This is a genomic window from Natrinema thermotolerans (assembly GCF_031165565.1).
Classification (GTDB): Archaea; Halobacteriota; Halobacteria; order Halobacteriales; family Natrialbaceae; genus Natrinema; species Natrinema thermotolerans.
This window is the reverse complement of the sequence record NZ_CP101873.1, coordinates 3,850,106-3,905,471: the sequence shown is the minus strand read 5'-3', so window position 1 is coordinate 3,905,471 and position 55,366 is coordinate 3,850,106. Positions and strand designations below refer to the sequence as shown.

The 55,366-nt window shown below is 66.2% G+C and carries 57 protein-coding genes and 3 tRNA genes (2 of these 60 cut by a window edge); 34 read left to right on the top strand and 26 right to left on the bottom strand.

All coding sequences use genetic code 11. The features are described from left to right. On the bottom strand, positions 1-110 hold the 5' portion of the coding sequence (locus tag NP511_RS20070) for a hypothetical protein (RefSeq protein ID WP_371827953.1). The gene continues 424 nt to the left of window position 1, outside the view; 110 of the gene's 534 nt are visible here — the first part of the coding sequence; it begins with the start codon at positions 108-110; its stop codon lies off the left edge, out of view. A gap of 129 nt (positions 111-239) precedes the next feature. Between NP511_RS20070 and NP511_RS20065 the strand changes: the two genes are divergently transcribed. Together NP511_RS20065 and cmk are read left to right on the top strand one after the other, a co-directional pair. Beyond that, positions 240-719 carry a cupin domain-containing protein gene (locus NP511_RS20065; RefSeq protein WP_006651231.1) on the top strand — a complete coding sequence of 160 codons (480 nt, stop codon included), beginning with the start codon at positions 240-242 and terminating at the stop codon, positions 717-719. A gap of 139 nt (positions 720-858) precedes the next feature. After that, entirely contained in the window at positions 859-1,470 is a 612-nt protein-coding gene (gene cmk, locus NP511_RS20060) for a (d)CMP kinase (protein ID WP_006651230.1), read from the top strand. Between the two features lie 4 nt (positions 1,471-1,474). On the opposite strand, the gene guaB is transcribed toward cmk, so the two are convergent. Next, the gene (guaB, locus tag NP511_RS20055; RefSeq protein WP_049966840.1) at positions 1,475-2,977 is read right to left on the bottom strand and encodes an IMP dehydrogenase; all 1,503 of its coding nucleotides are present in this window, start codon (positions 2,975-2,977) and stop codon (positions 1,475-1,477) included. 518 nt (positions 2,978-3,495) lie between these two features. On the opposite strand from guaB, the gene NP511_RS20050 reads away from it, so the two are divergent. From NP511_RS20050 to NP511_RS20025, 6 genes are all read left to right on the top strand, one after another. Continuing rightward, positions 3,496-4,374, top strand: a complete 879-nt coding sequence (locus NP511_RS20050) for a DUF5794 domain-containing protein (protein WP_049966838.1) — start codon at positions 3,496-3,498, stop codon at positions 4,372-4,374. Positions 4,375-4,426: 52 nt separating this feature from the next. Beyond that, a tRNA-Trp gene (locus NP511_RS20045) sits at positions 4,427-4,601 on the top strand. A 201-nt stretch (positions 4,602-4,802) separates the two neighbouring features. Beyond that, entirely contained in the window at positions 4,803-5,774 is a 972-nt protein-coding gene (locus NP511_RS20040; protein ID WP_136396923.1) for a hypothetical protein, read from the top strand. A gap of 896 nt (positions 5,775-6,670) precedes the next feature. After that, entirely contained in the window at positions 6,671-6,898 is a 228-nt protein-coding gene (locus tag NP511_RS20035) for a hypothetical protein (protein WP_233274373.1), read from the top strand. A 199-nt stretch (positions 6,899-7,097) separates the two neighbouring features. Next, a complete protein-coding gene (locus NP511_RS20030) occupies positions 7,098-7,526 on the top strand; it encodes an SPW repeat domain-containing protein (protein ID WP_049966836.1) in 429 nt (142 codons plus the stop codon). A gap of 188 nt (positions 7,527-7,714) precedes the next feature. Next, complete coding sequence (locus tag NP511_RS20025; RefSeq protein WP_049966835.1) at positions 7,715-8,107, top strand: SPW repeat domain-containing protein; 393 nt, start codon at positions 7,715-7,717, stop codon at positions 8,105-8,107. 91 nt (positions 8,108-8,198) lie between these two features. On the opposite strand, the gene NP511_RS20020 is transcribed toward NP511_RS20025, so the two are convergent. Next, positions 8,199-9,188 (bottom strand): nucleoside recognition protein, encoded by a 990-nt coding sequence (locus tag NP511_RS20020; protein WP_049906057.1) that lies wholly within the window; start codon positions 9,186-9,188, stop codon positions 8,199-8,201. Between the two features lie 111 nt (positions 9,189-9,299). Between NP511_RS20020 and NP511_RS20015 the strand changes: the two genes are divergently transcribed. Continuing rightward, the gene (locus NP511_RS20015) at positions 9,300-9,893 is read left to right on the top strand and encodes an NADPH-dependent FMN reductase (RefSeq protein ID WP_049966834.1); all 594 of its coding nucleotides are present in this window, start codon (positions 9,300-9,302) and stop codon (positions 9,891-9,893) included. Here the strand turns inward: NP511_RS20015 and NP511_RS20010 are convergent, their stop codons facing one another. Further along, positions 9,894-10,535 carry a hypothetical protein gene (locus NP511_RS20010; RefSeq protein WP_049966833.1) on the bottom strand — a complete coding sequence of 214 codons (642 nt, stop codon included), beginning with the start codon at positions 10,533-10,535 and terminating at the stop codon, positions 9,894-9,896. Between the two features lie 461 nt (positions 10,536-10,996). Here NP511_RS20010 and NP511_RS20005 point away from each other — a divergent pair, with 461 nt between their 5' ends. From NP511_RS20005 to NP511_RS19980, 6 genes are all read left to right on the top strand, one after another. Continuing rightward, positions 10,997-11,524: a hypothetical protein gene (locus NP511_RS20005; RefSeq protein WP_049966832.1), complete on the top strand. Its 528-nt coding sequence runs from the start codon at positions 10,997-10,999 to the stop codon at positions 11,522-11,524. 136 nt (positions 11,525-11,660) lie between these two features. Next, on the top strand, positions 11,661-12,707 hold the full coding sequence (locus NP511_RS20000) for a DNA-methyltransferase (RefSeq protein WP_049966831.1): 1,047 nt from the start codon (positions 11,661-11,663) through the stop codon (positions 12,705-12,707). A gap of 75 nt (positions 12,708-12,782) precedes the next feature. Beyond that, positions 12,783-15,947: a PAS domain S-box protein gene (locus NP511_RS19995; RefSeq protein WP_049966830.1), complete on the top strand. Its 3,165-nt coding sequence runs from the start codon at positions 12,783-12,785 to the stop codon at positions 15,945-15,947. Positions 15,948-16,053: 106 nt separating this feature from the next. After that, positions 16,054-16,353, top strand: coding sequence for a DdfA family disk-determining factor (gene ddfA, locus NP511_RS19990; RefSeq protein ID WP_006651211.1), 300 nt, complete (start codon positions 16,054-16,056; stop codon positions 16,351-16,353). A 102-nt stretch (positions 16,354-16,455) separates the two neighbouring features. Further along, the gene (locus tag NP511_RS19985; protein WP_049966829.1) at positions 16,456-17,334 is read left to right on the top strand and encodes a universal stress protein; all 879 of its coding nucleotides are present in this window, start codon (positions 16,456-16,458) and stop codon (positions 17,332-17,334) included. Positions 17,335-17,460: 126 nt separating this feature from the next. Next, positions 17,461-18,894: an aryl-sulfate sulfotransferase gene (locus tag NP511_RS19980; RefSeq protein ID WP_049966828.1), complete on the top strand. Its 1,434-nt coding sequence runs from the start codon at positions 17,461-17,463 to the stop codon at positions 18,892-18,894. A gap of 99 nt (positions 18,895-18,993) precedes the next feature. Here the strand turns inward: NP511_RS19980 and NP511_RS19975 are convergent, their stop codons facing one another. Next, complete coding sequence (locus NP511_RS19975) at positions 18,994-19,518, bottom strand: DedA family protein (protein WP_049966827.1); 525 nt, start codon at positions 19,516-19,518, stop codon at positions 18,994-18,996. Positions 19,519-19,644: 126 nt separating this feature from the next. Between NP511_RS19975 and NP511_RS19970 the strand changes: the two genes are divergently transcribed. Continuing rightward, complete coding sequence (locus NP511_RS19970; protein WP_049966826.1) at positions 19,645-20,097, top strand: metal-dependent hydrolase; 453 nt, start codon at positions 19,645-19,647, stop codon at positions 20,095-20,097. Between the two features lie 30 nt (positions 20,098-20,127). On the opposite strand, the gene NP511_RS19965 is transcribed toward NP511_RS19970, so the two are convergent. Both NP511_RS19965 and NP511_RS19960 read right to left on the bottom strand, forming a co-directional pair. Further along, positions 20,128-20,598: a metal-dependent hydrolase gene (locus NP511_RS19965; RefSeq protein WP_049966825.1), complete on the bottom strand. Its 471-nt coding sequence runs from the start codon at positions 20,596-20,598 to the stop codon at positions 20,128-20,130. 70 nt (positions 20,599-20,668) lie between these two features. Beyond that, complete coding sequence (locus NP511_RS19960; RefSeq protein ID WP_049966824.1) at positions 20,669-21,688, bottom strand: lysylphosphatidylglycerol synthase transmembrane domain-containing protein; 1,020 nt, start codon at positions 21,686-21,688, stop codon at positions 20,669-20,671. Positions 21,689-21,803: 115 nt separating this feature from the next. Between NP511_RS19960 and NP511_RS19955 the strand changes: the two genes are divergently transcribed. The 5 genes from NP511_RS19955 to NP511_RS19935 all read left to right on the top strand — a co-directional run bounded on the left by NP511_RS19955 (position 21,804) and on the right by NP511_RS19935 (position 27,069). Beyond that, on the top strand, positions 21,804-23,399 hold the full coding sequence (locus NP511_RS19955; RefSeq protein WP_049966823.1) for a sulfatase: 1,596 nt from the start codon (positions 21,804-21,806) through the stop codon (positions 23,397-23,399). Between the two features lie 135 nt (positions 23,400-23,534). Further along, a complete protein-coding gene (locus tag NP511_RS19950; RefSeq protein ID WP_049966822.1) occupies positions 23,535-24,398 on the top strand; it encodes a hypothetical protein in 864 nt (287 codons plus the stop codon). Positions 24,399-24,463: 65 nt separating this feature from the next. Further along, positions 24,464-25,450 carry a glycosyltransferase family 4 protein gene (locus NP511_RS19945; protein ID WP_049966821.1) on the top strand — a complete coding sequence of 329 codons (987 nt, stop codon included), beginning with the start codon at positions 24,464-24,466 and terminating at the stop codon, positions 25,448-25,450. Then, positions 25,447-26,544: a glycosyltransferase gene (locus NP511_RS19940; protein WP_006651201.1), complete on the top strand. Its 1,098-nt coding sequence runs from the start codon at positions 25,447-25,449 to the stop codon at positions 26,542-26,544. Before NP511_RS19945 ends, NP511_RS19940 begins: the two co-directional genes overlap by 4 nt. A gap of 258 nt (positions 26,545-26,802) precedes the next feature. Beyond that, positions 26,803-27,069 carry a hypothetical protein gene (locus tag NP511_RS19935; protein WP_006651200.1) on the top strand — a complete coding sequence of 89 codons (267 nt, stop codon included), beginning with the start codon at positions 26,803-26,805 and terminating at the stop codon, positions 27,067-27,069. Positions 27,070-27,655: 586 nt separating this feature from the next. On the opposite strand, the gene NP511_RS19930 is transcribed toward NP511_RS19935, so the two are convergent. Then, positions 27,656-27,807: transfer RNA gene (locus tag NP511_RS19930), tRNA-Met, on the bottom strand. Positions 27,808-27,909: 102 nt separating this feature from the next. Between NP511_RS19930 and NP511_RS19925 the strand changes: the two genes are divergently transcribed. Then, on the top strand, positions 27,910-29,049 hold the full coding sequence (locus NP511_RS19925; RefSeq protein WP_049966820.1) for a DUF7115 domain-containing protein: 1,140 nt from the start codon (positions 27,910-27,912) through the stop codon (positions 29,047-29,049). On the opposite strand, the gene NP511_RS19920 is transcribed toward NP511_RS19925, so the two are convergent. Next, positions 29,046-29,441 (bottom strand): DUF5830 family protein, encoded by a 396-nt coding sequence (locus tag NP511_RS19920; RefSeq protein ID WP_049966819.1) that lies wholly within the window; start codon positions 29,439-29,441, stop codon positions 29,046-29,048. The two genes, NP511_RS19925 and NP511_RS19920, sit on opposite strands and share 4 nt — an antisense overlap. 189 nt (positions 29,442-29,630) lie before the next feature. Here NP511_RS19920 and NP511_RS19915 point away from each other — a divergent pair, with 189 nt between their 5' ends. Both NP511_RS19915 and NP511_RS19910 read left to right on the top strand, forming a co-directional pair. Beyond that, positions 29,631-30,602: a transcription initiation factor IIB gene (locus NP511_RS19915; RefSeq protein WP_049966818.1), complete on the top strand. Its 972-nt coding sequence runs from the start codon at positions 29,631-29,633 to the stop codon at positions 30,600-30,602. Further along, positions 30,603-30,860, top strand: coding sequence for a hypothetical protein (locus NP511_RS19910; protein ID WP_049966817.1), 258 nt, complete (start codon positions 30,603-30,605; stop codon positions 30,858-30,860). Between the two features lie 94 nt (positions 30,861-30,954). Here the strand turns inward: NP511_RS19910 and NP511_RS19905 are convergent, their stop codons facing one another. From NP511_RS19905 to NP511_RS19895, 3 genes are all read right to left on the bottom strand, one after another. Further along, on the bottom strand, positions 30,955-32,109 hold the full coding sequence (locus NP511_RS19905) for a multicopper oxidase domain-containing protein (protein WP_049966816.1): 1,155 nt from the start codon (positions 32,107-32,109) through the stop codon (positions 30,955-30,957). Between the two features lie 162 nt (positions 32,110-32,271). Next, positions 32,272-33,348: a S1C family serine protease gene (locus tag NP511_RS19900; protein ID WP_049966815.1), complete on the bottom strand. Its 1,077-nt coding sequence runs from the start codon at positions 33,346-33,348 to the stop codon at positions 32,272-32,274. A gap of 107 nt (positions 33,349-33,455) precedes the next feature. After that, a complete protein-coding gene (locus NP511_RS19895) occupies positions 33,456-34,817 on the bottom strand; it encodes an NAD-dependent succinate-semialdehyde dehydrogenase (protein ID WP_049966814.1) in 1,362 nt (453 codons plus the stop codon). Positions 34,818-35,010: 193 nt separating this feature from the next. On the opposite strand from NP511_RS19895, the gene NP511_RS19890 reads away from it, so the two are divergent. Beyond that, on the top strand, positions 35,011-35,313 hold the full coding sequence (locus tag NP511_RS19890) for a cupin domain-containing protein (protein WP_049966813.1): 303 nt from the start codon (positions 35,011-35,013) through the stop codon (positions 35,311-35,313). On the opposite strand, the gene NP511_RS19885 is transcribed toward NP511_RS19890, so the two are convergent. Then, complete coding sequence (locus NP511_RS19885; protein ID WP_049906049.1) at positions 35,310-35,948, bottom strand: uracil-DNA glycosylase family protein; 639 nt, start codon at positions 35,946-35,948, stop codon at positions 35,310-35,312. The genes NP511_RS19890 and NP511_RS19885 overlap by 4 nt on opposite strands. 168 nt (positions 35,949-36,116) lie before the next feature. Here NP511_RS19885 and NP511_RS19880 point away from each other — a divergent pair, with 168 nt between their 5' ends. Continuing rightward, positions 36,117-36,608: a metal-dependent hydrolase gene (locus tag NP511_RS19880; RefSeq protein WP_049966812.1), complete on the top strand. Its 492-nt coding sequence runs from the start codon at positions 36,117-36,119 to the stop codon at positions 36,606-36,608. A gap of 38 nt (positions 36,609-36,646) precedes the next feature. On the opposite strand, the gene NP511_RS19875 is transcribed toward NP511_RS19880, so the two are convergent. Then, positions 36,647-37,525 carry a COX15/CtaA family protein gene (locus tag NP511_RS19875; RefSeq protein ID WP_049966811.1) on the bottom strand — a complete coding sequence of 293 codons (879 nt, stop codon included), beginning with the start codon at positions 37,523-37,525 and terminating at the stop codon, positions 36,647-36,649. 155 nt (positions 37,526-37,680) lie between these two features. Here NP511_RS19875 and NP511_RS19870 point away from each other — a divergent pair, with 155 nt between their 5' ends. Then, positions 37,681-38,811, top strand: coding sequence for a M24 family metallopeptidase (locus NP511_RS19870; RefSeq protein WP_049966810.1), 1,131 nt, complete (start codon positions 37,681-37,683; stop codon positions 38,809-38,811). Positions 38,812-38,823: 12 nt separating this feature from the next. Here NP511_RS19870 and NP511_RS19865 read toward each other — a convergent pair whose 3' ends face one another. From NP511_RS19865 to NP511_RS19825, 9 genes are all read right to left on the bottom strand, one after another. Then, entirely contained in the window at positions 38,824-39,453 is a 630-nt protein-coding gene (locus NP511_RS19865; RefSeq protein WP_049966809.1) for a helix-turn-helix domain-containing protein, read from the bottom strand. 55 nt (positions 39,454-39,508) lie between these two features. Then, complete coding sequence (locus NP511_RS19860; protein ID WP_049966808.1) at positions 39,509-40,591, bottom strand: glutamate--cysteine ligase; 1,083 nt, start codon at positions 40,589-40,591, stop codon at positions 39,509-39,511. A gap of 87 nt (positions 40,592-40,678) precedes the next feature. Continuing rightward, entirely contained in the window at positions 40,679-42,271 is a 1,593-nt protein-coding gene (locus NP511_RS19855; RefSeq protein ID WP_049966807.1) for a fatty acid--CoA ligase, read from the bottom strand. Between the two features lie 291 nt (positions 42,272-42,562). Further along, on the bottom strand, positions 42,563-43,249 hold the full coding sequence (locus NP511_RS19850; RefSeq protein ID WP_049966806.1) for a fibrillarin-like rRNA/tRNA 2'-O-methyltransferase: 687 nt from the start codon (positions 43,247-43,249) through the stop codon (positions 42,563-42,565). After that, positions 43,242-44,129, bottom strand: coding sequence for an NOP5/NOP56 family protein (locus NP511_RS19845; protein WP_049966805.1), 888 nt, complete (start codon positions 44,127-44,129; stop codon positions 43,242-43,244). The genes NP511_RS19850 and NP511_RS19845 overlap by 8 nt, the downstream gene beginning before the upstream one ends. 118 nt (positions 44,130-44,247) lie before the next feature. After that, complete coding sequence (locus tag NP511_RS19840) at positions 44,248-45,375, bottom strand: DUF63 family protein (RefSeq protein ID WP_049966804.1); 1,128 nt, start codon at positions 45,373-45,375, stop codon at positions 44,248-44,250. A 96-nt stretch (positions 45,376-45,471) separates the two neighbouring features. Then, positions 45,472-46,269, bottom strand: a complete 798-nt coding sequence (locus NP511_RS19835; RefSeq protein ID WP_049966803.1) for an inositol monophosphatase family protein — start codon at positions 46,267-46,269, stop codon at positions 45,472-45,474. 172 nt (positions 46,270-46,441) lie between these two features. Beyond that, positions 46,442-46,524 (bottom strand) — tRNA-Leu (locus NP511_RS19830). Between the two features lie 125 nt (positions 46,525-46,649). Further along, positions 46,650-46,778, bottom strand: coding sequence for a hypothetical protein (locus tag NP511_RS19825; protein WP_006180568.1), 129 nt, complete (start codon positions 46,776-46,778; stop codon positions 46,650-46,652). Between the two features lie 101 nt (positions 46,779-46,879). Here NP511_RS19825 and NP511_RS19820 point away from each other — a divergent pair, with 101 nt between their 5' ends. Both NP511_RS19820 and NP511_RS19815 read left to right on the top strand, forming a co-directional pair. After that, positions 46,880-47,365 carry a DUF309 domain-containing protein gene (locus tag NP511_RS19820; protein WP_049966802.1) on the top strand — a complete coding sequence of 162 codons (486 nt, stop codon included), beginning with the start codon at positions 46,880-46,882 and terminating at the stop codon, positions 47,363-47,365. 84 nt (positions 47,366-47,449) lie between these two features. Next, on the top strand, positions 47,450-48,874 hold the full coding sequence (locus tag NP511_RS19815) for an amidase (RefSeq protein WP_049966801.1): 1,425 nt from the start codon (positions 47,450-47,452) through the stop codon (positions 48,872-48,874). Positions 48,875-48,898: 24 nt separating this feature from the next. Here NP511_RS19815 and NP511_RS19810 read toward each other — a convergent pair whose 3' ends face one another. Continuing rightward, a complete protein-coding gene (locus NP511_RS19810) occupies positions 48,899-49,501 on the bottom strand; it encodes a trimeric intracellular cation channel family protein (RefSeq protein WP_371827954.1) in 603 nt (200 codons plus the stop codon). A gap of 191 nt (positions 49,502-49,692) precedes the next feature. On the opposite strand from NP511_RS19810, the gene NP511_RS19805 reads away from it, so the two are divergent. The 3 genes from NP511_RS19805 to NP511_RS19795 all read left to right on the top strand — a co-directional run bounded on the left by NP511_RS19805 (position 49,693) and on the right by NP511_RS19795 (position 51,686). Further along, positions 49,693-50,535, top strand: coding sequence for an aldo/keto reductase (locus NP511_RS19805; RefSeq protein WP_049966800.1), 843 nt, complete (start codon positions 49,693-49,695; stop codon positions 50,533-50,535). A 103-nt stretch (positions 50,536-50,638) separates the two neighbouring features. After that, entirely contained in the window at positions 50,639-51,409 is a 771-nt protein-coding gene (locus NP511_RS19800) for a hypothetical protein (protein WP_049905981.1), read from the top strand. A gap of 82 nt (positions 51,410-51,491) precedes the next feature. Then, on the top strand, positions 51,492-51,686 hold the full coding sequence (locus NP511_RS19795) for a DUF7333 family protein (protein ID WP_006180574.1): 195 nt from the start codon (positions 51,492-51,494) through the stop codon (positions 51,684-51,686). Between the two features lie 135 nt (positions 51,687-51,821). On the opposite strand, the gene NP511_RS19790 is transcribed toward NP511_RS19795, so the two are convergent. After that, positions 51,822-52,793, bottom strand: a complete 972-nt coding sequence (locus tag NP511_RS19790; protein WP_049966799.1) for a phosphoadenosine phosphosulfate reductase family protein — start codon at positions 52,791-52,793, stop codon at positions 51,822-51,824. Positions 52,794-53,023: 230 nt separating this feature from the next. Here NP511_RS19790 and NP511_RS19785 point away from each other — a divergent pair, with 230 nt between their 5' ends. Both NP511_RS19785 and NP511_RS19780 read left to right on the top strand, forming a co-directional pair. Continuing rightward, positions 53,024-54,136, top strand: coding sequence for a glutamate-cysteine ligase family protein (locus NP511_RS19785; protein WP_049966798.1), 1,113 nt, complete (start codon positions 53,024-53,026; stop codon positions 54,134-54,136). A 76-nt stretch (positions 54,137-54,212) separates the two neighbouring features. Then, on the top strand, positions 54,213-54,953 hold the full coding sequence (locus tag NP511_RS19780) for an SDR family NAD(P)-dependent oxidoreductase (protein WP_049966797.1): 741 nt from the start codon (positions 54,213-54,215) through the stop codon (positions 54,951-54,953). Here the strand turns inward: NP511_RS19780 and NP511_RS19775 are convergent. Further along, a protein-coding gene (locus NP511_RS19775) for a hypothetical protein (protein WP_049966796.1) crosses the window boundary here: on the bottom strand, positions 54,950-55,366 show its 3' portion. It continues 90 nt past the right edge of the window; the window shows 417 of its 507 coding nt (coding positions 91-507); the start codon falls outside the window, past its right edge — the gene reads right to left on this strand; it ends in the stop codon at positions 54,950-54,952. The two genes, NP511_RS19780 and NP511_RS19775, sit on opposite strands and share 4 nt — an antisense overlap.

The following is a 55,366-nucleotide window of genomic DNA, read 5'->3' as shown; positions in this document are numbered from 1 at the left end:
ATCAGTCCCTGAAAGCTGCCCTGATAGTGTTCCCGCAAGGTATCGAGACAACCCGATAGCCCGGCGACGGCGGCCACCCCGGCGGTTCGAAGTACCGTACGGCGGTTCACGTGGCTATCTCAGGCTTGGACGACCGTATGCGTTACTCTTCGGTACCGGGTCGCCGTCGGCTCCGATCCCCCCATGCGTCAGCCATCGACACCCACTGTCTTTTTGGTCCACTATCCTAACTATCGTTCATGGAGAAAACAGCGATCGACGACGTCGAGATCGAAGTCAACCCGATGGACGTCCATTCGGTTCGCCGGCCGATTTCGGACGCGCTCGGCTTTACCGACTTCGCGATGAACTACTTCGAACTCGAGCCCGGCGAGTCGTTCTCGGGCGGAATGCACACTCACCACGATCAGGAAGAGGTCTTCTACGTCCAAGAGGGGACCGCGACCTTCGATACGGAAGCGGGCGAAGTCATCGTCGACGAGGGCGAGGTGATCCGGTTCGAGCCCGGCGACTTCCAGACCGGCTACAACGACACCGACGAGCAGGTCGTCGGATTCGCCTTCGGCGCACCCAAATCGAAACACGACTGGGACCAGCTCGAGTCGCTGGTCTACTGTCAGGAGTGCGAGGAGGAGATCGGCCACGGTCTCGAACTCACCGACGACGGCAACTTCCGTCTGACCTGTACCGAATGTGGCAACACGTTCGTTCCGCCGTAACGGAGCGACACGGCGATTTAGTACCGGCGTGAACTCGGCGGTCGACCCCGTCGATGACTCTCGTTCTCACCGATCCGGGTGCTTTCGCTCCCGAGGAAAGAGGGGAAAATTGTTCACTGGGGACTGAGAGTATCGACGTATGGCTGCACAAGAGGGTTCGACCGTCGATATCGACACGTCGCTTTTTATCACCGTCTCCGGACCGCCGGGTTGTGGAGCGACGACACTGTGTGAACAACTCGCCGACGCGATCGGCTGTCCCTACGTCTCCGGCGGCGAGGTCTTCCGGGAACTCGCCGAGGACCGCGATATGAGCCTCAACCAGCTCATCGCCAAGGCCGACGAGTCCGACGAGATCGACCGCGCACTCGACCAGCGGCTCCAGCAGATCGCCGAGAAGTGGGGCATGTCGAACAAGCCGTTCATCCTCGAGTCGCGACTTGCGGGCTGGATCGCCGGCGACCGCGCGGACCTGCGACTCTGGCTCGACGCGCCGGAAGCCGTTCGACTCGATCGAATCGACGACCGCATCGAGACCGAGGCGGAGATGCGGGTCCGCGAGGTCAGCGAGGCCGGCCGCTACGAGTCCTACTACGAGATCGACATCGACGACCGGGAGTTCTACGACCTGCACATCAACACGGCCCGCTGGAGCAAGCGTGCGGTCTTCACGATCGTTCGGTCCGCGATCGAGGAATACGATCCTGAGATCGACGAAGGGGCGTTCCGAACGCCGCCGATGAACCCCTAAGTGATTACTCGCCGTCGGGCGAGTAGTTGGGCGCTTCGTCGGTGATGACGACGTCGTGGGCGTGACTCTCGGCCTGTCCGGCCGAGGAGACCCGGACGAACTCGCTGCGCTCTTTGAATTCGGGGATCGTCTCGGCACCGACATAGCCCATCCCCGACTGCATGCCGCCCGCGAGCTGGTGGAGTTCGGACTTGAGCGTTCCCTTGTAGGGGGTTGCCGCCTCGACGCCCTCGGGGACGTACTCGTCTTCCTCTTCGGGTTCGTCCTTGAGATAGCGGTCGCCGTCGCCGGATTTCATCGCGCCGACCGATCCCATGCCGCGGTACTGCTTGTACTTCTTGCCGTTCATCGTGACCACGCGGCCGGGTGCTTCGTCGGTGCCGGCGAAGTACGAGCCCAGCATGACCGCGTCCGCGCCGGCGGCGACCGCCTTGATCGCGTCGCCGGAGTACCGGATGCCGCCGTCGGCGATGACCGGGACGTCGTGTTCGGCGGCCACGTCGGCAACCTGTGCGACGGCCGTGATCTGGGGCATGCCGGAGCCGGAGACGATACGCGTCGTACAGATCGAGCCCGGTCCGATGCCGACCTTCAGTCCGTCCGCGAAGTCGACGAGGTCCTCGGCCGCCTCGCGCGTACCGATGTTGCCGACGACCACGTCGGCGTCGACGGACTCCGTGATGTCTCGAGCGCCGTCGATGACGTTCAGGTTGTGCGCGTGCGCGGTGTCGATGAAGAGGACGTCCGCGCCGGCTTCGTCGGCCGCGACCGCGCGATCGTGTTCGAACGGGCTGACGGCGACGCCACAGCGGAGTCGGCCGTCCTCGTCGCGGACCGCTTCGCCGTACTCGCGGCGCTGAAGGATGCCCTGCATCGTCACGAGCCCCACGAGGAGGTTCTCGTCGTCGACGACCGGGACGCGCTCGATCCGGTGTTCGTACATCAGATCGAACGCCTCGCGGGCGTCGATGTCCTCGTGAGCCGTGATGACCTCGTCTGTCATCGCCTCGGTGACCGGGTCGTCCTCGTTGACCTCGAGGTGGGGCCGGATGTCCGTACTCGAGATGATGCCAAGCACCTCGCCGTTGGTGTTGACGACAGGTGCGCCGCCGACGCCCCGCCGGGCCATCCGTTCGTCGACTTCGCGGACGGACATCTCGGGATCGGCGGTGACGACGTCCTCCAGCGGGATGATGAGTTCGTCCGCGCTCTTGACGCGGCCGATCTCCTCGACCATCTGGTCGACGTTCATGTTCCGATGGAGGACGCCGAGCCCGCCGTGGCGGGCCATCGCGATCGCCATGTCGCTCTCGGTGACGGTGTCCATCGCCGCCGAGAGGATGGGAACCGAGAGTTCGACGTGTTTCGAGACGTGTGACGTGAGGTCGGCGTCGTCGGGTTCGACGCGGCTCTCCTTGGGGCGGAGAAGGACGTCGTCGAAGGTTAGCGCTTCCGGTACCTGCAGTTTCGAAGAATAGGGCTCGTGCTCGGGAACGTCGTTCGCCATGTAAGCCGTCCGTGGTCCCCGGGGAAAAACGTTGCGAGACAAACCCGGCTGTGAACGGTTGACGAGTCACTCAACGGGCGATTCGCCACGGTCCGGTCGTCGGCACCGTAGCGCCGCTCGAGCCGTTGCCCGCGTTCCGACCGGTCGCCCGTGTGTTCCGGCGTCTCGTTCCCGTGGTCCTGAGACGAACGCCCACCGCGAGCGCAGATCCGTCCGCTTTCGTCCACATCTGTGCGTCGTCGGCGGAACGATCACCGAGTCGTGGAATCGTTTCTCACACAACGTTTATTGACAATCCCCCCGTCTTGCCGTGTATGTACGCTGTGAGTGCATTCGACGCCCGGACCGCCGGTCTGACGAGTTCCGACTCCGTCACGACGATGTTCGGGAATTTTACAGCGAAACTCACAGCTCGAGGCCCTAATCCGAATCCGATCGACTGGCCCACGGACCAGTCGGTGCGGGACCGCCCGTCCTCTTACCCATCGGCCTCGGGTCATGGCCATCGACCCTGACCGATGAGTACGTCCCAACACCCAGTCGCGCTCCAGATGGAGCGTATCGTGGGGGGCGATGCCAGACTCCTGGCACTCGTGATGATGCTGCCGTTAGTCGACGGCGTCTTCCCCGCACTGATCCTGGCCGGTGCGCTCGACGAGCCACTCGGGGCCCTTCAGGTTGGATTGCTGATCTTCGGTGGCAGCGCCACCGTCGCGGTCATCCTCGCGGAGATGGAGGGGTCTCCCCGCGAGCAGGCGACGGTCGTCTTGCTAGTCGGGCTCCCACTGATCCTGCTGGCGGCGGTGCAGGCGGCGTTCGCCCCGGCGATCGCGAGCGTCATCGACATCGGCATCTTCGAGCGGTTCGCGGCGCTGGTCATCGCCACGATCGCGGCCCAGACCGCCAGCGCGACCATCGGCGAGTCCCTCCCCAACCCCGTCGTCGTCATCGGGTTAGGTCTGGTCGCGAGCGTCGACCCCTCGGGGGCGGAGTTCGCGGTGCTGACCGACCCCGCCCTCGTCGCGAACGCGACGCTGGCAGCGGGCGTCGGCGTCGGCTTCGCGCTGGCCATCGCGCTCTCGGGCCCCTACCTCCGGGAGTACATGGACATCGATCGGTTCCGCTTCGGCAGCGCCGTCGCCCTGGGCCTGCTCCCGCTGTCCCTGCTCGGGATGGCCTTCGGACAGGCCCCGCTGGCGGCCCTGGTCGTTGCCGGCCTCTTCGCCGTCGATATCCCCTTCCGCACGGGCGAGGACGAGGACTCGAGCGCCGACGGGAGCGCGGCCGCCAAGATGGACGCGCTGGCCGACGGCGGGGACGCGACGGAGTCGCCGGCCGTCGACGGCGAGTCCGCGGACGACGGGACCGATACGCCGGGCCGTGCCCCGTGGCTGTAGGGCGATTCTGAATCGAAACCACTTTAGGGATCATCACCCAACGAAGACTCGAGGGGTCGTGGCCAAGCCAGGCATGGCGGCTGACTCCAGAGGCAACGCGCCCGGGACGACACTCCAGACTGATATACTGATCGGGCACCTGATCAGTGTCCGTGTGATGACCCTCTGGAGTTCCGAGGCGCACCGGAGATATCAGTAGATCGGGGGTTCAAATCCCTCCGACCCCACTAAACTTCTTACTGCTCCAAAATTAGTAGCAGAGGGTTTCTTCCTTAATTTCCCGCCCTCCATGTGGTGCTTGTTTCAGTCGATCAGGGAATGGTGTCCGTAGTTGTCTCCTGTTTTCAGATGATGTTACTGTGTGAAAGTAATGTGTAGCCAGAAACACATCGACAGATTGATTGTCTTTTGATTTGAGATCATATAGTATGGTTGACTATTTGGATACTTTTATATTTGTGGCAGGGGCAGCTTTTCTGATAGTAGCGAGACAAGGACTGAAATCGGCAACTGATTGGACTGTGAAGCAAGGAATCGGGTGGGTTACGACCTCTGCTGTCCAAGAAGGGGTGTCCCGCGATGAGATCAAAGGAAATGAACAAGCTCTAGAGATAGAAAAACGGCTCAGAGATAAACTGGAGAGACGAGAGGAAGAAATATCTGATTACGAATGGATGCTCAGAAGCCTGAAGCACGATAATATATCAAAAAAGAGGATAATAGAAAAATATTGGCGTCCACTTCCTGCAATCATAATAACATTTTATAACGATTATGAAGGGAACAAGAAAGAGAAGAAGTTCCTGAAGTATCATATTCAAGAGAACAATGAGGCAGAGATGTTAACAGCAAACACATACGTGATTCCTCCAAAGGGATTTCCAGAACGATTCGAATCTCCAAACAAGGTAGGGCGCGACAAGATTCGTGACTGGATTGAGGAAGACATCTTAGCCAAACATGACAATGGAAAAGTGGTTATATGTCAAGCATCTGCTGTAGACTTGCGGAGAGTATATTCACATACAGATTACGAGACTCATAGTTTTAATCGAAAAACAATAGACCAGGCTCTGGACATAGACAAAATACTTGGTGAAAACAATGTCCATCGGATACTAGCAAGCGATGGTGTAAATCTGTCCCGGGCTATTGAGGACGGAGATATCGCATTCTTTCTCTCACATTATGTTTCAGATGATGAGCTAGAAATCATCCATGAGAATCAAAATGAAATCCGTGAACGGTTACAAGATCCATCTCTACGCAAGATCGCTACGAGTGGATTCGAGGATGAACTGACTGAAGTATTATCTGATTATATTGATGCTCCGCGTGAGGCGGCGTCAAAAGCAATAGAAGAAGCAAAATTATGGCAGAAAGAACTTCAAGCCCGATAAGCCGGTCACATCATAGGTTATCTAGGTATTGTTTCCGCGTGGTCGCTCGTTCTCCCATGTAGTTCTATCCTTCGAGTTGAGCATCGTATTCGTATTGATCGCTGGAGAGCGACTCCGAGATGGCAATATCGAACTCAAGCTCAAACGAACTCGAACTATCCCCAGTAACTGTAATCTCACGCCGTTCTGTGTAGGTGTCTCCGCCGGAGACATCGACTTGCCCGACTAACGTACTTGACTTTGAGGAGCTATTACTATTCGAGACTGAAACGGTGAGAACGACATTCCCAAACGAAGTAGTCTGGGCGTTGACGCTCTCGACGGACAGGCCGCCACCGATTCCACCAGTACCATCGCTACCAGAACACCCCGCTACTGTTGCCAGAACTCCCACACCTGCATTACTGATTACCGTTCTTCGGTTTAAACCCATGCGGGCCAATAATTCCACTCGTCTGTCTTGTTTTCTTCTATTATTGTGTGTCGCTGGATGTCGTGGACGCAAAGACGACTGTCGACGGAGCAAGTGAGGTAGTATAAACAGCGTCAGGCACACAGTCACGTCTTCAGAATACCTTCTCACAAGGATCACACGTCGATAGAATCCGATTCCCGAATATGCACACGAGTCGCGACACCTCGTGTGCATCTCTCGAGTCGATCCATCGTTTGAACCGTCGTTCGTCTCCGAGTGACCGATAGGTTCCGCTACTTTCGGGCCGGAAACGGGTCATTCAGTGCGTCGAACCCCAGTGGATTCTGGGGTCGTGTGTGGAACTATTCGAATGTGACCTGTATTGCCGACGCGTGTTCGTAATCAAATTCGAATATACGATTGTACCTCGAACTCTGAGCCACGACAATCTATTTATGTGCTGTGATATATGTTTACGCGCATGAGTATCGATCGTCTCCGCGATGACCTACTGATCGCTGTGGCATTAGCGGAGTTTTCGTACCGCCGTCAGGACACCGACTCCGAATTGGCGAGACAGGCGTGGGTTCTCGCGACTGAAACGCTGGACACGTACGACCTGGATTCGTATCAGAGCATCGACGCCCTGAGAGCGGTAGCCGAACTCGAGCCTGCTGGTGTCTCCGAGCCACCGATCGATGTGGAGTGACACGATGTGTCCGTTCTCGTGGCCGCTCGGAGTCGGTGAGACTGAGAGCCGCGTCGATCTCGCTTAGAATCCGTCCTGCGTGTCGTCCAACAGTTCGTATTCGCCACCGGCCGGCCCGCATCCCGAGCCGGTATGAACCGCCCGACGACTGCAGGCACTGTCGTTATCACCGACACTCGGCTACCCTCGGTTGAGAAACATGAGCGACGCATCCGAAACCGAACGCCGGACCCGCACCGACTACAACTCGCTCAACACCGACGTGATGCAGTGGGTCAGCGCCCTCGCGGCGCTGCTTGGCCTGTATCTGGTCGCGTCGCCGTTCCTGCTCGAGTCGACGGACGCGGCGGTCTGGAACGATACGCTGGTCGGGACGGCGATCTTCCTGACGGCCGGTTACAACTTCTACCGGCTGTCGAAGGACCGACTGGCCAGCGTCGGGGTCGCGTCGCTAACGGTCCTGCTGGGGCTGTGGGCACTCGTCTCGCCCTCGTTTATCGACATGGGCGGCAACGCGCTGGCGACCGGGACGGCGATCTCGGGGCTGCTCGTCGCGGCCCTCGCGGCGTACAACGCCTACGCCAACAATAAGGCCGACACGCCGGAGCGTGCGCGAACCCGGGCCTGAGACGGCTCGTCGTAACGGTTGTCGGGTGTAACCGCGCCCGTCCTGTGGGTGCCTCGGCAATGACTTCCGACAGTCCACGTGATCCGGTCGGTAACCGCCGTGGCTCCGCCGGATACCGGCGCTGCTCGAGTCCCCGTCGCGAGGAATCGCCGCTGCTCTCATATGCGTGGCTGTCAGTAGTACCGAATATGAGTACCCACCAAGCGGACGATGCGGCGGTACTGGTCGAACGAACGGCGGGACTGACCGCGGTCTTGGGGGCGTTCGTCATGGTTTCGACGGCGGTCTTTACCATCACCGACACGCTTGGTATCCACAACGTCCTCGTCGGTGCGCTCGTCGCCCTGCTGGCCTCGGTTCACGCCTACCGGACCGGCGAGCAGCGGTCGCCGAGCATCGTCCTCGCCGCGGTGCTGACGCTGCTCGGCGTCTGGATCGCGGCCGCTCCCTACGTGATCGATTCGTCACAGGCGCTTGCCGTCGGGATCAACGGACTGGCCGGCGTTTTCATCGCGATCCTGTCGCTGATCGGGATCTACGGGAGCGTCCGAACGACGAGCGCGTCGGCCGCGAGTGCGTAGCGTCGTCGCTGTCCACGGTCCGCCGTCGAGGTCAATGGGCCGACACTGATTTTTCGCCCGCTCGAGCGAGCGCCGACGCAGGCAGCCCGTTTCAGGCGACGAAGAAGACGGCGATGGCGACGAGGATGAACGCGGCCTTCAGCCCGACGTTGACGACGATCACCTTCGTTCCGAACGACGCACCCCAGATCCCGAACTGGAACGGGATCGAGCGCTTGACGGTGCCGATCGTCAGCGACACCAGGCCCCCGACCAGCAGCGTGATCACCGCCTGATCGGGCGTCAGGACGTCCCCGATCAGCGGCGCGACCGTGATCGCGCCGGTCGTCGGATCGACCAGCGAGACGAGGATCACCGGGACTGCCGCGCCCGGTAGGCCGAGCAGGCCGGCGATCGGGTCGACGGCCGCGGCCGGCTCGGTGATCCCGACCTCGGCAAGGGCTTCGAGGATCCGATCGGAGTACTCGAGCGCGAGAAAGACCAGCGAGTAGACGACGGCCAGTCGGGGCACGATCGATCGGAGCCGCTCGAGCGTACTCGTGCCGGCGGCGCGGAACTTGTCGCGGGTCGTCCGGACCTCTTCCTCGGGCGTCTCGGGGTCGAGTGCGTGGGGGTCGTACTCGTAGCCACGGAGGAGGACGGCACCGGCGAGCAGGCCAACGAGCGAGATGCCCAGCGAGATTCCCGCACGCGCGCCGACGTACATGAGCCCGACCTGGACCCCCAGGATGGGGACGAGGACCGGGCCGTAGTAGGTGAAGATGTGCTGGACGAAGCCGAAGAACGTGTTGATGACGACGGCGATCAGCGTCGCGCGGTCGTCCAACAGCCCCTCCTCGCGGAACTCCGCGAGCATGCCGTAGCCCGCGGTCACCGAGACGGTGTTCGTGAGGACGGCGGTGCCCACCTCCGGCGGGAGGTTCGCCGGCTCCGTGAGATAGCGCCCGACCCGGGCGACGACCGTGACGAGACCGTACTCCACCGCGAGGTTCGCCAGCCCGACGCCCGCGCCGATCAACAGCGTGATCGTCACCACGCGCGGGAGCGCTTCCTCGAGGAGGACCGAGACGACTGTCTGCACGGCGGCCAGTTTGGAGCCCGGGAGCAAAGGGCCGTCGGATCGCGCGACACTCTCCTGTCAACGAGCGTTTCTTTCGGATCGCTTTTCCCGCTGCCGGTCATCCGACGATCCATGAGCGACGACGACGTTCGCGTGACCGCACTGTGTGGCAGCCTCCGTGACGGAAGCCACACCCGGACCGCGCTCGAGCGGGCGCTTGCAGCCGCCGAGGGTGCCGGTGCGAGTACCGAATTGCTGGACCTCCGCGAGTACGAACTGCCGGTCTTCGATGCGGATCGGGACCGGGAAGACGCCGGTGACGCCGCGGCACTGGCCGCGCGGGTCCGGGATGCGGACACGGTCCTGTTGGGGTCACCGATGTATCACGGCTCGTACTCGTCGCCGCTGAAAACGGCGCTCGACTACTGCGGGTTCGACGAGTTCGAGGACACGACGGTCGGCCTGCTCGCGGTGTCGGGCGGTGCCTTCCCCGTGACGGCCCTCGAGCATATGCGGTCGGTCTGTCGGGCGCTGAACGCGTGGGTGATCCCCCACGAGGCGGCGATTCCGAACGCCGGCGACGCGTTCGACGGCGGCGAGTTCGTCGATCCGAAACTGGCTACGCGGGTCGAGACGCTGGGACGGCGGGCCGTCCAGTACGCGACGATCGAGCCGGATCCGGACTCCTTCGAGAGCGACCAGAACGTCGGTGCGGAGGGGAAGTGATCAGGAACCCAGGAGCCGCTGGAACCGGCGCTGGTGGGCGAGAACGGCCGCGAGGCCGAACGCCACCGCGCCGAGGTGGACGGCCTCGAGGCGGACGACGACCGTCGTGACCCCGAGCGAAATCGGCCCCGAGGAGAGGGTCCAGCCGGTAAACCAGGCGGAGGCCAGCAGCGCGGCGGCCCCGAGCGCCAACAGCAGGCCCGGGCCGACGAGCCAGCCCGTCCGGTAGCGTGCGTAGCGATCGCAGACGCGTCGCTCGAGGCGACACTGTGCGGTGAGGACCGCGGTCAGGACGACCGTCGCGACGGCGACGCCGGCCACGTCGCCGACCAGTTCGGCCACGAGCAGCCAGCAGATCCAGCCGCCGGTGAGCAGCAGCGGCGCGGCGAGTCGGTGCGGTTGCAGGAGATCGCCGAGGTCGCCGATCGTCGCGTCGACGACGACCGTCCTGAGGAGTGCGCCACAGAACAACACCCCGAGCCCCGCGAGCGCGGTCGTCGTCGTCCGCGAGCCGACGACTAACCCGAACCAGAGCCCGACTCCGAGCGTTTCCACGGCCGCGGCCGAGAGCGCGGCCGTCACCCCAACCACGCGTCGTCGCGTCGTCCGGCCGAGGACCTCCGTCCGGCGGATAACGCTCATGTCCGGTCGTCTTTCGGGGGAGCCCTTTCGTTATGGAACCCGTTCGACGCGGCGACCCGCGGGAAAGCGGCCGACGCAGTTTTATAGGTCGGGAAGGGTCGGCTTTCCCGCCCCTCGAGGGAGGCCGGATCGACGCGCGAGGATCGTACCGCCCTCGCTGGCCGTCGGGACCGTCGTCCGTCTCCCTGCCCGGTCGAGACGCGGCCGCGCGATCGATGGGTGGGTCGGCGGCGGCGTTCGCGAGCCGTCTCGCCGGGTGGGAGTCTCGGCTCGCGTTCCGAGCCGATCGTAGTCGGTCGTCCGTCGCGGCCGCGCCCGCAAGGCCGGTGGTCGGGCCGACGGTAGACGTCGGTTGTCCCCTCGCTCCGAACGGTTAGCCGGTGTCTAACGCGAGCGGATCGTGTCCGAATCGAGGGAAACGGTGGATAGAACTATGTACGGCGGTGTGGTCGTGGCGGATTATGCCCGAGACGGAGCAACAGGACAGGACGCTATCGGAACTCGTCGTCAAGGAAGCGATCACCAAGGGGATGGACTCGCCGCTGCGCGAGTCGATCCTCGAGGCCGTCGAGGAGTCGGAGGGCGGACGCTCCGGCGGGCGGCTGCCGCTTGCGGGGGCCCTGTTCGGCCTCGGTGCGGCGCTTGGCTTTCTGGCGGGGCGGAACTCACCGGAACTCGAGGAGTCGCCGATCGAGGACATCGAGGAACCCGAGATCATCGAGGACGTGATGGAGACGACGACCGGAACGAGCGAAACGGGCGAGGAAACGACCGAGACGGACGAAACCGGGGGCGGCTCCTCGGTGCTGCCGCGGCTCCTGCTTGGCGTTGGACTGCTTGCTGGGGCCGCGATCCTCCGTCGTCGACTCGCCGGCGACGAGGAGGCCGAATGGGAGCCGATCGAGGAGTTCGAACCCGCCACTGGTGGCGAGGGCGACGAACCCGAGGAAGCCGAGGCCGAGTCGGGGAACGAAGAGACCGAAGAGTAAGCCGCGAGTCGATCCCGATCCCTTTTTCGACGCCGTCCGTTTGCGCCCGCGACCGGTCCGGCAGCGTCGCCGCCGCGGCTCGCGGTCGCGGCGGTGACGAAGGAGCTAAGGGCGCGACGTGGACAGTGTGTAGCCAATGGAAACGACCCACCGCGTGTTCGTCGGCGACGCCCGCGACCTCTCCGCGGTCGACGACGCGTCCGTCGAACTCGTCGTCACGTCCCCGCCCTATCCGATGATCGAGATGTGGGACGACCTCTTTACAGATCTCGATCCGGCCGTCGGGGACGCGTTAGACGCCGGCGACGGGCGGGCGGCGTTCGAGGCGATGCACGCCCAACTCGATCGGGTCTGGGACGAACTCGAGCGGGTGTTGGTCGACGGCGGGATCGCCTGTATCAACGTGGGGGACGCGACCCGATCGGTCGACGACAGCTTCCGGGTCTACCCGAACCACGCCCGCGTCCTCTCGGCGTTCGAGGAGCGGGGGTTCGATCCGCTGCCGGACGTCCTCTGGCGCAAGCCGGCCAACAGCGCGGCCAAGTTCATGGGCAGCGGGATGATCCCGCCCAACGCCTACGTCACGCTGGAACACGAGTACGTCCTGGTCTTTCGGAAGGGCGGGGAACGCCGGTCGTTCGAGCCGGGGGCCGACCGCCGGTACGAGGCCGCCTACTTCTGGGAGGAACGCAACCGCTGGTTCTCCGACGTCTGGACGGAGGTCACCGGCGAGCTACAGGCGCTCGAGGACGACGAACTCCGGGAGCGGTCCGCGGCCTACCCCCTCGAGATCCCCTACCGGCTGATCTGTATGTATTCGGCCTACGAAGACACCGTTCTCGACCCCTTCTGGGGGACCGGAACGACGACGCTGGCGGCGATGTGTGCCGGCCGCAACTCCGTGGGGGTCGAACTCGAGTCGGCGTTCCTCGAGACCTTCGACGATCGCCTCGGGGAGGTACCGGCGCTCTCCCGGTCGGTCGGCCGGACGCGACTCGAGCGCCACCGCGAGTTCGTCGAGCGCCGCCGCGAGGCGGGCGAGTCACTCGAGTACGAGGCCGATCGCTACGAGACGCCGGTCGTGACGGCGATGGAACGGGAGATTCGGCTGTGGGAGGTTTCCGAGGTCGTGGACACCGACGACGGGTACCGCGCCGAACACGCGCCGCTCTCCCTCGAGTAGGCGAGCCGACCGGCGCGAGCGAACCGGCGCCGGAACCGACACGAGTTTTTTACGCGCTGCGCTCCCAGCAGGGGTATGACACGCGGTTTCACGGCGACCGAACCGACGCCGGTTCGCGCGCTCGTCGTCGGTTCGTCCGAGTGGGCCCGGTCGACGGCGGAGTTCGCCGACGAACGGCTGACGGTGACGGGGCCGGTCACGGGGGTCGACGACCTCGCCGACGATCGACTCGAGGCGGCCGACTGCGTCCTGACCGACGACCCGACCGTCGTCGACGAACTCGCCGGGTCGTGTCCGGTCGTCTACGCCCTCGACCCGACGGGAGACGAATCGATCGACGACGTCCGGCGAGGGGCGACCGACGTGATCGCCGCGACGACCGCCCGGAACCCGGCGCTGCTGGCTCATCGGCTCGAGCGGGCGGTCGCCACCGACGCGCGGGCAGCGACGGCGGACGGACCGCCCGTTCGTGGGCCGGAGTGGTACCGGATCATTCTCGAGTACTCCTCGGAAGTGGTACTCACGATCGAGGCCGACGGGGAGATATCCTACGCCAGCCCGGCGGTCGAAGTCGCCGGTGGCTACGATCCCACCGCCCTCCGTGGCGATCACTATCTCGATCACGTCCACGAGGACGATACGGCGGCGGTCGCGGCCGAGTTCGAGGCGGTCCGCGAGGCCGACCTGGGCACCTCCCGGTCCGTCGAGTACACGTGCCAGCACGCCGACGGCGCGTGGTACGTCCACGAGGCCGTCCTCACCAACCGGCTCGGGGACGGCGTCGTCGACGGCGTCGTCGCGTCGATCCGGGATATCACGGAGTACCACCGCATCGAGCGGGAACTGAGCGAGTCGTTCAAACGCGTCACCGACGCCTTCTACGCCCTCGATTCGGACTGGGAATTCACCTACGTCAACGATCGCGCCCTCGAGATCCTCTCTACCGACCGCTCCGAGTTGCTCGGCCGACACATCCTCGAGGTGTTCCCGGAAATGACCGGGACGGCGTTTCAGTCCGCGGCCACCGAAGCGATGGCCGAGCAGGAGTCCCGGACCGTCGAGGGCTACCTCGACGCCTACGACGCGTGGATCGAGGCGCGGATCTACCCGTCGCCGTCGGGGATGTCGGTCTACTGGCGGGACGTCACCGACCGCGTCCAGCGAAAGCGGGACCTGACCGAACGGACCGAGCGACTACAGACGTTGGTCGAGAACGCACCGATCGTCCTGTTCGTCCTCGACGAGGACGGGACGTTCACGCTCTCGGAGGGGCGCGGGCTCGCGAACCTCGGCACCGATGCCGGCGAGGTCGTCGGTGACTCCTTTTTCGACCAGCTCGGGGACTATCCGGACATCTGTGACGACGCGAGACGTGCCCTCGAGGGCGCGGACGTCCACTCCCGGCGGGAACTCTCGGACCGGGTCTTCGAGATGTGGTATCGACCGATCACCAACGGCGGCGACGTCGACCGCGTGATCGGCGTCGCAAGCGACATCACCGAACGGGTACAGTATCAAGAGGCGCTCAACGGACTCCACGAGGCGAGCAGCCATCTGTTGAGCGTCGACTCGAAGGCAGCCGCCTGCGAGTCCATCGTCGAGGTCGCGACCGACGTTCTCGACCTCGACAGCGTCGTCTACCGGTTCGACGAGCGCGCGAACGAACTCCGGCCGGCGGCCCACGCGTCGGCGTTCGAGTCGACCTTCGGTTCGCCGCCACGGATCGAGCCGGACGGGAGCATCGTTTGGGAGACGTTCGTGAACGGCGAGACGGCGATCTACGACGACACTCGAGATTCGACCGCGGTGTCCGACGAAGAAACGGCCGCACGGAGCGTCCTCTCCGTCCCGCTGGGCGAACACGGCGTGGTCGTCGCGCTGTCGACCGACCCGGCCGCCTACGACGACGAGACGGTCGAACTCGCGGAGCTGTTCGCTCGAGCCGCGGAGGCGGCGCTCGATCGGATCGGCCGGACGCGTCGGCTCCGCGACCGCGAACGCGAACTCGAGGCACAGAACCGCCACCTCGAGCGGCTTAACGACGCCAACGAGATCCGGCAGGGGATCGAGGAACTCCTGTTGAAGGCGGACTCCCGGGCCGAGATCGAACGCGGCGTCCCCCGGCGGCTGGCCGCCCTCGAGTCGTGTTCGCTGGCCTGGTTCGGGGAGCCCGACCCCGGCGGGAACCACCTGCAGGTGCGGGCCAGTGAGGGGGCCGATCGGGGGTATCTCGAGGCGGTGACGGCGACGACGGTCGACGATTCGGCGGCCGAACCCGCGGGGCGGGCGGCGCGAACGCAGGCCCCGGTCTACGTCGAGAACGTCGCCGACGCGGTCCACGACGGGGAGTGGCGACGGAAGGCGCTCTCCCGGAACTTCCAGTCGGTGTATGCGGTCCCGCTGGTCTACGACGGGTTCTGCTACGGTGTCGTCTCGATCTATGGCGAGGAGCGCGACGCCGTCGACGAGACGCTTCGCTCGATGCTGTCGGAACTCGGCGAGACGATCGCCTACGCGATCGACGCCGTCAAACGCAAGAACGCGCTGTTCGGCGACGACCGCACCGAGGTCGAACTCGCAGTCGCAGCCGACACGACGCTGTGTCAGTTGGCGGCGCGTCTCGGATCGCCCGTGAGATACGAGGGGGCGACGGCACCGGACGAGGGGCCACAGCTCGTCTTCGCAGCGATCGAAGGGCCGATCGACGATCCCGCATCGGCCGTCGACCTCGCCGCGGTCGACGGGATTAGCGAGATCACGACGATCGCCGACCACGAGGGGGAGACGCTCGTCCAGCTCCGGATGACCGATTCGTTCCTCGGCTCGATCGCCGGGACCCACGGCGCGCGGCTGCGCGAGTTCTCGGTCGACGAGTCGGGCGGTCGCGCCGTCGTCGACGTTCCCGATGCCGTCGAGATCCGTGAACTGCTTGCCGACATCACCCGCAGCGGTCCCTCGGTGTCGATGGTCGCGCGACGTGAGGCCCCGACCGACGACCCCGAGACGGTCGGCGGGGCCACGCGGACGGTCCTCCTCGAGTCCTTTACTGATCGCCAGCGAGAGGTCGTCCAGACGGCCTATCACGGCGGGTTCTTCGAGTGGCCGCGTCGAGCGACCGGCGAGGAGATCGCCGACTCGCTTGATATCTCTTCGCCCGCGTTTCACAAGCACGTTCGGTCGGCCGAGCGGAAGCTGTTCGCGGCGCTCTTCGACGGGACGACCACGGAGGAGGTTAATTGATTAACCACGTCGTGAAATCACCATTATACAGTTAACGATCAAGCTCTTTACAACGACTCGTGAATCGGGGGACGAGTTCCCATCGACCGCATTGGGGGTACGATACATGACTGAAACGAGTTCACCATCACAGTCGACCGCACACCGGGATCACTACGCCGTCCAATACGATAGACTCGACGACGAACCGCTCAGCGTTACCGTCGCGGACGCCGTCGCAACGTACAAGGGGGTCGAGGTCACGGATCTCGAGCCGCTTCACTACTCGATCAACGCCGACGCGCTCGAGCGACTGTTCGAACCGCGGACGGACGGTCTCCGATCCAACGGCTCGGTGACGTTCGAGTACAGCGACTGTCTCGTCACGGTCACGGCGGACGGCGAGATCCGGGTTGCATCGGTCTGAGGCGCTGCCGAGTCCTTCTTCTCCGGGGCGGTCGTCCGATACCGACCGCGTCCGGGCCGGGATATCCCACAACGGTAAGCGGGTGGCGGCCCAAGCCAGCGCATGGCGAGTCGAATCCTCGTGCCGACCGACGGAAGCGACGCCGCGACGGCCGCCCTCGAACACGCGCTCGATATCGCGGCCGACCGGGAACTAACGGTCCACCTGCTTACGGTCGCGGACACGAACCAACCGAGCATCACGCGCCTCGGCACCGAGGTCGTCGACGCCCTCGAGCTGGAGGGTTCGGAGATCGTCTCGGACGCCGCCGAGCGAGCCGACGAACGGGGCGTCTCGTACGTGAAGGACGTCACCCAGGGCGACCCGCGGGACGTGATCGTCGAGTACGCGACCGGCGACGAGTTCGACCGCGTGGCGATGGGGACCCATGGTCGGCGCGGGCTCGGGGAGTACGTCCTCGGGAACGTCACCGATCACGTCGTGAACCGAAGCGACGTACCGGTCTTGACCGTTCGTGCGGCCGAGGACGCGAGGGCGACCTACCCCTACGAGAACGTGCTGGTACCGACCGACGGAAGCGACCACGCGACGGCCGCGCTCGAGGAAGCCGCGTCGATCGCCGCCGACTGCGGCGCGACCGTCCACCTGCTGTCTGTCGTCGACGAACTCCCGGAGGTCCTCGATACGGGGTCGGCCGCCCTCTCCGCGGGCGTTGAGGAGAACGTCCAGGCGGTCCTCGACGAGGCCGCGGCGACCGCCCGAGAAGCCGGTGTCGACGACGTGACGACGACGATCGCGTCGGGATCGGTCGCCCGGGAGATCACGGCCGCAGCCGACTCCACGGCCGCGGATCTCATCGTGATGGGGACCCACGGCCACACCGGTCTCGATCGACACCTGCTCGGCAGTTTCACCGAGCGGGTGATGCGTACCTCGCCGGTTCCGGTTCTCACGACACGCCTCGCTGCTGATCGGGACTGACTGCCCACGAGATACTGAAACGGGCTGAAATCACCGCCCTGAATCGGTTAGAAAAGGTACTAGTGTCTCGACTCTGAACCGGAAGGCAATGGTTCCCCAGACAGTACCCGCAGTGGTGATCGAACCGTGACCGAGCGCTCGCTGCCGTCGGCCGGGGACGTCCGGTCGGGACTCGGTAGCGTCCGGGCCGCACTCTCCCGGAACCGGCTCCGAGTCGCGTTCGTCGTCCTGATTCTCGTCTCGGCGGCCGTCGTCGCAAGCGCCGCGGGTGAGGGCGTCTCGACGGCGTCGAAGGCAGACGTCCCGGACGCCCCGCCAACCGATAACCACACGGTCGTCACCGAGTCCGGTCGCGCCGGCACGATCACGGCGTACCAGCCCAACGGCGAGGTCCTCTACTACAACAACTCGCGGACGAAGTACTTCGACGCCGATCCCGTCGAGGGCGATCCGTTGACCGTCGAGTACGCCGCGACGGATACCCTCCACACCGAGGGGCCCAACTGCGGCGCTCCGCCGTGTACGCGTAACGTTATCGAGCGCGCCGACCTCGAGACCGGCGAAGTCGAGGTCCTCTACGAGCGCTACGACTACAAGGAGTACGCCGGCGAGTGGCACGACGTCGACCGCATCAACGAGAGTCACTTCGTCGTCGCGGACATGGTCGCCGACCAGGTGTTCATCGTGAACACGGAAACCGAAGTCGTCGAGTGGCTCTGGGACGCACAAAGCGACTTCCCGCTCGAGGGCGGTCACTCCTGGCCCCGCGACTGGGCCCACATCAACGACGTCGAGTATATCGAGGAGGGTCAGATGGAAGGGCGCATCATGGCCAGCCTGCGCAATCAGGACCAGGTCGTCTTCCTCGACCGCGAGGAGGGACTGCTCGAGGACTGGACGCTCGGCAGCGAGAACGAGTACGACGTCCTCCACGAGCAGCACAACCCCGACTACATCCCCGAGAGTCAGGGCGGACCGGCGGTCCTCGTGGCGGACTCCGAGAACGCCCAGATCAAGGAGTTCCAGCGCGAGGACGGCGAGTGGACCCAGACCTGGCAGTGGGAGGACGATCGGATCCAGTGGCCCCGCGATGCCGATCGACTGCCCAACGGCAACACGCTGATCTCCGACACCCACGGCAACCGCGTCATCGAGGTCAACCAGTCGGGTGAGATCGTCTGGGAAGTCGGGTCGTCGCTCCCCTACGAGGCCGAACGCCTCGAGACCGGCGACGAAAGCGCGGGTGGGGAAAGCGCCCAGTCGCTCGGCCTCGAGAACCGCACCGCGGCCGACACCGGCGGAGGCGGCGGTGACGGCGGCGGTGGCTTCGGTTTCAACCCGCTCGCCTTCCTCGGCGATCTCATCGAGTCGATCCTGCCACACCGGATCTACAACGCCCTCCTGTTCGTGAGTCCGGTCTGGATGGGGTCGACCGAGTTCGCCGCCATCGGCGTCGCCCTCTTCTCGGGGCTGGCGTGGATCGCCCTCGAGATCAGGTGGAAGCTCCGGGACGCCGGCGTCCGGTTCCGGCTGCCGTTCTACCGGACCCGAAGCGAGTAGTCGATCGGAGCCGCGACCCGTCACGCGGTCTCAGAACTCCCCTCTCGTCTATTCTCTCTCGCTGTGTCACCGCTGCTCGCGTAATCTCTCGAGCGGCGACTACAGCGCTAACAGGTGCCCGCCGAGCAGGTACAGCGCCGCGAGGATCGACTGGAAGGACAGCGACCCGACCGCCGACAGGGCGAGAAACGCTTTCGCGTCCATCTCCGAGAGGCCCGCGGGGACGGTCAGCAGTCCGCGAACGAACAGCATCGTGTTGCTCACCGGGACCGCGATCGCACCCCAGCGGTCGAACCAGCCGTCGAACCGCTCGAGGCGCGACTCGGTGAGCGGGAACCACCGCTTCTGGAGGACGTACTCCCGACCCGCCCGCCGGACGAGGAGGAACAGGAGGAGCTGGCCGACCGTCGTTCCGACGACCGCGATCGCGACGATCGTGACCGCCTTCGGGATCGTCGACCCGATCAGCGCCAGCGCGGCCGGCACGACGAGTTCGCTCGGCATGAACCGCAACAGCATCGCTCCCTCGAGAACGCAGATTCCCAACAGGACGGCGAACGCGAGTTCCGACGTCAGCATCGACTCGAGCCAGGACGGCGTCCCCTCGAGTTGCAACGGACCCATTAGCGGTCCGTATTCGACCCCGAATGTAAGTCCTGTTGGTTCGGCCGATATAGTGATACATTAGTTACGAGAGCGATGGTCAGTGAACCGAAACCTATCTGGGGGCGGCGATCCAAGGAACGGGCGATGGAACTCGGGCGGGTCCTCTTTCTCACCGGCGCGTTCGCGACCCACGCGCTGGTCGGCTCCGCGCTCGTCGGCGGGTTCACCGACGCCGATCGGCGACTCGGGATCGTCTTCGGACTCCTGCCGGACGCCGATTTCCTCTTCCCGGCGGCGGTCGGCTGGCCGTTCGTCCACCGCGGGATCACCCACACGCCGCTGTTCGCGCTGACCGTCGTCGTCGGCTGCTACGCGATCGTCCGCGAACGGGCCGTCGCGGCCGCGGTCGCGCTCGCGATCGGGTCGCATCTGGCGATCGACTCGCTCTCGCCGAAGGGCATCGAGTGGCTGTTCCCGCTGCGAACCGACTGGAGCCCCGGCCTCGCGGTCCACGGACCGGCCGCGACGCTCCTGCTCTGGACCGCCTCGATCGGCCTGCTCCTGTGGCGCGCCGACGGCCGCCCGTCGCTGCGGTGAGGTTGGGTTGCCGGCTGCCGGACTGTGCGGTCACCACACCGCGACCAGCAGCGACGCCGACAGCGCGGCCGTCCCCGCGAGCAGGAACCCGCGGTTGATACGTTCGTGCTTCGATTTGAACCACTCGAGGGTGACGTGGGCCCGCCACAGCGGCGCGAAGGGACTGATCCCCATCGGCGTCACGATGTCGCCCGCGAGGTGTGCGAGGATCCCGCAGGAGCCGACCAGAAAGCCGAACGCGAACGCGGCCGGCGTCGCGGGGACGGCGATCGCGGTTCCGACGCCGGCGACCAGCCCGACGAGAACCGCGAACCAGACGGTGTGGGTCGGCCCGCGGTGGCTGATCCGCGGCAGCGGTTGGTCGAGGTCAGGGAGGTTCGCGGCGGCGAGGGCGACGACTGCACCGACAAGCGCCAACTCGAGCGACCAGCGGCCGCTGACGACCGGAACGAACGGGGCATACAGCAAGGCGTTGAACCCGGCGTGGCCGTCACGATACATTCGGACGCCAGTCGGCGACCGACGGCTATGACGCTGTCGGAGACGGGGCAGCCGTCGACGGTCTTTCCGGTCAGCGTAGCGCTCGGACGCCGAGAGACGACACCGACAGCCCGCCGATCAGGACGGGCATCCAGTAGATCGCGCCCCGGAAGATGAGGACGGCGGCGGTGATGACCGAGGCCGGGATCCCGGTCGTGGGGACAAGCAGGGTGACGAACGCGGCCTCGATCCCGCCGAGCCCGCCCGGCAGGGGCGCGGCCCCCGCGAGGTTCGCGAGCGGGATGACGAACAGCAACACGTACGGCGGGACGGAGTAGCCGAGCGCGGCAAAGGCCGCCGTGAGCGCGGCCACCTGAAAGAGCCAGCCACACAGCGACAGGCCGACGACCGCCGCCAGCCGCCAGCGGTCCGTCGCCACGCGCTCGATGTTCTCGAAGAAGCGGTCGAGCCGGTCCGCGATGTCCGCCTCGAGCGTATCCGACTGGAACCGCTCGATACCGAGTTTCCCGAGGCGGGGCGCGATGATCCCGGGGAGGCGGTCGATGATCGTCTCGTGATATCGCCAGACCAGTCCCATCGCGACGACGATGCCGGCGATCAGGACGATCGCGGAACTGACGGCCGTCTCGAGCGTCTCGCCGAGTGCGGCGGTCGTCGCGTAGTAGCCGACGCCGACGAGGATCAGCGAGATCGATGGGACCACGTTCAGGACGTCGACGCTGGCGATGCCGACCAGCCCCGTCTCGTAGCGGGCGTCGGAGACCTTCGAGATGAGCAGGGCGGCGACCGGCTCGCCGCCGGCCTGGCCGAACGGGGTGACGTTGTTGGCGAAGACGGCACCCGAGTAAACGAGGAAGGACTTGCCCACCGGCACGTCGACGCCCAGGGCGGCGAGTACCGTCCGGAGCATCAGGCTCCAGGCGACCAGCCATCCCAGCGCGAACGCGAAGGTCGCGACGACCAGCGAAGGCTTCGCCGACAGCAGCGAATCGACGATATCACGCGCACCGACGGCGAAAAACAGGACTGCGAAGATCGCGATCGTCCCGACGGCGCCGACGAGAAACGCGCGTCGATTTCGCTCGTCCATGGCTGGTATGAATCGTCACCGAACTTGAAACGTCTGATCGACGTTCGCGACCGCTCGCTGTCGCGCGAGCTACCGTTCAATCGATTTATTGGGATGGAGGGAGGTGTCCCGGGTAATGGATACGACCTCCCAGTCGAACGTCCTCTTCGTCGTGCTGGATACGGTCCGGAAGGACCACCTCGAGCCCTACGGCTACGAGCGGTCGACGACGCCGGCACTCTCCCGGTTCGCCGAGGAAGCGACCGTCTTCGAGTCGGCGGTCGCCCCCGCCCCGTGGACCCTCCCGGTACACGCCTCGCTGTTTACCGGGCTCTACCCGAGCGAACACGGGGCCGATCAGGGAAGTCCGTACCTCGACGACGCCACGACGCTCGCGTCGTCGCTGTCGGCGGCCGGCTACGATACGGCCTGTTACTCCTCGAACGCCTGGATCACGCCCTATACGAGCCTGACCGACGGCTTCGACCGGCAGGACTCCTTCTTCGAGGTCCTGCCCGGCGACGTCCTCTCGGGGCCGCTGGCCAGCGCGTGGCAGGCCGTCAACGACAACGCCTACCTCCGCGAACTGGCGTCGTCGATCGTCCACATCGGGGCCAAGGCCCACGCCAAACTGGCAAGCGGCGAGGGGGCCGACTCGAAGACGCCGTCGGTCATCGACCGGACGAAGTCCTTCATCGACGAGAGCGACAGCGACGAGGGCTGGTTCGGCTTTATCAATCTGATGGACGCTCACCTGCCGTACTACCCGCCCGCGGAGTACCGCGAGGAGTTTGCACCGGGGGTCGACCCCAGTGAGGTCTGCCAGAACTCGAAGGAGTACAACTCCGGAGCCCGCGAGATCGACGACGCGGAGTTCGACGACATTCGCGGGCTTTACGACGCCGAGATCGCCCACATGGACGCCGAACTCGGCCGACTGTTCGACTGGCTGCGCGAGACAGACCAATGGGACGACACGACAGTCGTGGTCTGTGCCGACCACGGCGAACTCCACGGCGAACACGACCTCTACGGCCACGAGTTCGCCCTCTACGACCAGCTGATCAACGTCCCGCTGCTGGTCAAACACCCCGACCTCGAGGCCGACCGACGCGACGATCTCGTCGAGTTACTCGATTGCTACCATACGGTCCTCGACGCGGTTGGCGTCGATCCCGCAGCCACGGTCGGGACGACCGGCGACGATGCACCCGTTCCCCGCGACCCGACCCGGTCGCTGCTCTCGAGCGAGTACCGCACCTTCGAGGGCGCGAGCGAGCCCGACCCCGGCCAGCGGGCCGTCATCGAGGGCGACGCGGCGTCCGATGACGCCTCGAGCGACGACTACGCGTTCGTCGAGTACGCACAGCCGGTCATCGAACTCCACCACCTAGAGGAGAAAGCCAGCGAGGCGGGGATCGAGCTACCGGACGATCATCGCGCGTACTCGCGCCTGCGTGCGGCCCGCAGCACCGACGCCAAGTATGTCCGCGCGGATCGGATCCCCGACGAAGGGTACCGGCTCGACGAGGACCCGGCCGAGGAGTCGCCCATCGATCCCGACGACGATGCGGTCGTCGCGGCGACCGAGCGGGCGCTGGCCCGCTTCGAGGACGCGGTCGGCGGCGCGTGGGACGATCCCAGCGAGGCCGATCCCGACGAGGCCGACGCGCTGGCCGAAGCCGACGAGGAGACCCAGGAGCGACTGCGCGAACTCGGCTACCTCGAGTGACCGCTTCGGTCGCCGTCCGCAGCGGCGGACGATACGCGGACGTACAGTGACTGAAACACCGGAACTGACGGGTTACGGTGACTTTCCGGGAACCAATAAGAATACGTAGGTCGACTCGAAAGGTTGCCGCAACTAATGGAGGACCAGCACTTCCTCGAGTCCGATTGGGACTACTGTCTCGTGCTGGATGCGTGTCGGTACGACGTATTCAGCGAGGTATACGATGACTACCTCGACGGAACGCTGGAGAAACGATGGAGCGTCGGCTCGTCGACGCCGGAGTGGGCCTATCGGACCTTTCAGGACGATCACGACATCGCCTACTTCTCGGGGAACCCATTTATCAACGACTTGGGGATTCCGCTGAACGAACTCAAGTGGGGGGCCAGTTGCGACTACGAGTGGACGGCCTCCGACCACATCAGCGACATCCACGACGTCTGGAAGTCCGGCTGGGACGACGATCTCGGAACGGTGCCGCCGGACAGCCTCGCCGAGGCCTACTACGACAATCAGGACGCCGTCGAGCGGGCCGATCGAACGGTACTCCACTATATGCAGCCCCACGCGCCGTATCTCTCCCGCGGGAAGGGCCAGAAGCTCAAACAGATCCAGAAGGGCATCCGGAAACAGGAGGAAGCCGAACAGGGCGACGGCGACGCTGGCGGCGGCGCGCTCTCGTCGCTCGGGGACACGATCCGACCGAAAGTCGAGGACAAACTCGAGGGCAGCGAACTCGCCCAGAAGGCGGGACTCTGGCTCGAACTCGATCCGGCCGATCTCGTCAAGAACGGCACCCGGGAGGCGGCGCTGGAGCTGTACGAGGAGAACCTCCGTATCGCGCTGGAGTCGGTCGCCGAACTGATCCCGGAACTGGACGGCACGGTCATCGTGACCGCCGACCACGGCGAAGCGTTCGGGGAGGAAGGGGTCTGGGAACACCACATCGAGACGCACATCCCGCCGCTGATGGAGGTGCCCTGGCTCGAGGTCGAGTAGTCAGTGGGGACGATCGGCGAATCGGATCGGGAAACGAAGGGGACGACAGCCACAGGGAGTCGGGCATGAAGATCAGCCACTACTTCGAACTCGAAGACCACGTCACCGGGGGCATCAGCGAGTCCGTCGCCCACCAGCGGGCGATGCTCGACCAACTGGGGCTGCAGTACACGACCGAACCGACCCTCGAGGCCGACGTGTTTCACTGCAACCTCATGGGCCCGCGTTCGGTCTGGTACGCCCGGCGGGCCCGCTCGAAGGGGGTGCCGGTCGTCGCGAACACCCACGTCACCGCCGAGGACTTCGGCGACAGCTTTCGCTTCACGAACGCGCTCGCCAAACCGCTGAAACCGTACCTGCGGTGGGCCTACGGGCTGGCCGACGCTCTGGTCTGTCCCTCCGACTACAATCGGGAACTGATCGAGGACTACACCGACACCCCGACGACCGTCATCTCGAACGGCGTCGATCGCGGGAAACTCGAGGGATTCGAGTCCCTCGAGGCCGAGTACCGCGACCGATACGATCTCGAGTCGCCGACCGTCTTCCTGGTCGGCCACGTCATCAAGCGCAAGGGACTCGAGACGTTCGTCGAGCTGGCGCGACGGCTGCCCGACATGGACTTCGCGTGGTTCGGGCCGCTCGATCTCTCCCTGAAGGGCCGGGAGACGACGCAACTGATCGAGAACGCCCCGGACAACTGCACGTTCACCGGCTTCATCGACGACATCCGGGGGGCCTACGCGGCGGGCGATATCTTCTGTTTTCCGACCCACGAGGAAAACGAGGGGATCGCGCTGCTCGAGGCGATGGCCGCCGGCAAACCGGTGCTGGTCCGGGACATCGAGACGTTCTCGTGGCTCGAGGACGGCGCGGACTGTCTCAAGGCGTCGGGCGACGGCGTCGCGCCGTTCGTCGACGCCCTCGAGCGACTCCGGGATCCGGACCTCCGGGACCGACTCGGATCGAACGCGGCCGACCGCAGCGAGGCGTTCTCGCTCGAGGCGGTCGCGAACCAGTACCAGTCGCTGTACGCGGAGGTGGCAACATGAAGATCGGATTTTTCACGGACAGTTACTTTCCCGAGATCGACGGCGTAACGTATACGATCAAACTGTGGCGCGAGGAGTTAGAGCGGAAGGGACACGAGGTCTACGTCATTTATCCCGATGGCGACTACGACCCCGGCGAGCGCGAGGTTCCCGTCAAATCGGTGTCGAACCCGTTCTACCCCGGCTATCGGATTCCCCTCACTCGGCGGCCGTCGATGCTGCCCGATCTCGACGTCGTCCACTGTCATGGGCCGGCCCCTATCGGTCTGTTGGGTCGGTACTATGCCCGCAAACACGACCTGCCGTCGATCTATACGCACCACACCCCTCTCGAGGAGTACTTCCACCAGAACGTCAAGTTCGAGTCGGTCGCAAACGCCCTCTCGAAACTGTACGTCCCCTTCGAGAACGCCTTCCTCGAGGGATTCGACATCGTCACCGCCTCGACCGAGCGGATCGACCGGAACGTCGAACACGTCCAGCTCCCGGTCGGCATCGATATGGACTTTTTCCAGCGGACCGACGAAGACTGGTACCCCGACCGAACGGTGATCGGCTACAGCGGCCGGCTCAGTATGGAGAAAAACGTCAGCGAGATCCTCCGGGCCGCCGAGAAACTGCCCGAGTACGACTTCGTGATCGTCGGTGACGGGCCGTACAGGGCCCCCCTCGAGCGGGACGCCCCTGACAACGTCGAGGTCCGTGGATTCCTCCCGCGCGAGGACCTGCCGACCTTCTACTCCTCGATCGACGTCTTCCTGACCGCCTCGACCGCCGACACCCTCGGGCTCTCGACGCTCGAGGCCAACGCCTGTGGCACCCCCGTCGCGGCCACCGACGTGTTGCCGTTCGAGCAGACAATTGGCGCTGACAACGGCGAGCGGTTCGCCTACGGCGACCTCGAGGCGATGGTCGACGCCATCGAGACCTGTCTCGAGACCGACCGCGACACCCGTGCGGCGGTCGAACGCTACTCCGTCGAGTACACGATGGAACACTTAGAGCAGTTGTATCACAACGTGCCGCTGTCGAAAGACGAGTCGCCTGTCGACGCCGACGCGCCGTGGCGCTTCTCCGACGAAGAACGGAGCTAGCCGGGACACCCATCGCTTCGACCCGCACCCCTTTCGAGACCCGCCGAAATCGATCTCGGGCGGTCGGAGGACGTTCGGCTGATCCCAGACGGCGCGTTCGATACGACCCGGTCGTGACCGGCGATGGAACGGCCGTGATCGACACGATACTCGATCGGCTTCTCGAGGCCCACGATCGGGAAGGCCGAAGTGGCTGCCGCCGGTAGTGTCGTCCATGTTTACCGACGACCGGGACCGACCCGAGACGGGTGGTCGACCGTGACCGACGGCAGACTCTCACGCCTCCGACGCCGCCTCGACGCGGCGGTCCGGGAGCGACTCGAGGGGGTTCGCTGGTGGTACGCGCTGCGGTTCGGCGGTGCCCCGCGGTGTGCGGAATGTGGCGATGAGGCGGCCTGGATCGCCGAAACTGAGGGCGAGCCGCGCTGTTTCAAACACATCCCGAGCGAGGGGATGGCGGCCATCCGCGACGTCCGGCCGGCGGACTGTTTCACCGACTGGAGCGAGGATCACGGCGACGCCTGATCGCGGTCGTTTCGGCGGCCGATAGCGATACCGTGTCTACCCCGAGCCGTCGGATCACCGACACCGTGACGGCCACGACGAGGACGAGAACCACGGTGCCGCCGACGACGTTCGTGCCGATACCGACGTCTGGAAACTGGGATATCAGCTCGGATCCATCGTCTAGGAGCGGACAGTCGCTCGAGACACTATTTGCTAGGGGCCGGATCGCGTCGAAAAGACCGCAGAACCCGCCCGGATGGGCACAGGGGGACGGCCGCCGGGCGGAAACGGGACAAGATTGGGGTGGATGCTGATTGGATCGTCACTGTCGCGCGGGGAACGCGACGGTGAAGATGTTCGGCGAACTGATTATCAATCTCGTTCCGATTCCAAGGAACTCGGAATCGTCCCAGTGGCCACTGCAACTATCGTCCCCGCTCAGCGGTCCAAAGGCGTCGGCCATCACACTCGAGAGCAGGGACTACTCCGGACCGAACGCGTCTTGCAGCGGGATCACTCGGCTTCGACTCGTGTCTCCGTGAGAAGTATGTCCGGCTATCTGACGGCGTCGCTACTCACTCCGTTCGTAGCTGCGTTGTGAAAATGCCCGGGGAGGGCTCCGAACCCTCGATCTCCGCATGTCCCAGGTTCGAGGCTCGGCAGTCCTCTATGGGACACGGAGGCTTCCAAGGCGAAACCGCACCGAATCTCTGAACCCTATGAGTGCGGCGCTATGTCCAGCTAAGCCACCCGGGCTCAGTTACGGATAGTGCGGTCCGTTTCTTTAACCTTCTCATTCGAATCCGGCGTGCAACGTGGACCCACGGATTTATCACACGGTGTTACGAAGGGCGCGGCATGAGCGTTCCCGGCATCGTCGACGCTTCTCTCGATGGCGAGGAGATCGCGGCGCGAGTCTCTCTTGGCAGTGACGACGAACTCTTCATCACGCCGACGAGGACCATCGTCTACCGTGCCGACGGCCTCCTGAGCGACGAATCGGCCGACGAATACCCCCACGACGCCGACCGGCTGACCATCTCCGAGGGCCGGCGAAAGACCAAGTTCGCCCTCGAGTACGCCCTCGAGGGCGAGCGGGAATTCGCTGTTCCCGCGAAAAAGACCGACGACGTCCTCCACCCCGTACTGGCGGGCGTGTTAAACGGCAACGGGATCACCGATCCCGGCGAGACGGTCGTCAAGACCTACCGTTTCAGCGAACTGACGCTGATCGTCACGAGCGACCGTCTGGTCAAACACATCGGCGGCGCAGTCTGGGACGGCGACTACGAGGAGTATCGTTTCGAGGACGTGACGAACCTGACCTTCGAGGACGGCAGCGTCGCCACTCAGATCGTCCTGACGGTTGACGGCCGCCCACAGCGGATCAAGGCCCCCAACGAGGAGGCAAACGACCTCCGGGAACGGCTCCAGCGGGCGCTGTTCGACTACCACGACGTCGAGTCGCTCGAGGAGTTTAACCTGACCGTCGGTGACGACGAGGACGAGGCGGCAACCGACGAGGGATCGATGGACTTCGGCGGCGGGGTCGATCCGCTGGACGCCGATCCGCCCGAACCGGAGGACCGCGAGACGGCGGGGACCGGCGACGCCGGCGGGACCGGGTCGGCGGATCCCCTCGCCGACGGGGCGGCGGACGACGCCGCCGCGAGCGGGTCGGCGTCGACGGGGGCCGCGGCCGGCAGCGGATCGGCGGCCCAGTCGGCGACTCGCGGGGCGACCGGCGACGGGCGTGTCGACGCCGGCTCGTCGGAGCAAAGCCGTGCTGAAACCGGGTCGGTCTTCGAGTCGGCGAGCGACGCCGAGTCGGCCGCCGAGGCGACCGGGCAGACGCAGCGACCGCCGACCGAAACGGATCCCGAACTCCTCGAGCGGATCGAGTCCCTCGAGGCGGCGGTCGAACGGCAAAGCGAGATCATCGAGCGACAGGAGGAGACGATCGAGCAGTTGATCGCGGAACTCCGGCAGGGCCGTTAGTCGTCCCGGCCGGTCACTTTTCGGATACACGAGGAGCCGAAGGGGCCGAGTTCGCCCGCCTCGAGGTCGATGAAGTAGCCCGTCTTCAGCCCCGAGCCACAGCGCCGACACGAGAAGTCACCGTCTTTCGTGATGACGTCCCGCTCGAAGCGGACGTACTGACGGCTCTTGGGTCGGATGATTCCGTCCTCGCGTTCGATGATCCCGTGGAGTTCGGCCCGATCGAGGATCGTTCTGGTCACCGTCGGATCGGACGTGACCGTCTCGATCCGATCGACGGCGTCGGGCAGCGGCAACTGGTCGTGTTCGAGACGGGCCAACAGTGCGAGTCCGCGTTCGACGCGGTCGTCGTCGATCTCGACGTCCTCGAGCGGGTCCCCCTCGTTCGGCATTCGTCCGTGGTGACGGCTCGCAGCGAATAAACGTTGTTCCTCTCGGTCCCGCGGCTCTGCGCCTCCCGCGGGGGCAGTCGATCCCGTTCTCAGACCGTGGGAATCCGCCGGCCGTTGATACCGTCCGTTCCCTCCGTTCCAAGGGAAGACGGCACACGGACCGGGGGCGACCCCGGGAGTGACAGACACATGACTGGAACGAGCGTCGACGCGACCGACCAGCGGACGACCCGGAACGGTAAGCGCAACGCCGCTCCCGAGCGGGAGCGATCGGAGTGTCCGGAGTGTACCGGCCGGATCGCCGACGACGAGGAACGCGGCGAGCGAGCCTGTGTCGACTGCGGGCTCGTTCTCGATGCCGACGGGATCGATTACGGACCGGAGTGGCGACGCTTCGACGACGGCGACGACCGGCGTCGGGTCGGCGCGCCGGTCACGGCGCGCAAACACGACAAGGGCCTCAGCACGACGATCGGCTGGCAGGACGAGGACGCGTACGGGAACCGCATCTCGGGGCGGAAACGCCGCCGACTCCAGCGACTGCGGACCTGGAACGAACGGTTCACCTCGAAGAACGCCGGCGAACGGAACCTCAAACAGGCACTCGGCGAGATCGAGCGCATGGCGTCGGCGCTCGGCCTCCCGGACCCGTGTCGCGAGACGGCCGGCGTCATCTACCGCCGGGCGCTCGACGAAGAGCTGTTGCCGGGCCGGTCGATCGAGGCGATGGCGACGGCCTGTCTGTACGCGGCCGCCCGCCAGCAGGGCACCCCGCGGACGCTCGTCGCGTTCGCGTCGGTCAGCCGGGTCGAGAAACTGCCCGTCCAACGGGCCTATCGCTATCTCTCGAGCGAGCTGGGGCTCAAAATCGAGCCCGCCGACCCGATCCACTACCTCCCGCAGTACGCCTCCGAACTGGGCGTCGGCGACGAGACCGAACGCCTCGCCCGGAAGATCCTCGAGGCGGCAAAGGACCGGGACCTCCACAGCGGGCGGAGCCCGGCCGGACTGGCTGCGGCGGCGATCTACGGGGCGGGTCGGCTAACCGACGAGGGACTCACACAGGAACGGATCGGCGAGGAAACCGGTGTCAGCGGTGTCACGGTCCGGAACCGCTACCGCGAACTACTGGACGCCTACGGGGCGACCCGTGATCGATAGATGACCGGGAACGACCGCCCGGTTCTCGAGGTGCTGGCTGCAGACGGGCCGCTCGCTGTCGTCGATCTCGCCGCGGCGATCGACGCTCATCCGGTGACGGTCGATCACGTCTGTGACCGACTCTACGAGCGGGACGAGGTTCGACTGATCGGCGGCCAGCGGTACGAGATCACGGCCGCGGGTCGGCGGCGGCTCGCGGACGAGACGCCGGTCGCGACCGACCCGGACGTTCGGACGGGAACGGAAAGTCGTCCCTGACTGCTCGCGACAGCGGCCGGCGGTTGCAGTGTGTTCTCCGAGGACTCGAGCGAACGGGGAGCAGTGCCTCGAGACCGGCCGCGATCGGATCGGATCAGCCCTCGTAGCCCGCGTAGGACATGAGGTCGGCGAAGACGTCGGTGTCCATCGCGTCCCGGTAGACGATGCCGTTGACCATGCCGCCGGGGTAGGAGTCGCCGTTCATCGCGTGGTTGACCTTGTGACAGTGCATGAGGTAGATGCCGGGGTCGGCATTGGCCTCGAACTCGACGGTGTGACGTTCTGCAGGCGCGATGTTGGTGACGTCCTGTTCGTACTGAGCCGCCTCGGGGAGCTGGCCGCCGTCTTTCTCGATCAGCCGGAAGCGGTGGTTGTGCGTGTGCATCGGGTGAGACATGTAGCCCGCGTTGACCATGTGGAGGCGGACGGTGTCGCCGTGGTCGACGATGATCGGGGAGCCCTCCTCGGGGTGGAGCGTCCGCGGGAGGCTCTTGCCGTTGATCGTGAACACGTCGGGGTTGCGGTTCCGGGGACTGTAGTCGACGTCCTCGCCGGCGAACTGGCGGTTGACTCGCGAATCCCAGTCTTTCAGCGTGAAGAAGTACTCCTTGTCGGCGGGCTCGTACCCCTTCGGATCGACGCGGAAGATACCGTACATCCCCATGTCGATGTGGCGATGGGTCTGGTAGTGGCAGTGATAGAGGTGCGTTCCCGGGACGTTCGCGGGGATCGTGTAGGTGTGTTTCTCGCCGGGGTTGACCGTGATGCCCGTCGTCGTCGGGACGCCGTCGTTCTCCCAGGTCTTCTGTGCCCCGTGAAAGTGCAGCGTGTGCGGGTGATCGTTGCCCGTGTTGTCGAGGGTTACTTCGATGTCGTTGCCCTCCGTCGTCCGGAGGATCGGGCCGGGAACGCTGGGTTCGCCGTCGTCGGCCTTGAAGGCCCAGACCCGCGGCAGTTCTACCGGTCCGCCCATCGAGTCCATCGGGTGGACCGCGTGTTGGGCCGATACCGACTGCAGCGTCACGCTCCCGCCCTGCTCGTCGACCTGGACGACCTCCGGGGAACTCGTCCACGGCAGGTCGGGTTCCGACCCCGCGGACTTCGAGGACGGCTCCTCGGAGCCGGCGTCTCCCTGAGAGCCCCGGCCCACACAGCCGGCCATGCCGGTCAGTGCCGCCACGCCACCGGTTGCAGCAACGAATTCGCGTCGCGATAGCCCCAGTCCGGGTGCGCCGATTCGATCACTCATGACAGCTCGTGCTAAGAATAGCCGGCGTATAACGGGGTCAATCGGTTCTTACCGGCCGAGAAGACCCAGGAACATGTTCTCGTATGGTACTTAAATGGCGGTCCGTACCTACCCGCGGGCCACGGCCGGCCGAGAACCGGGACACGGCACGGGCCCGTCCCGCTATCGGTACGGCCCGCGACGCGCGGGACGGGTCCCGAGTTCGAGCGAGACGGACCGTTCGGTGCCGTCGCGGCGGACGGTCAGCTCGACGGTATCGCCCGGCCGCGTCTCGAGCGCGAGATAGCTCTCGAGGTCCTCTTTCGTCGCCAGTGCCGTCCCGTCGACGGCGAGAAGAACGTCACCGCCGACGGGCACGCGTCCCCGACCGGTGTACTCCGTTCCGGGACTCGGCTCGAGGACGCCGGCCGCCGGCCCGCCGCCGACGATATCGACGACGAGTAGCCCGCCGCGGTCCGCGAGGTCGTTCGCGGACGCGACGGCGGGCGTGACGTCGGTGAACGACGCGCCGAGAAACGAGTGGTCGTACGCCCCTTCTTCGACGAGGTCGGGGACGACGCGTTCGGTCAGTGCCGCGGAGATGCCGAAGCCGACGTTGTCCCCGCCGCCGGAGTTGATGACCGCGGCGACCGCGCCCTCCAGCGTCAGCAGCGGGCCGCCGCTGTTGCCCGGGTTGACCGCGGCGTCGGTCTGGATCGCATCGGGGATGCTGTAGCCGGTCGGTGCCGGGATCGACCGGTCGACGCCGCTGACGATCCCCGTCGTGATCGTTCCCTCGAGATCGAAGGGGTTGCCGATCGCGACGACCTCCCGACCGACGGCCGGCGGGTCGTCGACGAAGGGAAGCGGCGTCGCCGACGACGGCGGGTCCTCGACCGCGACGGCGGCCAGATCGCTGTGGGCGTCCGCGCCCGCGACCGACCCGGACCGCCACTGCCCGTCGGCGAATCGGACCTCGACGACACTCGCGGTTCCGACCACGTGGGCGTTCGTGACGACGTGGCTCTCGTCGAACGCGAACCCGGTCCCGCTCCCCTTCGGGGTCCGGATCTCGACGACCGAGTCGATCGCGTCCTCGTAGACGGTCCCGTACGCGTTGTCGGCTGCGGTCGCGGCCGTCGATTCGGTCGGATCCGGCGGCTCCGAATCCGCCGATCGGGCGAGACAGCCGGCGGTTCCTGCGACGACTGCACCACACGTTGCCGTGAGAAGCCGCCTGCGGGAGACGCTCGGCGTCATGGCTCCGTTCGAATATTTTGGCTCGAGCCACGTATATGTTGACCGACGGTAGAGTACGGAAACCGAACAGGACAGGTGAGCCGGTCCGAACGGGGTGTCTCAGCTGCTCACTCGACCCAGACCGTCTTCCGGTTGACGAACTCGAGCATGCCGTCGCGCGCGAGTTCGCGGCCGTAGCCCGACTCCCCGACGCCGCCGAAGGGCACCCGCGGATCGGATTTGACGAGTTGGTTGACGTAGACACAGCCCGCGTCGATCTCGCGGGCGAGCCGTCGGCCGCGCTCGCGGTCTTCCGTCCAGATGGTCGCCCCGAGGCCGAACTCGGTGTCGTTGGCTTTGGCGACGAGGGCGTCCTCGTCGTCGATCTCGTAGACCGCGGCGACCGGCCCGAACGTCTCCTCGCTGTCGGCCGGACAGCCCTCCGGAACGTCCGCGAGGATGGTCGGCGGATAGAACGCGCCCTCGCGGTCCAGCGGTTCGCCACCGGTGAGTAGCTCCGCACCGGCCGCGACGCTCGCTGCCACCTGTTCGTGGAGTTCGTCCATGAGGTCCGCCCGGGCCTGCGGGCCGATATCCGTCTCCTCGTCCGTCGGATCGCCGACGGTCAGCGACTCGACCTCGTCGACAAAGGCCTCGAGGAACTCGTCGTAGACGTCGGTGTGGACGAGGAATCGCTTGCCGGCGATGCAGGACTGACCGCCGTTCTGGTTGCGCGCCCACGCGCCGGTCTCGGCCGCGGCCTCGATATCGGCGTCGTCGAGAACGACGAACGGGTCGCTCCCGCCCAGCTCGAGGACGGACGTTTTGAGCTGGTCGCCCGCCGTCGAAGCCACGGCGCGACCGGCCGGACCGCTGCCGGTGACGGTCGCGGCTTTGACGCGGTCGTCCTCGATGACATCGTCGACAAGATCCGAGGAAATCAGCAGCGTCTGGAAGACGTCCTCGGGGTAGCCCGCCTTTCGGAACACGTCCTCGATCGCTTGCGCGCAGCCGGGGACGTTCGAGGCGTGCTTGAGCAGCCCGACGTTCCCCGACGTGAGATGGGGTGCCGCGAATCGGAACACCTGCCAGAACGGGAAGTTCCACGGCATCACCGCCAGGATCGGACCGAGCGGATCGTAGACCGTCTCGACCGACGAGCCCGGCGGGCTCGGGTGGCCGTCCGCCGAGAGGTAGGCGCTGCCGTGTTCGGCGTAGTGGTCACAGACCCAGGCACACTTCTCGACCTCGGCGACCGCCTGCGAGATCGGCTTCCCCATCTCCCGGGTCATCGTCTCGGCGTACTCGCGCTTGTTCTCGCGAAGCACGTCCCCTGCGGCCGCGAGCAGTTCCTCACGCTCGCGGATCGGTCGGTCACGCCACTCCTCGTAGGCCGCCGTCGCACGCTCGAGGGCGTCGTCGACATCGGATTCGGTATGCTCCTCGACCGTCCGCTCTCGCTCGCCGGTGGCCGGATTGATGACCTCCATACGGAACCCCATCATTACGCATTCAGTTTAACTTTTCGTAGGAAACAGGGATTCGGTTCAAATAAAATGTCTTGGGGCGTCATGGGTTCGACTGACGATCGACTCCACCACCGACAGCGCGCCGGCCGCGTCGTCGGTCGGGTCGAACCGATTCGTCCGGAGGTATAAGTCCACGACCCGTTTCGATTCGTATATGCCCGAAGTCACGTCGCTCGAGGGCCTCGACGATGCGCCCCACGCAGAAGTCTTCGACTTACAGACGCCACGAACCGTCCGTCTCGAGTTGACCGAGGATCAGCGTGTTCCCGAACACCGCCATCCGGAGTCGAACGTCGTCCTCCACCTGCTCGAGGGAGCCGTGGAACTCTCCCTCGGTGACGAGGTCTACGACCTCGAGCCGGGCGATATCGCTCGGTTCGACGGTGATCAGGACATTTCTCCGTACGCGCGCGAGGCGAGTACGGCACTGCTCGTTTTCGCCCCGAAGACCGATTAGCCCACCGTCGTCGCGACTCCTTTCGTCTGCCGGTAATCGCTCGCGAGCAACGCCTCGAGCCGTGCGACGATCGCCTCGCGGTCGCCGTCGGCCCACTCGCTTGGCTCCCTGATCGGAACGACCAGCACCCCTCGTCCGCGGATCTCGCTCGCGTGGAGCGCGCCCATCTCGAGGGGGTCGTCGTACCGACGGCGTTGGGTCGTGTACTCCCGGAGGACCCGGTCGGTCGCACGGGCACCGACCGGCAGGAGGATATGTGCGTTGATCGCGCGGAGTTCGGCGTCGAAAAACCGCTCGAGGTCGGCGTAGTCGTCGTCGGTCGGCGCTTCGTCCGCGGGCAGGCTACAGAGGTAGACGTAGCTCCAGAAACAGTTCTCGAGGACGGGGTCGTCCCGTGGGCCGCTCGCGAACCCGACCGCGCGAGCGACGTCCTGGACGGCGAGTCCGGCCGCAGTTTCGGTGAACGGGACCCCGGTCGTTTCGCCGCCATGGACGCCGGGGTAGTCGCCGATCACGTGGAAGTCGGCGTTGGCGTCGCCGTAGCCGAAGACGGCGGCCCGGTCCTCGGGATCGGAGCGATCGACCGGCGCACGCAGTCCGAACGGGTTGCTCGTCCTGTCCGTAACGTTTCGCACAGCCGTTCGGAGGCGATTCGCGATCAAAACCGCGTCGGTCGCGGCGAACGGGGCCGCCCGCCACCGGTCCCGTTCGCTACTGGGTACTCTCCGGGCCGGTATCGCCCTGTCCGCCGTTCGCGGGCGGATGGCGGTGGCTTTATGCCCCGTTGGCCGATCATGTCGCACATGTATCAGGTGGGCCACTACGGCGGTGCGCTCACGGCGTACGCACCGCTTGGCACCATCATCGCCGTGGGCGGCTACGGCGAGGTCGCGATCGTCGGCGGCCTCGTCTGTGTCGCGCTCTCGACGCTGCCGGACTACGATCACCGGCTCCCGCTGATCGACCACCGCGGACCGACCCATACGATCCCGTTCGCGCTGTTGGTCGGCATCGGCCTCGCGACGATCACCGGCGTCCTCGTCGACGCGCCCTCGGCCTTTGCCGACGTCGGATTCGTGACCTTCGCCTTCCTCGTCGGTTTCGTCTCGGTCGGCTCCCATCTGTTCGTCGACGCGCTGACGCCGATGGGCGTCCGCCCGTTCTGGCCCCTCTCGCGGCGACGGTACTCCCTCGAGGTGACGACCGCGGCGAACCCGGTCGCGAACTACGGACTGTTCGGACTGGGCCTCGGCTCGATTCTCACGGGGGCCGCAATCGTCGTGGTCGTGGGCTGATCGAACGGGAAAAGGGCGACGGCGTCCGTTCCTACCGGTCAGGGCGAGAGCGCGCCGGCGTCGTCCCCGGACGTATCCGCGGAGCGGGTAAGCACCAGTCCGGCGAGGAAGGTGACCAGCGAGACGGCCACCGCGACGAGGTACGGCACCTCGAGCGCGGGGTTGATCGCCTGCCGGCCGAAGAAGAGGACGGCGATCACGATCGGCGGTGCCGCGAGCAGCGGGACGACGGCGCGACCCGTCAGGCGGCGACGACCGACCATCGCGGCGACGATCGCCGCACCCAGCAGGACGAGCGTCACGCCGTACTGGGCCATCTGCATCGTCGGCGAGTAACTCGAGAGTTCCGAGCCGACGACGGGGCTGAGCGTGACGTGGACGGGTAGGGCGACGAGCCCCAGTACGAGCGCGGCGACGACGTGGCGGCTGGTCAGTCGGTGTGCCCACACGAGGACGGTCGCGACCAGAAACAGGGTGAAGATGGTGACGGCCGTCCAGAAGTGCAGCGAGAGGATATCCATCGTGTACGTGGTGACCGTCTCGCGACCGAGTGCGACCTGCACCGGCGTCAGGACCATCCCGAGGACGACCAGTCCGGCGACGTTTCGGTCGATATCGGGCAGTCGCCAGGCGGCGATCGCGGAGCCGATGATGGCGAAGCCGGCGAACATCGAGACGAAGCGGTGGAACCACTCGTAGAAACTCGGGAGGTTCGCTGGGAACAGGTTAAACGGTCCGGCGTCACACTGCGGCCAGTTGGCCTCGCAGGCCAGCCCGGAGCCCGTCGCCTTCGCGGCGATCCCCAGCAGGATCGTCGTCGCGACCAGCGCGAGCGTTACCGTCAGCAGGTGCGGGAAGCCGAACCGATCGATCAACGATCGAAACCTCGAGTCGGGCGTGTGATTATCGTACGACACGGTCTCTAGCGGCCGTTAGGACGGCCCCTACTTAGGTTGACCGAGTCGTCCGATTCGCTGGGAATCGGGGCGGGATACCGTTCTTGCGGCTCCCTCACGGGTCCCCGCAGACCGGCGTTCGCCGCATTCAAGACGCGGCCTCGCAAGCACCCGATATGGACAAACACGACCGGCTCGAGGCCCACCTCGAGTCCACCGGACTCGATTCGGTCTGGTTCGCTCGGCCGAACGCATTTGCATGGCTCACCGGCGGGAACAACGTCGTCGACCGCGAGGGCGACGCCGGCGTCGCCGCCGTCGGGTACGACGGCACCGCGATCACGCTCGTGGCGAACAACATCGAGGCCGATCGCATCGTCGCCGAGGAACTCCCCGACCTCGATGCCGACGCGGTGTCGGTCGTCGAGTTCCCCTGGCACGCGTCGTCGCTGGCCGCGGCGATCGCCGATCGCGTCGGCCCGGACGAACGGGCGGCCGCGGACATCGAGGTCCCGGGCCTCGAGCGCGTCGACCCGACCGCGCTGCGCCAGCCCCTGACCGAGCGCGACCGGGAGCGCTACCGCGACCTCGGCGAGGAGACGGCGGCCGCCGTCGAGTCGGTCTGCCGGGAGCTCCAGCGCAGCGATACGGAACACGAGGTCGCCTCGGCGCTGCGAGTCGCGCTGTCGGCCCGGAACATCGAGACGCCGGTGGTCCTCGTCGGCGGTGCCGAACGCGTCCAGCGCTACCGCCACTACACCCCGACCGAGGCCGAACTCGGCGACTACGTCCTCGTCTCCGTGACCGCCGAACGGGGCGGCCTCCACGCGAGCTGTACCCGAACCGTCGCGTTCGACCCGCCGGCCTGGCTCGAGGAGCGCCACAGAGCGGCCGCTCGCGTGGAGACGACGGCGCTGGCGGCGACGCAGGCGGCGGCCATCGATGGTGAGACCGACGGCAGCGGAACCACCGGCGGTACCGCAGGTGCCGTGTTCGCGGCCATACAGGACGCGTACGACGCGGTCGGCTACGAGGGCGAGTGGCGACATCACCACCAGGGCGGGGCCGCCGGCTTCGCCGGTCGGGAGTGGATCGCCACGCCCGGCCACGACGAGCCCGTCGAAGCGCCGATGGCTTACGCGTGGAACCCCACAGTACAGGGCGCGAAAAGCGAGGATACGGCGCTCGTCGCCGACGACGGGATCGACGTCCTGACGGCGACGGATCGCTGGCCAACCATGACCGCGACGGCGGTCGATCGGGATCTCGAACTCGAGCGGCCGGTCCCGCTCGTCCGCGAGGCGTAAGTCGGATCCCGGCTACTCGTCGCCGTCCGCCGGGTCGTCGGCGTCCGTCCCGATGGGTTCCGTGTCCGTCTCATCCTCGAACTCGATGACGTCGGCGTCGTCCGACTCGTCGGACTCGCGGGTCGGTGCCGCGTCGTCGATCGTGATCGTCACCGGTTCGGTCTCGTCCTCGAGATCGGGCGGCGTCCCGCGGTCGGCCTCCCGATCGACGATACGATCGAGCGTGAAGATCGTGTTCAGTTCCGCCTGGACCTGGTCGACGACGCCGCCGACGAGTTCGCTGGGCTGGATCGCGGTGTACTCGTAGGGGTTGTTGCCGGCCCCCTCGTTCTCCCGTTTCTCCCGCGTGACCCGTTCTTCCTCGTGGAGTTCCGCCAGCGCCTCGCGGACGGTGCTGGGATAGAGACCGGTCCCCTTCGCGACCTCCTCGGACGTACTCCCCGGGTTCGCGAGCAGGAACACATAGATCTTCGCGCGGGTCTCCGTGTCGAGGATCCACGAGAGCAGGTCGATCAGCCGCTGGTCGAGTTCCTCGACCGTCGGATTGCGGCGCTCTCCACCCGGCTCGACGACGTCGTGGTCCTCGAGCGGTTCGTTTCCCTCGCCGTCGACCGGACCCTCGTCAGTGTCGTCGAAACTCATGTGTTTTCTCGTACAGGTGGAGGCTTCCCGCGGAGTTAAACCTTTGTGGGGGTCGTCACTCGGTCTGCAGAAACAGCGAGTTACACAGCGCGTCCGGCCCCTCGTCCTCGAGCAGCCGGCGCTGGCGGTCAGCGCCGCTCTCGCGCTCGTAGACCCGTTTGATCCCGTCGATTCCGAGTCGTTCACACTCCCGGTCGACGAGTTCGCCCAGTTCGACGGTCCCCTCGAGGTCGCGGTCGATGAAGGCAGCGTCCTGTCCGTACCGGATCGCGCGCCACTTGTTCTCGTCGAGCAGTTCCCGCCGGTGGTCGTGACCGGTCGCGCCGTCCTCGTACTCCTCGGCCAGGGCACAGACGAGTGCGTGGGCGTACTCGACGAACGCCAGCACGACCTCGGGGTCGGCCTGGCCGTCGGGCGTCCGCAACTCGACGGTGCCGTGGGCGGTGTGGGGTCGCACGTCGTACCAGAGTTCGCCCCGATCGTTGATCGAATCGGTCTCGAGCATCCGGCGCTCGAACCGGTCGAAGGCCTCGAAGTCCTCGAAGTGGGTCGGCATGCCGGTGTTGGGAAGCGCCTCGAAGATCTTCGCGCGGGCCGACTGGAGCCCGGTGTCGAACCCGTTCCAGTACGGCGAGTTCGCGGACAGCGCGAGCATGATCGGCACGTACCACCGCAGTTCGTTCGCGATCCAGACCGCCTTGTCGGCGTCGTCGACGCCGACGTGGACGTGGACCCCCGCCGTCGTGTTCCGGTGCTGGGGATACTGGATCCGGTCGAGCTGTGCCCGATAGCGGGGTTTCTCGGCGTGTTCGAGTTCCTGCCACTTCGCCAGCGGGTGGAGGCCCGCGGCGGCGATCCGGTAGCCGTGAGCCTCGGCGTGGTCGACTAACGCCTGCCGGATCGCAAGCAGCGAGTCGCGGGCGTCGTCGGGGTCCTCGATCAGCGGCGTCTGGGTCTCGATGACGAACTTGAACAGTTCGTGATCGAGTCGGCCCTCGAGGATCTCGGGCGGGTCGTGTTCGTAGACGAGGTCGTCGGTCCCGCTGGTGGGGCGACCGTCCTCGTCGACGACGAAACACTCCTCCTCGATCCCCAACGTACCCATGCGCGTAAACGACTCTCGGGACCCGCGTTCCATCGTATCGCCTTTTCGACGCCGACAGTAAATACGGTTTGGAGTCGGAGCGTTCGGCCGGAACGTGGGCCGGTCGCCCCGCCCGCGCGATCAGGAGGCGACGCGTTCGGGCTCGGGCTCGCCGTCGGCCTCGTCCTCGCGGAGCTTGAACTTCTGGACCTTCCCGCTGGGGTTCTTGGGGAGTTCGTCGACGAAGTAGTAGGTCCGGGGGCGCTTGAAGTCGGCCAGCTGGTCGCTCTCGCGAACGAACGCGTCGAGATCGGACGCCTCGACGCCGTCGGCGACGACGTAGGCGGCGACCCGCTCCCCCCACTCGTCGTCGGGTTCGCCGACGACGGCCGCCTCCGCGACGGCGTCGTGGGCGAACAGCGCGTCCTCGACCTCGGCCGGATAGACGTTCTCGCCGCCGGAGACGATCATATCGTCCTTGCGATCGACGACGTAGAGGTAGCCGTCGTCGTCGCGGTGGCCCAGGTCGCCGGTGTAGTACCAGGTCGTGCCGTCGGCCTCGCGCAGCGACTCCGCGGTCGCCTCCGGTCGGTTCCAGTACTCGCGCATCGTGCAGGGGCTGGCGATCAGGATCTCGCCGATCTCGCCCGGCTCGACTTCGGCGTCCGGCTCCGCGTCGGGTTCGACGATCCGCAGCCGGTGGTTGAGCGCCGGGAGGCCGGCCGAGCCCTGCTTCGAGAGCTGGTCCTCCGGGGGCTGGAAGACGCCGGCGGGGCCGATCTCGGTCATCCCGTAGGCCTGGAGGTAGTCGTCACAGAGGTGTTCCCGGCAGTTCTCGAGGACCTGCTCCGGCATCGGGGCCGCGCCGTAGAGGCCGAGCCGGAGCGAGGAGACGTCGACGTCCGCTTCGGCGGCGGTCATCGACAGCGCGTTCCAGGCCGTCGGGGCCGCGAAGAGGAGCGTGACGCCGTGTTCCGCGACCGCCTCGAGGGTCGCCTCCGGATCGAACTCGTGGTGGATGACGCTGGTCGCGCCGCGGTGGGTCCGCGGGAAGAGGTTACAGTGGAGTTCGGCGCAGTGATACAGCGGCATCACCGACAGTCCCACGTCGTTGCGGGTCATCTTCCCCTCCGCGATACACAGGAGGTTGTGTTCGACCATGCTGCGGTGTTCGTGGACGACGCCTTTCGGCCGGCCCGTCGTCCCCGACGTGTAGATGAAGGCGTAGACGTCGTCTTCGGCGACGCGGACGTCGGGCTTCTCCGGAGAGCCCGACTCGAGCAGGTCGTAGAACCCGCGGGCGTAGTCGGGGGCCGCCTCGCGGTCGTCGTCGATGAACACGTACTCCGAGACGGTCTCGAGGTCTGGTTTGGCACCTTCGACGGCCTCCCGGGTGGCAGCCTCGAACAGTACCAGTTCGGCTTCGGCGTCGGTGACGATGTACTCGATCTCCCCCGCCGGCAGCCGGAAGTTCAGCGGGGTGAAGACCGCGCCGATCTTCGCGCAGGCGTAGACGGTCAGGGCCATCTCGGAGCCGTTGTACAGCACCGTCGCTACTCGATCCCCTTTCTCGATGCCGGCCTCGAGCAGGGCGTTGGCCAGCCGGTTTACCCGCTCGTCGAACTCGGCGTAGGTCCAGCGCTGGTCCTTGCGCGGATAGACGATCGCGTCCCGGTCGGGGTGGCGCTCGACCGTCCCCTCGAGCGTGTCGCCGATAGTGGGGTGTTCTGACATACCACGCTCGCGTACCACGACCGATCATATAGTAGTTAGTATGCGGCCGTTCGTCCGTTGATCGACGGATTTGTCTCGTCGGAGTCGGGTGCCGCGACAACAGGGCCGGGGTGGCCCGGGTGGGACTCGGTAACTCAGTGACTAGTTGAAGCCGCTCCCACGAACGGCTGCGTTAACACCCCACACGAACGGGCATGAGTGTACCGGCTGGGTTCGACGGTCGGTGGGAGAAAGAAACCTCGAAACCCGTCTTCGAATCGCTCTCGAGTGGCGAGAGTCCCTTACAGACCGTTACTTCGGTCGTGCGACGATCCCGAGGTGATCCGTATGATACCGCTCGAGCCGTTCCGCTTCCACGACCTCGTACCCCTCCTCCAACTCTCCCTGAACATCCTCGAACACCGCCGTTGGCTCTCGAGTCACGTCTTCACTCCGGGCTTTCACAGCCAGAAGCAGCCGTCCGTCGTCAGCCAAGAAGCGCCGATTCTCGAGCGCGACCCGCGCCTGCCCGCGCGTCGCCACGTCCTGGACGATCACGTCGACGTCGGACTCGACGACGTGGGCGTAGCTCTCGGGCTTCCGGGCGTCTTTCAGCAGCGGGAAGAGTCGATCGCGCGATTCCGCGGCCTCGAGCAGGTCCCGAGCCGGCCGCGCGGCGAACTCGACGGCGTAGGTCGGGCCGGCGAAGTCGGCCACGTGGCTCACGGTCGTCCCGCTGGCGGCCCCCAGATAGAGGACCGTCTCGCCGCCCGCGAGGCCGGTGTCCATGCCCAGCTCGAGCATCGCTCCGAGCTTGGATCGGTTCGGGTTCCACGCGCGCCACTCGCCGTCCTCAGAACTCTCCGAGTTCTGATTGGCTGCAGCAGACTCCGTCTGCTGAACGTCGGTTGGTTCGCCGTAGACCGGTTCGCCCTGTGTCGCGAGTCGCTCGGTCCCGTCGAACTCGCGGCGCTGGACCCCCGTCGGCAGCTCACTCATCGTCGACACCCCCGTCGGTCGCCGCCTCGTCTCCACTGTCTCCGTCCGCGTTTCGCGCCTGGATCGTCTCGATCCGCTCGGTCAGTTCCGCCTCGAGTTCCGGCTTCAGGTCGCCCGAGTAGTGATCGACGCGGGCGGCGATGGCGAGTTTCCCCGCGACCGCACGCGCCGCGGAGCCGCGCTCGTCGGGGTGGGTCCCCCGCACCGCGTCGTGGGTGTAGATGATCCCGTGTTTTGGCGAGGGCGCGTGGCCCCGCAGGTGGGCGAATAACGCGTCCTCCGCGCCCAACACCTGCACCGTGCCGCTGGGTTTCTTCGCGAGTTCCTCGAGGCCGCCGGCCAGCGAGATCAGCCGGGCCGCCAGCACGGGGTCGGCCAGCGCCGCAAGGTTTGGCGCGACGACCGGCGTCCGCCGTTGGACGAATTCACGGAGGTCATCGGCCTCGTCGGCCAGTCCAGCCACCCGTTCGGCCAGCGAGCGCACGGCTGGCTCACCGAGGTCGTCGCCGGCCTCGCCGCTGGCCACCTCCCGCGCGTACTCGACGCCGGTCCCGGCGTCGGGGTCGATCGTCCCGGCCCACTCGGCCAGCCGCTCGGCGAGTTCGTTGGCCGTTCGCTCGCAGTCGTCCATCGCCCGCACCGCGTGAACGAGCTGGCGGTCGTCGGCCCGCTCGCGCTCGGTCACCGCAGCCCGGGTGGCCTCGGTCGTCACCTCGCGGAGGGCGTCGTAGTACTCGTCGGTGTCGTCCGCGAACCCGTCTTCGACCGCGAGACGCGGCCAGTCGCGGGGCTCGTCGGCGCTTCCCTCGCGGACCGCGGCCGCCGTCGCGTCGGGATCGTCGCGGTCCCCGGCCGCGAACCACCCGTCCGTATCACTCATGGCGAGTCGTTCCGGGCGCGGGCGATTAAAGCCCCCGTTCGCGGTCGCGTCGATCGCCGCGGCTATGGCGACGGGCTCGAGGTCACACTCTCGGATTCGAACGACAATCAGCGGACCGTCAGACGCCGAACGTCGCGCGAAGCATGTCGCGGGTCCCGGGGCCGAGGCCGACGGCGACGACGGTGATCATGAGCAAGACGGCATAGCGCGGGCTGTCCTCGAAGACCGTCTCGTCGAAGATCCAGATGACGAAGACGGCGGCGGCGAGTTTCACCAGCAGGAACGGCCACGCGGAGCCGGTCGCCGACACCACATCGGCGGGCAACACGTCCGCAGTCGTGTTGGCGATGGCACGGTTGATCGGGTGTTTCGGGACGAGGTTGGCCGGGAGCCCGAGCGTCGTCGCCCAGTCGAGGCCGATCACGTTCGCGACCCCGTCGACCGCGTGGGCCCAGATGACCACGATCCCCATGTATCGGGTCCCGCGGTTCAGTTCCGGCGCGTATCGCTCGAGGCCGAACCAGGTGATCGCCGTCGCGACGGTCGCCCCGACGAGGACGACCAGCGGGATCAGCGGATAGAACTCCGAAAACGGCTCCGTCGCTGCCGTGTAAGCCAGATACGCGATCGTAATCGTCAGTACAGCAGTCCCGATCCCGGCCAGCGGATACTCGTAGCCCGAGACGTAGTCGTTGCGCTCGAGCCAGATCGAGGTCACGACCGCAAAGAGCGCGATGAAGAAGACGGTGAAGTAGATCAGCGGGCTGATGATGAAGCCCGACCACGGCAGCTGGATGGCCATCTCGCCGGTGTACTCGTAGGCGGCGGCGTTGGCGTCCTCGACGACACGCAGGGCGCCGCCAAAGAGCATGAACGGGAACAGGGCGAAAAAGCCCGCACGATACCGCTCGATCTCGAGCCGGCGCACGAGGAAGATGATCCCGATCAGCAACAGGACCAGCGTGGGGATGTAGCCGGCGTAGGAGACGAACGTGTAGCCGGGTTCGGCCGTCGGTCCGGCGTTGGTGGCCGCTTCGGTGCAGGGAACCTGTTCGCCGCCGGCCCAGGCGACGCAGTTCCAGCTGTGTGCGTCGGCGACGACGGGGCCCCAGAAGTACTGCCAGATGAACTCGACGTACACCCGCTGGGGGAAGATCACCGCCCCGAGGGCAACGACGACCGCAAGCGTGGCGACGGTCGCGGCCCAGACGCGCTCGGCCCCGAACCGGTCGATGAAATCGTCCATACCGGAATCCCGTAGTGGGGGGCGCTTACCGTTTCCGATTTCAGCCCGCCTGACACTCACGATTGCCCGCTGACGAGCGCCATCAGATGGACCGTCTCAGCCGTCGATCTCCCGGGCTGCCGCGAGGACGGCATCGTGAATCTCGCCGTTCGAGGCGACCAGTCCCTCGCTGTCGTGTCGCCAGCGATCCCCCGAGAGGTCGGTGACGACGCCGCCGGCCTCGCGGACCATGCCGACGCCGGCGACGGTGTCCCAGGAGTTGGCCCGCACGTTGGTCAGCGTCCCCTCGAGCGCGCCCGAGGCGACCATCGCCAGCTCGAGCTGGGCGCAGCCGTACCGACGCATGTCGTCGAACCGCCGGACGATCGCCCGGGTCGCGGCGGCGTACTCGTCGCGCCGGTCGCGGCCCCACCAGAACGTCGGGCAGACGGTGGCGGCCGCGGGATCGTCGCAGTCACTGACTGACAGCGGCTCGTCGTTGCGGGAGATGCCGTCGGGGCCGAACCGGTAGACGTCCCCGAGCGCGGGGCAGTCGAACGCGGCGGCGACCGGCTCGCCGTCGATCACGGCCGCGACGGCGGTGCCGAACGCCCGGGACCCGTCGACGTAGTTGTTCGTTCCGTCGATGGGATCGACGATCCAGGCCGGCCCCGATTCGGGAACCCGCTTCAACGCGTCCTCCTCCTCGCCGACGACGGGATCGTCCGGGAACGTCTCCCGAATCGTCTCGATGACTCGCTCTTGGGCGTCGCGATCGACTTGCGTGACGACGTCGGTTTCCCGGTCTTTCGACTCGATCTCGAGGTCGGTCCGGAACGAGTCGGCCGCGACGGCGGCTCCCGCCGCGGCCGCGCGAACCGCGACGGCTTCGCGGCGGGACGTGGCTTCGCTCATGTCCGTTCTCGGTGGCCGGGCCGGAAAAGTGGTCGTGGTATCCACAGATCGGAACCACGTTCCATCGTAGCGTTCGCGTTACTCGAGCGGACACAGCGTTTGCTGTCCGGTTCGTCGGTCGGCAGAAGTTTGCGAGGGCAAGACGCTCCGTCTTGCCGCGCACTATGGTGAGTGCGAGGGGAGGGGATCGAACCCACGAACTCCTACGAGAGCGGATCTTGAGTCCGCCGCCGTTGACCGCTTGGCTACCCTCGCACGCGTCTCCCTCTGGGGCCGCCCGGAGGTTAAATCGTCCGATTCGGATCGGCGGTGGCCCGAAAACGGATCCGTTCCGTCCCGTCACCGTCGGGGATGGCGGCGGGCCACGAGTGGCGCCTGACTCAGACGGCCCGCGTCTCGAGGTCGGCCTCGGTGTAGCGCCGGTCGCAGTTCACACACTGGTAGTCGCCCTCGATGTGGGCGTAGAGGCGTTCCCCGCAGTGCTGGCAGCGGCCGTACGGATGCTCCATACCGCGACGTAAGGGATCACATCCGAATAAAGGCGGTGCTTACACACTCGCCGTCTGAAGTGACCGACGGAGGTTTCCGGCGCTCGACCGTTCGGTCGGGTATGGACGACCACACCCGGGACCCGACGGTCGAGCCGCCCGCCGGAACCCCGACCGGATGGGATCCAGAGGCGGGTCGCTGGGACCACGCGACGCTCCGCCGGGCGACGGTCCACGGCGTCGCGTGCTACAACGCGGGCGCGTACCACGAGTCACACGACTGCTTCGAAGCGGAATGGTACAATTACGGGCGGGGTTCCACCGAGAGCGCCTTCTGTCACGGACTCGTGCAGGTCGCAGCCGGAGCCTACAAGCACTTCGATTTCGGGAACGACGACGGAATGCGGAGCCTGTTCGAGACCGCGCTGCAGTACCTCCGGGGAGTACCCAACGACTACTACGGCGTCGACCTCCTCGCCGTCCGGACGACGCTGACCAACGCCCTCGAAGACCCCGCGGTTCTCGAGGGCTGGCAAATCGAAATCGACGGGGAGGCCCCGGTCGCCACCGACGCCGACTTCGCGTACGCCGCGGGGCTCGAGGAGTAGCTGTGCCCCGCCGATCGTTTCTTGACGATCCATGTCGTCGAAACCCGAGCTAACATATATCACGGACGGTGTCGTTCACCCGGTATGTCATCCGAAACGGAACTCACGCGACTCTCCGCGACGGCTCTCGCGGCTCGCATTCGGAACGGCGACGTCACGGCGACCGAGGCGGTCGAGGCCCACCTCGAGCGGATCGACGAGCGCGACGACGAGATCAACGCCTTCGTCACGGTCTGTGCAGAGGAGGCCCGCGATGCGGCGGCGAAGGCCGACGCCGCGCTCGAGGACGGCGCGGACGTGGGTCCGCTCCACGGGGTCCCGCTCGCGCTGAAGGACTTAGGCGCGCTGAAGGCCGGCGTCCGACACACGTACGGCTCGGCGCTGTTCGCCGACCACGTCGCCGACCGGACCTCGGCGATCGTCCAGCGGCTCGAGGACGCCGGCGCGATCGTGATCGGAAAGACGAACACGCCGGAGTTAGGCCACAAGGGGACGACCGACAACGAACTGATCGGGGCGACCGCGTCGCCGATCGATCCCGACCTGAACGCCGGCGGCTCTTCGGGCGGCTCAGCGGCGGCACTGGCGGCCGGGATGGCCCCGATCGCGACGGGCAGCGACGCGGGCGGGTCGCTTCGCATTCCCGCGGCGGCCTGCGGCGTCTACGGGTTCAAACCGACGTTCGGGCTGGTACCCGACGACGGCCGGCCGAGCGCGTTCGGGCGCGAACTCCAGCACACGACGAAGGGGCCGATGACCCGGACCGTCGCCGACGCCGCCCTGTTGCTGTCGATCATGGCCGATCCCCACCCCGATGATCCCAACAGCGTCCCCGTCGAGATCGACTATCGGGGGGCCGTCGAGCGCCCGATCGACGACTACCGGATCGCCTACAGCCCCGATCTGGACGTCTTTCCCGTCGCCGACGAGGTCCAGACGGTCGTCGACGAGGCAGTCAGCGCCTTCGCGGACGCGGGCGCGACTGTCGACGAGATCGGCGTCGATCACGGCTACTCGATGGCCGAACTGAGCGAGGCCGCGATGCCGGCGTATACGACCTCCGTCCTCGAGAGTGCCACGGTCATGGAGGAGGCCCACGGCGTCGACTTTCGGGCACGATCCGACGAGGTCTCGGACAGCCTGCTTGCGATGCTCCACGTCGCCGACGATCACGGGCCCGCGGACGTCGCCCGGTCGGGGATCGTCCGCACTGGCGTGTACGACGCCGTTCAGGATGTACTGGCCGACTACGACCTGCTCGTGGCCCCGACGCTGTCGCAGGCCGACGTCTCCCTCCACGCCGATCTCGAGGCCGAGGCTTGGGAGTGGCCCATGACCTGGCCGTTCAACTGGACCGGCCACCCCGTCGCCTCGGCCCCCGCCGGGCTGACCGAGCGCGGCGGTCCCGTCGGCCTGCAACTGGTCGGTCGCCGCTTTGCCGACGACGACGTCCTCGCGGCGAGTGCGGCCCTCGAGCGCGAGCGGCCATGGGACGGGCTCTACGAATAGTCTCACCGGTCAGATCCGACGCCCTCAGATCGACTCGAACCGCTGTGCCGTCGGCAGCGCCCAGCCGTACGTGACCGCGGCCAGCCGCGTACCGACCGTGATCGCGGCGCAGGCGGCCGCGGCGGTGGTTCCCGACGCGCCGACGATCGCCACGATCCAGTAGGTCGTCCCGCCTAGCACGGCACAGCTCGCGTAGAAGTCCTCGAACAGGATGAACGGCGGGCGATCCAGCAGGACGTCGGCGATCGCGCCGCCGCCGACGGCGTTGATCGTCGCGATGACGACGACACCGAAACTCGAGACGCCGGCCCCGGACGCCACGATGGCCCCGGCCGTGGTGAACGCGGCGAGGCCGACGGCGTCCGAGACGAGCGTGACCGGATGATCGTCCGGCGACTCGAGGGCGATGCTGAGTCCGATCGCCAGGGCGATGCCGAGGAGTCCGAGGCCGATCTCCGTGGGATCGCTCAGCGCGAGCGGGACGCGGTTGACGAGGAGATCGCGCGTCGCGCCGCCGGCGAAGGCCGTGGCGAGGCCGACGACCGCGATCCCGAACAGATCGTACTCCTCGCGGATCGCCTTGCTCGCGCCGACGAGCGCGAACGCGACCAACCCGATCGCGTTCATCGCGACGAACGGGTCGGCGAGTACTGCGGTAGCGACGTCCCGTATCACGAGGGAGTCTCCGACCGGAACGGCCTTGAGCGCTACGCATCGCTCGGTCCGGCGCGCGGCGTTCCCGTTCCGATCACCAGCGGACACCCGACTCGCTCTCCGCAACCCAAACCCATTTTCGCTCGCTGGCCCACTTCCTGCACATGGGAACGAACGACGCCGAGACAGTCGCACCCGAAACGTGTCCGACAGCGAACGGCATGCCGATGCTCGGTCTGGGAACCTGGCAGAACGACGATCCCGAGCAGTGTGCCGAGAGCGTCCGTACGGCCCTCGAGACGGGCTATCGCCACATCGACACCGCCCAGGCCTACGACAACGAGGAGGCGGTCGGCGAGGGGATCGCCGCCGCCGACGTCGATCGCGAGGAGATCTTCCTCGCGACCAAGGTCTGGATCTCGAACCTCGACCACGACGACGTCCTCGAGACGGCCCGGGCGAGCCTCGACCGACTCGGCGTCGACTACGTCGATCTGCTCTACGTCCACTGGCCGGCCGGCGAGTACGACCCCGAAGGGACCCTCTCGGCGCTCTCGGAACTGTACGACGAGGGCCTGATCGAGAACGTCGGCGTGAGCAACTTCCGCCCCGAAGACCTCGAGGTAGCCGTCGACGTCTGTGACGCGCCGATCTTTGCGAACCAGGTCGAACTCCACCCGCTGCTTCCCCAGGCGGAGATCCGAGCGGCCTGCGAGAACGACGACGTCGAGGTCGTCGGCTACTCGCCGCTGGCCCGCGGGCAGGTCTTCGACCAGCCGGAGATTCAGGAGATCGCCGAGAAACACGGCGTCACCGAAGCACAGGTCAGCCTCGCCTGGGCCCGCGAGAAAGGCGTCACGGCGATCCCGAAGGCGACCGGCGAGGACCACATCGGCGATAACTGGGCCTCGCTGACGGTCGACCTCGAGCAGGAGGATATCGACGCGATCGACGCGATCGACGAGACGAGCCGCGAGGTCGACCCCGACTTCGCACCCTGGAACTGAGCGGAGCCACAGTCGCGAGTCGCGTTTTTCCGTCCGGTATCGACCTGTCGTTCGCAAAGAAAGAGAAGGAAAGTTTACGGTACGCCGGCTTTTTGGCTCGCGTATGTCTACCCGCTCACGAAGCGGTGGCGGCGGTGGGTTCGTCGGCGCGGTCAGAGCCGACGTCCAGCGGTTACACGGGGCCTGGATGGAGATCGTCTTCCCCAGGCAACGTGGCCGTGGCCACTCCGTCATGGGCAAGTGGCAACCCGAGAGCCTCCCGCAGAAGGTGGCCTATCACGGCTGGAGCGCGCTCGGGGTCGTCGGCTTGCTCCTCCTTTACCCGCTTACCGTCCTCGGCCTCGCGACCCGCTACTACGCGGCGAAACTCGACTCGACACGGACCCGGCTGGGCATCGTCGGCGTCACCGGCATCGCCCTGCTCGGCTGGGGCCTCCTGACGATCGCCTGGGGGGCGATGTCGTACATGGAACAGGTCGACATCCCCCTCGAGGCGGTGCTTGCGGTCGCGGCGGCAAGCGGCGTCGCGACGGTCGCGACCGCGCTCGCCGCGTCGGCGACGAAGGTCGGCGGCCGCGGGACGACAGTCGTCTTCGCCTACCCCTTCGCGATGACGGCGTTGTTCCTGCCGCCGGTCGTCGCCGCCCTGGTCACGCCATCGCTGCATCCGTACATCCTCGACCCCAGCTACGAGTTCGCCGCCTGGGCACTGGACAACGTGTTGGTCGTCGGCGGCCTCAACGAGTTCCTCCGGAGCAACTTCACGCTCGAGGGGGCGGCCTACGCCGGGATGTGGCTCGGGATTTCGTTCCCGCTGGGCTGGTTCTTCGGAATCGTCGTCGCGCTGGCGAACCTCGTTCGGCCGTCGCAGTAACTGCCGCTCGCTTTCGATCAACCGACGTGAACGGACTGCCGATTCCCGATACCATTAGGGGCCCCTGTCCTAACGGTCGCCCATGGAGTTCAACCAGACGACGACGGCGGCCGCGTTCCTCGCGATAATCGTGATCGGCGTCGGTGGCCTCGTCGCCGCGCCGATGATGGCGACGGAGACCGTCCTGATGATGGTCGCACCGTCGATGATCGCCTTCGGACTGATCATGCTCGCCATCGGCGTCAAACACGGCGAGTACCGCGCAACGGGTCGATAACGAACGGGTTCGACCCGGACTGCGTTCTCTCCTGAAGACCGGTGATCACGACGTTGTCACCGTCGGCACTCCTCGAGACGCTGCAACCGGAAGAAACGGGTAGTTAGCTGGCGAACGAGCGTCGGCGCCGACGGCCTACATGTAGCCGAGGTCGCGCAGGCGCTCCATCAGGTCTTCCTTGTCCTGGGCGCGGCCGGCGCGTTCGGTCGTTCCCTCGAGGTCCTGCAGCCACGCGGGGTCCTCGTCGGACTTCTCGGTACTGACTTCGCTGCCCAGCGAGCGGAAGCCGGCGAAGTACTTCGGCGAGATCGGGATGTCTTCCTGCTCGACGCCCTCGGGGAGGTCGTCGTCGGCCTCGGGGACGTAGCCCTCCTCGGGGAAGCCCTCGACCGTGTCCGGCACGACGAAGTTCCAGAAGGCGTCCCAGACGGCGGCCTCATCGAACTGCAGGATGGGCTGGATGCGGTCGTGGGGCGGGTAGATGTCGGGGTCGTGTCGCGGCGAGAAGAACGTCTCGTCGGCGCGGGCCTCCTGTTCGTCCCAGCGGACGCCGGAGATGACGCCGTCGATGTCGTACTCCTCTAAGGCGTCGTTGAGCGCGACCGTCTTCAGCAGGTGGTTGCCGACGTAGGTGTCCAGCAGGAACGGGAAGGTGTCTTCCTCGTACTCGAGGATCTCCCGGACGTGGTGCTGGTTGTGGTCGGAGAGTTCCGAAATGTCGATGTCGTCGCCGGGTTCGAGGCCGTGTTCGTCGACGTACTCGCCGACGTCCTCGTTGCGCGCGTAAATGACCTCGAGGTCCCACTCGTCGGCCCAGTGGTCGACGAAGTCGTGGATCCCGTCGAAGTGCTGGTAGTGGTCGATGAAGACCGCGGGCGGTACCTCGAGGTCGAAGCGGTCGGCGACCTCCTTGATGAAATACAGTGTCAGCGTCGAGTCCTTGCCGCCGGTCCACATCACGGCCGGGTTCTCGTAGGACTCGAGCCCCTCGCGGGTGACCTCGATGGCCTTCTCGATCTTGTCCTGAATGTGCTGGTAGTCCTCGGGGTCTTCGCCGTTGCCGTCGTCGTAATCGACGTCGACGTAGTCGGGGAAGTTCTCGGTCATCTCGTGTAATTAGATGTAATTAGGAACTGTAAATCCTTTGGGTCGGCGGAAACGCCTGTCGGGACTTCGGACCGCGAGCGGCCGACCCGACGAGCCGTGCGGCGAATATTTCCCGTCACGAAAGGTTCTTGCCATCGTTCGAGAGAGGTTCTCATATCGAGTGTTAGCATAGGTCTGTGGCCGAGGACGGCGTCGCTCGGCCGCTCGAGCCGTGATCGCGACTACCAACCGTGTCAGCACACGAATCCACGCCGATACGACGGAGCATCGAGGTCGAGTACTGGGTCGTCGACGACCGGGGCCGGCTCGTCGAACCGGGTGATCTCGTCGAGGCGTCGCCGGGTGCCGAACGGGAGTTCGTCGAGCCGTTGCTCGAGATCAAGACGACGCCCTGTGAGTCGACCGCCGAGTTGCGCGAGGAACTGTACGAGCGGCTCGAGGCCGTCCTCGAGCGAGCGGACGAACGCGGGCTGGGACTGGTCCCGCTCGCGACGCCGATCAACCACGGCGAGATTGCGGATCGGCCCAGCGACAGGACCCGCGTTCAGGAGCGGGTCATCGGCGAGGACTTCGAGTACGTCCGCCACTGCGCGGGGACGCACATCCACGTCGAGCAACAGCCGGGACGGGCGGTCGATCAGTTGAACACGTTCATCGCGCTCGATCCGGCGCTGGCGCTGGTCAACTCCGCGCCGTACTTCCGCGGCCGGAACCTGGCAACGGGCGCGCGGTCGAAGCTCTACCGCTGGATGGCCTACGACGATGTCCCTCATCAGGGACGGCTCTGGCCCTACGTCGACGACACCGAGGAGTGGACGCGCCGGCTCGAGCGGCGATACGAGGACTTCGTGACGGCCGCCGTCGACGCGGGGATCGATCGGTCCACGATCCGGGCGCAGTTCGATCCCGAAAGCGCCGTCTGGACGCCGGTCCAGATCCGGGAGTCGTTCGAAACCGTCGAGTGGCGCTCGCCCGACACCGCCCTCCCGAGTCAGGTCGTCCGACTGGCGGACCGGCTGGCCACCGTCGTCGACCGCCTCCGCGGGGCCGAGGTCCGAATCGAGGGTGACACCGGCCGGGTGACCGACGAGGAGATCGTCCTGCCGACCTTCGACGCCGTCATCGAACACGTCAACGCCGCGATCCGGGACGGGCTGGACGCGGACGCGGTGCGGTCCTATCTCGAGCGAATGGGGTTCGAGGTCGCGACCTACGAGCCGATCGCCCACGACATCGGCGGCCGCGGCCCGGTCGACCGCGAGGCGGCGCGTCGACTCCGACTCGAGTACGCCGAACGCCTCGCGAACGATGTTCGACGGGCCGGCCGCATACCCAGTGACTGACCGCTCGACGATCGAACCGCGACTCGATCGCCGCGGCCGAACGTATTACTCGATGGGCCCGTAACTGATCGGTCAGATGACCACACTCAACGACGAGACGATCATCGTCACCGGTGCGAGCAAGGGACTCGGACGCTCGATGGTACTCGCCCTCTCCGAACGGGGCGCGAACGTCGTCCTCACGGCCCGAAGCGAGGACGAACTCGAGACCGTCGCCGACGAGGCGGCCGGCGAGACGCTGGTCGTCCCAGCGGACGTCCGTGCGGCAGATGACGTCGACCGCGTCGTCGAGGCGGCCCTCGAGCGGTTCGGGCGCGTCGACACGCTCATCAACAACGCCGGCGTCTCCGGGCTCAGCTTCGGCGAGGAGCGTCGCTCGCTCGTCGAGACCGACGAGGAGGAGTGGGATACGATTATGGACGTCAACGTCAAGGGCGTCTATCTGTTCACGAAGCGGGTCCTCGAGGCGATGCTCGAGGCCGGTCAGGACTCGGGCAACGTCGTCAACGTCTCCTCGGGGCTGGGCCGGTACGCGATCCCCGACGCCGCGGCCTACATCACCTCGAAGTGGGGGCTCGAGGGCTTTACCCAGGCCGTCGCACTTGAGGTCGAGGACGAGGGGATCAACGTCAACGCGATCGACCCCGGCGGCCGCGTCAACACGCGGATCTGGGAACACCTGCCCGACGACGAGCGCGGGGAGATCCTCCAGCCCGACGTGATGGACGACGCGGCCGCCCTGCTCGCAGCGCAGGGACCGGACGGCGTCACCGGCGAGTCGATGACCGCCGAGGAGTGGGAGGACCGACTCGCCTAATAGCCGGCAGCACAGTCGTACGACACGTCCTGAATCGTTGTTTTCTGGTGGATGTAGACCGGCTCGGAAACGTCGACGAGAAGCGTGACGTCACCCGTTCCGTCGGCCGTAGTGGTCCCCGAACACGAGACCACGACATTGCGGGCCTCCCCTTCGGACAATGTTGTCGGTGCTTGGCTAACCTCGAGGGTGTCGTCGGACGCACCTCCAACGGTGTCGACTTCGACATTGAGGGTAGAGTAGTCGGTGATGTACCTGTTCTCGAGGGTGGCGACTGTCCTGGGTCTATCGTATGAAAAACAGATGAAGATACAAAGATAGTTCCGCACAGTGCGCCCACCGTACCCATCCTGTATCGAGAGATATGCCTCGTCCTCTTCGGCGACGCTCACGGAGGCGTCCCGTTCGGCGAC

What these genes read in the sequence shown, in the direction of transcription:
- NP511_RS19910 (WP_049966817.1), top strand. Translation starts at nt 30,603, where the DNA reads ATGACCGGGAACGACCGCCCGGTTCTCGAGGTGCTGGCTGCAGACGGG.
- guaB (WP_049966840.1), bottom strand. Translation starts at nt 2,977, where the DNA reads ATGGCGAACGACGTTCCCGAGCACGAGCCCTATTCTTCGAAACTGCAG.
- NP511_RS19795 (WP_006180574.1), top strand. Translation starts at nt 51,492, where the DNA reads ATGGAGTTCAACCAGACGACGACGGCGGCCGCGTTCCTCGCGATAATC.
- cmk (WP_006651230.1), top strand. Translation starts at nt 859, where the DNA reads ATGGCTGCACAAGAGGGTTCGACCGTCGATATCGACACGTCGCTTTTT.
- NP511_RS19905 (WP_049966816.1), bottom strand. Translation starts at nt 32,109, where the DNA reads ATGAGTGATCGAATCGGCGCACCCGGACTGGGGCTATCGCGACGCGAA.
- NP511_RS19950 (WP_049966822.1), top strand. Translation starts at nt 23,535, where the DNA reads ATGGAGGACCAGCACTTCCTCGAGTCCGATTGGGACTACTGTCTCGTG.
- NP511_RS19870 (WP_049966810.1), top strand. Translation starts at nt 37,681, where the DNA reads ATGGACAAACACGACCGGCTCGAGGCCCACCTCGAGTCCACCGGACTC.
- NP511_RS19940 (WP_006651201.1), top strand. Translation starts at nt 25,447, where the DNA reads ATGAAGATCGGATTTTTCACGGACAGTTACTTTCCCGAGATCGACGGC.
- NP511_RS19985 (WP_049966829.1), top strand. Translation starts at nt 16,456, where the DNA reads ATGGCGAGTCGAATCCTCGTGCCGACCGACGGAAGCGACGCCGCGACG.
- ddfA (WP_006651211.1), top strand. Translation starts at nt 16,054, where the DNA reads ATGACTGAAACGAGTTCACCATCACAGTCGACCGCACACCGGGATCAC.
- NP511_RS20040 (WP_136396923.1), top strand. Translation starts at nt 4,803, where the DNA reads ATGGTTGACTATTTGGATACTTTTATATTTGTGGCAGGGGCAGCTTTT.
- NP511_RS19810 (WP_371827954.1), bottom strand. Translation starts at nt 49,501, where the DNA reads ATGAACGCGATCGGGTTGGTCGCGTTCGCGCTCGTCGGCGCGAGCAAG.
- NP511_RS20035 (WP_233274373.1), top strand. Translation starts at nt 6,671, where the DNA reads ATGAGTATCGATCGTCTCCGCGATGACCTACTGATCGCTGTGGCATTA.
- NP511_RS19880 (WP_049966812.1), top strand. Translation starts at nt 36,117, where the DNA reads ATGTATCAGGTGGGCCACTACGGCGGTGCGCTCACGGCGTACGCACCG.
- NP511_RS19995 (WP_049966830.1), top strand. Translation starts at nt 12,783, where the DNA reads ATGACACGCGGTTTCACGGCGACCGAACCGACGCCGGTTCGCGCGCTC.
- NP511_RS19920 (WP_049966819.1), bottom strand. Translation starts at nt 29,441, where the DNA reads ATGCCGAACGAGGGGGACCCGCTCGAGGACGTCGAGATCGACGACGAC.
- NP511_RS19845 (WP_049966805.1), bottom strand. Translation starts at nt 44,129, where the DNA reads ATGAGTGATACGGACGGGTGGTTCGCGGCCGGGGACCGCGACGATCCC.
- NP511_RS19780 (WP_049966797.1), top strand. Translation starts at nt 54,213, where the DNA reads ATGACCACACTCAACGACGAGACGATCATCGTCACCGGTGCGAGCAAG.
- NP511_RS19855 (WP_049966807.1), bottom strand. Translation starts at nt 42,271, where the DNA reads ATGTCAGAACACCCCACTATCGGCGACACGCTCGAGGGGACGGTCGAG.
- NP511_RS19890 (WP_049966813.1), top strand. Translation starts at nt 35,011, where the DNA reads ATGCCCGAAGTCACGTCGCTCGAGGGCCTCGACGATGCGCCCCACGCA.
- NP511_RS19840 (WP_049966804.1), bottom strand. Translation starts at nt 45,375, where the DNA reads ATGGACGATTTCATCGACCGGTTCGGGGCCGAGCGCGTCTGGGCCGCG.
- NP511_RS19965 (WP_049966825.1), bottom strand. Translation starts at nt 20,598, where the DNA reads ATGTATCGTGACGGCCACGCCGGGTTCAACGCCTTGCTGTATGCCCCG.
- NP511_RS20000 (WP_049966831.1), top strand. Translation starts at nt 11,661, where the DNA reads ATGGAAACGACCCACCGCGTGTTCGTCGGCGACGCCCGCGACCTCTCC.
- NP511_RS19825 (WP_006180568.1), bottom strand. Translation starts at nt 46,778, where the DNA reads ATGGAGCATCCGTACGGCCGCTGCCAGCACTGCGGGGAACGCCTCTAC.
- NP511_RS19865 (WP_049966809.1), bottom strand. Translation starts at nt 39,453, where the DNA reads ATGAGTTTCGACGACACTGACGAGGGTCCGGTCGACGGCGAGGGAAAC.
- NP511_RS20005 (WP_049966832.1), top strand. Translation starts at nt 10,997, where the DNA reads ATGCCCGAGACGGAGCAACAGGACAGGACGCTATCGGAACTCGTCGTC.
- NP511_RS19900 (WP_049966815.1), bottom strand. Translation starts at nt 33,348, where the DNA reads ATGACGCCGAGCGTCTCCCGCAGGCGGCTTCTCACGGCAACGTGTGGT.
- NP511_RS19800 (WP_049905981.1), top strand. Translation starts at nt 50,639, where the DNA reads ATGTCTACCCGCTCACGAAGCGGTGGCGGCGGTGGGTTCGTCGGCGCG.
- NP511_RS19895 (WP_049966814.1), bottom strand. Translation starts at nt 34,817, where the DNA reads ATGGAGGTCATCAATCCGGCCACCGGCGAGCGAGAGCGGACGGTCGAG.
- NP511_RS19790 (WP_049966799.1), bottom strand. Translation starts at nt 52,793, where the DNA reads ATGACCGAGAACTTCCCCGACTACGTCGACGTCGATTACGACGACGGC.
- NP511_RS20030 (WP_049966836.1), top strand. Translation starts at nt 7,098, where the DNA reads ATGAGCGACGCATCCGAAACCGAACGCCGGACCCGCACCGACTACAAC.
- NP511_RS19860 (WP_049966808.1), bottom strand. Translation starts at nt 40,591, where the DNA reads ATGGAACGCGGGTCCCGAGAGTCGTTTACGCGCATGGGTACGTTGGGG.
- NP511_RS20050 (WP_049966838.1), top strand. Translation starts at nt 3,496, where the DNA reads ATGAGTACGTCCCAACACCCAGTCGCGCTCCAGATGGAGCGTATCGTG.
- NP511_RS19850 (WP_049966806.1), bottom strand. Translation starts at nt 43,249, where the DNA reads ATGAGTGAGCTGCCGACGGGGGTCCAGCGCCGCGAGTTCGACGGGACC.
- NP511_RS19955 (WP_049966823.1), top strand. Translation starts at nt 21,804, where the DNA reads ATGGATACGACCTCCCAGTCGAACGTCCTCTTCGTCGTGCTGGATACG.
- NP511_RS19970 (WP_049966826.1), top strand. Translation starts at nt 19,645, where the DNA reads ATGGAACTCGGGCGGGTCCTCTTTCTCACCGGCGCGTTCGCGACCCAC.
- NP511_RS20065 (WP_006651231.1), top strand. Translation starts at nt 240, where the DNA reads ATGGAGAAAACAGCGATCGACGACGTCGAGATCGAAGTCAACCCGATG.
- NP511_RS19820 (WP_049966802.1), top strand. Translation starts at nt 46,880, where the DNA reads ATGGACGACCACACCCGGGACCCGACGGTCGAGCCGCCCGCCGGAACC.
- NP511_RS19835 (WP_049966803.1), bottom strand. Translation starts at nt 46,269, where the DNA reads ATGAGCGAAGCCACGTCCCGCCGCGAAGCCGTCGCGGTTCGCGCGGCC.
- NP511_RS19945 (WP_049966821.1), top strand. Translation starts at nt 24,464, where the DNA reads ATGAAGATCAGCCACTACTTCGAACTCGAAGACCACGTCACCGGGGGC.
- NP511_RS19960 (WP_049966824.1), bottom strand. Translation starts at nt 21,688, where the DNA reads ATGGACGAGCGAAATCGACGCGCGTTTCTCGTCGGCGCCGTCGGGACG.
- NP511_RS19805 (WP_049966800.1), top strand. Translation starts at nt 49,693, where the DNA reads ATGGGAACGAACGACGCCGAGACAGTCGCACCCGAAACGTGTCCGACA.
- NP511_RS19815 (WP_049966801.1), top strand. Translation starts at nt 47,450, where the DNA reads ATGTCATCCGAAACGGAACTCACGCGACTCTCCGCGACGGCTCTCGCG.
- NP511_RS19915 (WP_049966818.1), top strand. Translation starts at nt 29,631, where the DNA reads ATGACTGGAACGAGCGTCGACGCGACCGACCAGCGGACGACCCGGAAC.
- NP511_RS20025 (WP_049966835.1), top strand. Translation starts at nt 7,715, where the DNA reads ATGAGTACCCACCAAGCGGACGATGCGGCGGTACTGGTCGAACGAACG.
- NP511_RS19925 (WP_049966820.1), top strand. Translation starts at nt 27,910, where the DNA reads ATGAGCGTTCCCGGCATCGTCGACGCTTCTCTCGATGGCGAGGAGATC.
- NP511_RS20015 (WP_049966834.1), top strand. Translation starts at nt 9,300, where the DNA reads ATGAGCGACGACGACGTTCGCGTGACCGCACTGTGTGGCAGCCTCCGT.
- NP511_RS19975 (WP_049966827.1), bottom strand. Translation starts at nt 19,518, where the DNA reads ATGGGTCCGTTGCAACTCGAGGGGACGCCGTCCTGGCTCGAGTCGATG.
- NP511_RS20010 (WP_049966833.1), bottom strand. Translation starts at nt 10,535, where the DNA reads ATGAGCGTTATCCGCCGGACGGAGGTCCTCGGCCGGACGACGCGACGA.